The sequence below is a fragment of the Streptomyces sp. NPDC060232 genome (genome assembly GCF_042726555.1).
Classification (GTDB): Bacteria; Actinomycetota; Actinomycetes; order Streptomycetales; family Streptomycetaceae; genus Streptomyces.
Window position 1 is genome coordinate 398,162 of the sequence record NZ_JBHXAG010000003.1, and the last position, 55,871, is coordinate 454,032.

Here is a 55,871-nt window from a genome sequence, read left to right on the forward strand (position 1 = left end):
CCGAGGTCCCGGGCGAAGCCGCGTGCGGGGCTGTGCGCGCAATACCGGAGTGAATGGGTCCGCTTCTTCCGGGGGGTGCGGTCACCGAGGCGTCGCGTCCCGTCACGGCCGCAAAGACGAAGGCCTGATCGGCGGAAAGCGCGGGTGCGCGCCGAGCGGACGAATGTTTTAGGCCACTCGGCGCGCCATGCGCCTCAGGGGCGGGCGGACGCGAGGGTTCGACGGAGGGCATTCAGCGGTCATTGCCTGTGCCGGGAGCAGGCTTTTGGGCGGTTCCCCGGACGCTCGGAGCGCACCAGCGGACGGGGCGTCAGCGGTTAATCCTTCAAGGAGATATGACAGCCGGTCAGCTGGAGTCAGATCGGCCCTGACGATGTTGACTGTGGCGAACGCGCCAGGTTAGGTTTGCTGCTCCGTGTGCCCTGCCGGACGGGCTGAGGCAAGTGGCTGCGGGGTCGCAGCACCGAGCCGGCCGAGCGTCCCGCAGGCCGTTTCCCGTCTCAGTGCTTCGAGCTCCGGCACCCAGCGGTTGATAAAAGAGCGCTTTGACCGGGCGTTTCTATGAATACCCATTTCATTCCCCGACGCCGGTGCGCACCGGAGTCGGGTGACTGCAAATGAAGATGTGAGGGAAAATTGCCGGGGGATGATCTTCTCTATGACATACATCAACCTGAAAGGGATGCGCGGGTATCGGAGTTATCGGAAGAGTGGCGGCGGTCGGACCGCCCGTACGACGTCGGTGAGGGTGAGGTCCACGTCTTCTCCGTGCTGAACGGGAGCGAATTCCGCTCCGCGCGGGAGATGCCGCACGACGGCTCCGCGGGCGACGACCGGACCGTCCGGGCCCTGCTCGCCCGCCTGCTGATGCGGCCGCCGCACGACATCCGCCTCACGCGGGACGACCTGGGGCGGCAGAGATGGGACGCGGGGCCGTTGGGGCTCGCGGTCTGCCGGGACGAGGGAGGGCTGCTCGTCGCCCTCGCCCGGGGCCTGTCGGTGGCGCTCAGCGCGGTCACCGTCCCGAGTTCGGTCGAGGCGGAGGCGTTGCTGCCCTTCAGCCGGCCGGAGCGCGCCTTCGCGGGGGAGGCGGCGGCGGGCAGGCGCCCCCTGGTCCTGGCCCGGATGTGGGCGCGCAAGGAGGCGGCGCTGCGACTGGCCGGACGCGGAGCCTTCGCGCTGGCCGCCGAGGTGGACGTGATGGCCGCCGGGCCGGACGGCAGGGTGGCGCTGCCCGCGTCCGGGCGGTGGAATGCGGGCGGCGTCGCGTACGTACGGGATCTGCCCGCCGGAGTGGGAACGGCGGCGGCCGTGGCGGCCTCCGCTCCCCTGCGCAGGGCGGTGTTCCGGAGACTGCGATGTCCGGAGCTCGCTACGGCATGAGCACGGCGTGCGGGTCGACGCCGGGGACGTGGCCGGGGGCGCTCAGCTCCCGCCACGTCTCCATCGCGAGCCGGACGGCGCCGGCCTTCTCGTAATCGGCGGCCGCCGCCCTGAGGTCCTCGGCCGCCGCTTCCTCCTGATCCGCCGATCGCCGGGCGCGGGCCCGGATCACCGTGCAGCGGGCCCGGTCGATCGGGTCCAGCGCGGAGGGGTCCAGTGCGTCGGCGGCCGCGGCCGCGTCGTCCGCGGAAGCCTCCCCGGACCGTACGGCGGCCAGTGCCTCCAGGGCCGCGAGCCAGGTCGCGGCCGCGGGCGCGGGGTCGAGCGGCTGCGCCCGGCGGACCCGGTCCAGCAGGGCTGCGGCGCTCGCGTCGCCGGTGGCGAGGGCCAGCAGGGCGCGGGCCCGGTCCAGGCGGATGCGCAGCCGGACGCCGTCCGCCCCGCCGAGCAGCTCGTCCGCTTCGGCCAGCAGGCCGAGGGCCTCACTACCGCCGGCGAGGTGGCGGACGCCCGCCGCCGCCCAGAGCGCAGACGCGCGCAGCGGCTCGGCCGCCACCGCGGGCACCTCGGCGAGCAGTGCGTCACCGAGGCTCTTCGCGCGGTGCCACTCCCCGCTCTCCACATACGCCGTCAGCAGCACGACCTGGGCCTGGACGCGTTCGGGCCGGCCCGCGTCGAGGCCGACGGCGGCGCCCGAGGCCTCCTCCGCGAAGGTGACGGCTTCGGACAGGCGCCCCGTGCGCCGGTAGAGGTCGGCGAGTTCGATCGCGGCCCGGGTGCGCATGAGCTGCGCGGCGGTGGTGATCGGGTCGTTCAGCAGCTCCAGCAGGGTCGCCTCGCGTGCGGCATCGGCCCCGAGGCGGTCGAGTACGGTGGCCAGTTCCCAGCGGGCCTCCCAGCGCACCTCGTCGAAGCCGCCGTCGCCGGCCTGCCGGACGACGTCGTCCAGCTGGCTGCGGGCCGCGGCCCAGTCTCCGGCCAACTGGCTGGAGCGGGCCGCCACCAGAAGGCCGACCAGCTGGAGCCGGTGGGTGCGCTGCCGGTCCCGCGCCTCGGGCTCGCAGAGCTCCTCAAGCGTCACCCCGAGCCGCCCGGCGATGACCTTGGCCGCCTTGAGGCTGGGGATCCGGTGACCGCTCTCCACCAGTGACACGTAGCTGGACGAGACGCCCTCGCCGGCGAGGTCCCCCTGGGACAGGCCCTGGATGCGACGGCTTTCCCGGACGCGTTTCCCGAATGCTGGCTGCTCGATCGTCAAGGTTCGGCTCGCTGTGTGGTTGAAGGGCGGATGGGTATTACGGAGTGTGACAAAGATTCTACCCGACAGGGCGCGTTCGGCAGGGCCGGTTCGTACAACGGTGCCGATTTTGGCGCATTCTTGGGCTATTCATGTAGTCACATTCGAGTCATGTTAAAGTCAATACTCATGACAATCGATGGACGGCCAGGTCGGCGGCGCCGGTGGGGCATCTATGTCCTGTTGGGCGCGGTGGCGGTCAGTTCGGTCGGCGAGGCGATGATGGTCGTCGCCGTCCCGTGGTTCGTGCTCCAGACGACGGGCAGTGTGGCCCAGACCGGAATCCTCGTCGCCCTGGGTGCCGTCGCCTCCGGAACCGTCGGATTCGTCTCCGGCCCCCTGGTGGACCGTTGGGGATTCCGGACGACGGCGGTGCTCTCGTACGCGGTCGGCGGTATCGGGGCGGCATGCATTCCGGTCATGCATGCGCTGGAGATGTTGGACTTCCCGGTCCTTGCCGCTCTCGTCGTGGCCGCCAACGTGCTGGACATTCCCGCCTCCGCGGCCGTCACCGGCCTGGTGCCCGAGCTGTCCGCGGATGCGGACATGCCGCTGGAGCGGGGCAACGCCCTGCTCAGCGGAGTCCATCAGGTCGCCCAGTTGTGCGGGCCGCCCCTGGGGGGAGCCGCCGTCGCCCTGCTCGGCGTCTCCCACGTCCTGCTCATCGACGCGGCGGCCTGCCTTCTGGCGGCGGCCCTCATCCTCGGCTGCGTCGCGGCCGGCCGGGCCCGGGCCCCGGGCGCGCGGGCTGCGGAGCCCTACCTGGCCGAGCTGCGCTCGGGGCTGCGCACCTTGCGCGAGCACCGGCTGCTGCGGGCCATGGCGGTGTCCGGTACCGCCTTCAACGGCCTGGACAGCGGGCTGGCCGGCGTGGTCCTGGTGACGTACGCCTACCAGTACCTGGGGAGCGCGGCGAGCCTGGGCGTCCTGCTCACCGCGTTCGGGCTGGGGGCGGTGGCCGGCACGGTCGGCTACGCGGTCGCCGGGCACCGGCTCGGCGCCCGCCAGGTGTACCTCGGCTCGGGCTTCGCGGTGGCCCTGTCGATCGGCGCGCTCGCGGCCCTGCCCTCCCTCGCCGTCGGCGCCGTACTGCTCGCCCTGCTCGGGGCGTTCGCCGCCCCGGTGGGTCCGGTTCGGACCGGCGTGCTCCAGCGCAGCGTTCCGCGCGAGCAGTACGGGCGGGTGACGGCCGCGGTCGACACGGCCGGGCTGGTGGCCGTTCCGCTCGGGGCCTCCCTGACGGTGGTGCTCGTGGGCGCCGCCGGCCTGCGCCCGGCGGTCGCCACGCTCGCCTGCGCGTATCTGCTGGTGGTCTGCTGCTGCTGGGCGGCGCCCGCACTGCGGGGCATGCAGGCCGGTCGACAGCCCATGACTGCCATGACTGAACTTGACAATCAATGACAAGGGGTTGACGCTGACTCTCCATGGACTCCGCCCCGAGGAGGGATACATGAGCTCCGCTCCCGCCTGGCCGACCGCTCTCGACGAGCCGGTGCAGGTCCCCGACCCCGGACGCCTGGAGGCACTCCGCGCCGTCCGGGACTTCCTGGCCGGCGACCCCGGCGCCGTCCACGACCTGCTCTGCGAGATCTCCACGCACCGCGCCGCCGGATACGAGATCGAGGCGACCATCGCCACGCTGGACGGCGCGCTCGCCGAGTTCGAGACGTACCGTCCGGGCCGGGTCCCGCGACTGGCGGTCTACATGCCGTCCAACGTCGTCCTGTACTCGTACGCCCTGTACCTGCTGGTGCCCGCCCTCTTCGCGGACCGGCTGGTCTTCCGCCCCTCCAGCCAGGTCAAGGACCAGATGGGCAGGCTGCACCGGCTGCTCGCCGCGCACCACGGCCTGCCGATCGAACTGACCAATGCCAGCCAGCGCGAATTCCTGCGTGAGCACGTCCAGCCGGCCGATGTCGTCGTCTTCACCGGCGCCTACCGCAACGCCGAGCAGATCAGACCCCAACTGGCCCCGGGCCGGCTGTTCCTGTTCCTGGGCTCCGGGGTCAACCCCTTCGTCGTCGCCCCCGGCGCCGACCTCACGAAGGCGGCCCGGGACGCGGTGGAGATCCGGATGCACAACGCCGGCCAGGACTGCCTGGGTCCGGATCTGTTCTGCGTGCAGGAGGACCTGCTCGACGAGTTCCTCGACACCCTCGTCACCGAGCTCAAGGCCCTGCGCTACGGGCCCTACACCGATCCGGACGCCGACTACGGGCCCGTCTTCTACGACGGCGCGCTGGAGGAGGCAGCCCAGTTCCTGGCCCGCAACCGCCGCAGCATCGTCCACGGCGGCCACGTCGACTTCCGCGAGCGGCGGATGGAGCCCACCGTCGTCCTCGGCGAGGAGGTGACCCCGCGGACCCCGGTGCCGGAGTTCTTCGCGCCGGTCTTCAACGTCGTCGGCTACCGCGACCCGGAGGCCCTGGCGGCCACCCTCACCACCGCGGTGTTCACCGAACGCGCCCTCGGGTCGAGCGTGTACGGCGACGCCCCCGCCCTGGTCGAGGCGCTGCGCCGGCGCACCACCGTCACCGTCGACACCACGCTGCTGTCCATCGACGACGGCAACGCGCCCTTCGGCGGATACGGGCGGATGGCGAACTACATCACCGACGGCACGCAGATGTGGACCGAGCCGGTCCTCGTCTCCAAGGCCGTCGCCGAGCACCTCCCGGCGGCCGGCCGATGAACGACGTGACGTACCCGAGCGCCTGGCACGCCGTCGCCGACCATCTGCACCACCTCGGCGCCGGCGCGGTCTTCGGCCTGCCCGGCGACGACATGGACCTGCTGGGCGCCCTGGAAGGCACCGACACCCGCTTCGTCCTCTGCCGCGACCAGCGCAACGCCCTCTTCATGGCGACCGGTTACGCGCTCGCCTCCGGGCGGCCCGGCATCTGCGCGGTGGGCAAGGGCCCGGCCCTGACCAACACCCTCACAGGGGTGTTGGAGGCGGCCTCCGCGGCCGCGCCGGTCGTCCTCATCGCCGGGGGCACCGCCCTGGACCGGCTGGGCACGGGGGCGTTCCAGGAGCTCGACCAGCTCGCCGCGGTGCGTCCGTACGTCAAGTGGGCGGCGCGGGTGGACCACGCCGACCGGCTGGCGGGCGTACTGGAGAAGGCCGTCGCCATCGCCGTCAACGGCACGCCCGGCCCCGTGTACGTCGAGATCGCGGAGCAGGCGGCCGGGGAACCGGTCACCCGCACGGCCCCCTGGCGGCCGGCCGCCCCGCAGCGGCAGACCCCGGACCCCGCAGTGCTGCGGACCACCGCCGACACCATCGCCGCGGCCCGGCGGCCCCTGCTGCTGGTGGGCGGCGGCGCCCGCCACCGCAACACCGGCCGCCTGCTGGAGGCCTTCGCCGAGCGGGTCGGCGCCGCAATCTTCACCACCGCGTCCGGCCGGGGCACGATCGCCGAGGACCATCCGCTCTTCTGCGGAGTGTCGGGCCTCTACACGGTGGCACCCGCCGACCGGCTGTGGCGCGAGACCGACCTGGTGATCGCGCTCGGCAGCCGGCTGGAGGAGACGGCGACCTTCGGCTGGCCGGACGCCGCCGGGCTCCCGGTGATCCAGGTGGTGACGGGGGAGGAGAGCCTCGTCACCGGAAGGCCGGGCACCGGTGTGCTGGGCGATGTCGGACAAACCGTCGAGGCCTGGTCCCGGCTGCTGGACCGGCCCGCGGGCGAGACCGCCTGGACCGGGCGGGTCCGGGCCGTACGGGAGGCGCACGCCGTACGCGCGGCCGAGCGGGCGTCGGCCGCGGACGCGGCGGCGGCCGCCGCCGGCCCGGCCGCGGGCGTACCGGTGGCGCGCGTGCTGTCCGCCCTCGCCGACGCCGTGCCCGAGACACGCATCCTCGTCCAGGAGAACGGCCTGCAGGACATGTGGTCGTACTTCTACCCCCACTGGAGCTGCGGGGCCCTCGGCGGGTCCGTCGTGCCCAGCGAACAGACCCCGCTCGGCTTCGGCGCCGCGGCTGCCGTGGGCGTCGCCCTGGCCGAGCCGGGACGGCCCGTGGTGGCCGTGGCCGGCGACGGTGCCTTCAACCTCTTCCGCTCCGAACTGCCCACCGTCGCCGACGCGGGCGTGCCCGTGCTGTACGTGGTCCTCGACAACGGCGGCTACGGGTGGCTGCAGACCAACCTGGAGCGGGTGTCGGGCACCGGCTCGCGGTTCGCCTTCACCGTCGACCGTCCGACCGGATCCGAGGGCCTGGCCCACGCGTACGGCCTCGGATACTGGCGGGCCGACAACCCTGGCGATCTCCACGGCGTCCTCCATACGGCGTGGCAGCACTGCGCGGAGAACAGCACGGCAGGGGTGGTCGAGGTGAGGGTGTCCCTCGCCGACAGCCCCCCGGGCACCTCCGGGGCGAACGGCGACTTCCCGCTGCGTGAGGACGAATGAACGACTGCGAGACAAGGATGGGGCAATGGCCGTAGCGCTCTTCTTCCCCGGGCTCATCCCGACCCGATTCGACGCGATCAGCGAGTTCGTCACCACGAACGACCACGCCAGACGCAGATTCGCCGAGGCGGACGAGGTGTTGGGCTACTGCCTGGCCGACGCCTACCGCGAGGCGTCCATCTATGACTGGGAGGTGTTCGAGACCGGGTTCATGGCACTCACCCTCGCCCTCGCCGACTGCGCGCAGGACCGCCACGGAGGCCGGCCCGCCGTCTGCGGCGGGCAGAGCTTCGGCGCCTTCATGGCCGCCGTCTGGGCCGGTGCGCTGACCTACCCGGACGCACTGGAGCTGATCCGGCGCAGCGTCGCCGTCGAGACGGACTACTTCGACTCGCTGAAGGAGCCGCTGGGCTGCCACTTCTTCTACCGGCTTCCGCACGACACGGTGCGGCGGCTGGTGGAGGAGACACGGGCACGGGGGGAGTGGATCGAGCTGTCGGTGGTCCTCGACGAGGAGGTCCACGCGGTGTCCGCGTCGCTGCGCTCCCTGGAGCGCTTCGAGCAGCGGGTCCGCGAGGAGGGCGGGTTCCCCTTCTACACGATGAACCGCGCCGAGCACTGCTCCGCCGTCTCCGGGCTGCGCGAGCGCCTGCACGACGAGGTCTACGGCACGGTGCCGTGGAACGCCCCCGCGATACCCGTCCTGTCCGACGTCGACGGGCGGCTCCTGACCGATCCCGAGGAGATCAAGCAGGACCTGCTGGACGGCTGGACCACACCCGTCCACTGGCAGACGATCCTGCAGGGCCTGCGCACGGCGGCGGTCGACGAGGTGTGGATCCCGGGCCCGCGCAACATGTTCGCGCGGATCACCAACAAGGCCATCCCCACCCGGGTGATCACCCCCAAGACGGCGCTCGAAGCGTGAGCGCCGGGACGAAGACGCCGGCGGACCCGGCCGGGCGCCGGGTCCTGTCGGCGGCGGTGTTCGCGAGCGCCCCGGCCGAGGTGCTCGACTTCCTGCTGCCGCTGTGGGCGGGCTCGGCGCTGGAGGCCGGTGCGTCCGTGGTGGGCGCCCTCATCGCCTTCGAGGCGGTGCTGTCGCTGATCGTGCGCCCTCTGGCCGGGGAGCTGGCCGACCGTTTCGACCAGCGGCGGGTGGCCGCGGCCGGCGCGGGCCTGTACGCCCTGTCGTTCGCGGGGTACGCGCTCGCCGACTCCCTGCCGGTGGCCTTCGCCGCGGCGGGCCTGGGCGGCGCGGGCGGCGCGCTGTTCTGGGTCGCTCTGCGGGCCTGGACCGGGCAGCAGGCGAGGGACGGCGACGGCACCGCCGCATACGGGAAGTTGCTCTCGGCCGAGGGCCAAGGCGCTTTCGTGGGCTACCTGGTGGCCTTCTCCCTGCTGGAACGGACCGGCTACCCGGCGCTGTTCTGGCTGGGCGCCGCCGCCTGCGTGCTGGCCACGGCCCTGCTGCTGCGCGGGCCGCGCACGCCTCCGGCCCGCCCCGGCGCGGAGGCCCGGGGGTCGGGGGAGCGGCTGCGGCGCGGGGCGGCGGAGCGCCGGCTGCTGCCGCTGATGGTGGTGTCCGCGGTGACGGCCGCCGCCGAGGCCGGGCTGTGGATGCTGTTGCTGCTGCGGCTGCAGGGGGATCTGGGCCTGTCGCCGAACGAGATCGCGCTGGTCTTCGCCCCCGGCTTCGTGGTGTTCGTGCTGCTGCCGGAGCACGCCCACCACCTCACCGACCGGCTGGGCCGGACCCCGACCATGATGGCCTCGTTCGCGGCGGGCGCGCTGTTCGCCGCGGGGCTGGCGGTCGTCTCCACGCCCCTGGCGATAGCCGCCTTCTGGACCGTGGCCGCCGCCTGTTTCGCGGCGCAGATCCCCGTCGAGCAGGCGACGGTGGCCGCCGCGTCCGGTGGCCGGATCGGCCGGGGCATGGGCCTCTACGAGACCGCGCGCCTGGCCGGTGTGGTGGCCGGCCCGCTGGTGATGGGGGTGCTCTACGAGGAACTCGGCTGGGTCGCCGCGTGTGTGGCGGCCGCCGCCACCTCCGCCGTGGGGGCGGTCGTGGTGCCGTTCGCGGTCCGCGTCCTGCGCCTGCCGCCGCAGGAGGACAACGCCGGGACAGCGGCGCCGGCCGGAACGGCGGCCGGTGCGGTGCCGGAGACAGTACACATGACACAGGACGGAGAAGACATGGACACGAGCAAGCCCGAACCGGCTCAGCCCTCGGCGGAGCCCGCCCTGGGCCCGAAGGCCCACGCCCGCAAGGAGCGCCGGGACTGGTACATCCACACGGCCGCGTTCGCGCTGGGGCAGCTGGTCCTGTGGGCCCTGGACTCCAGTTGGCTCGTATGGCAGATCACGGACGGCAGTGTGCCCGACGACCAGCGCGGGCCGCTGGTCTGGTTCGGCCGGATCTGGCTGACCATCTGGGTGATCGACACCCTCTGGTCGTGGTCCTACACCATCTGGCCGCGGGAGAAGAAGGCCAAGTCGTAGTCCCGCCGTACGGCGTCGCGTGTGTCCGGCCCGGGGCTTTGCGCCCCGGGCCGGCGGCCGTCCGGGGTCATTTCAGGTCCAGCGGGAGCCGGTCGTAGCCGCGCAGGGAGGTGACGCGTGTACGGGCCTGCGCCGGGCCGGCGTGGGCGATGTGCGGGAAGCGGGCCAGCAGCCGGGGGAAGACGACCTGGGCCTCCATCCTGGCGAGGGCGGCGCCCAGGCAGTAGTGGGCGCCGGCGCCGAAGCTGAGCGAGCCGGACACGGGCCGGCCGGGCAGGAAGGTGTCGGGGCGCTCGTACCGTGCGGGGTCGCGGTTCGCCCCGGCGAGCAGGGCCACGACCTGGGTGCCCTTCTCGATGCGCACCCCGTTCAGCTCGGTGTCCTCGCCGGTCCAGCGGGAGGCGATCTGGATGGGCGGGGTGAAGCGCAGCATCTCGTCGACCCAGGCGGCGACGTTGTCGGGCTCACCGCGCAGGCGGGTGAGGAGCCCGGGGTGGTCGAGGAGGGCGGCGGTGCCGTTGCCGATGAGGTTGCTGGTCGTCTCGTATCCGGCGGAGTACAGCAGGACCAGGTTGGCGAGCAGCTCGCGGTGGGTGAGGCGGTCGCCGTCCGCGTCGCGGACCGCGATGAGCGTACTGACCATGTCCTCGCGCGGATCGGCCTGCCGCTCGGCCACCAACGCGCCCAGGCGGTCCCACAGTTCGGCGGTGGCCGCGTCGGCGCGTTCCAGGTCGGGGCCGAGGAGGTTGTGCTCGATGGCGGAGGTGATGTCCCGTACCCGCGGGCCGAACCAGGCCCGGTCCTCCTCGGGGATGCCGAGCAGTTCGCCGATGACGGTGATGGGGAGCGGCAGGGCGAGCCGTTCCATCAGGTCGACCGGACCGGTGGAGGCGTGTTCGGCGAGGTCCTCCAGCAGGGCGTCGGTCAGCCGCTCCACCGCCGGCCGCAGTCCCTCCACGCGGCGCGGGGTGAAGGCCCGGCTGACCAGGCGCCGCAGCCGCTCGTGATGGGGCGAGTTCTGATTGACCATCTCGCCCATGAGGGAGTGGACGGCCAGGTGCTCGGCTCCCTCGGGCCAGGTGCGGGCGAGCCATTCGTCGTCCTCCACCCGGAAGAGCGGATCGCGCAGCACCCGGTCGCAGTCGGCGTAGCGGGTGACGACCACGGTCCCGTCGGGCAGCCGGGCCACGGGGGCCCGCTCGCGGAGCACCGCGTAGAGGGGGTAGGGGTCGGGGCAGCCGAGCGGGCTGAACAGGGCGCGAAGAGCGCGGCGTACCTGGACCCGGTCGTCGCTCATGGTGCCTCCTGGCCCCGGGCTCGTGCGGGCGAGTCCGGGAGTGGGTGGATGCGCCGCTCCGGCCCCGGGGCGGCGCGGGCCGAAGCAGCGGCGGGAGGAACGGGCGGTCAGCCGGCCAGCTGCTTCTCGATCCGGATCACGATGTCGGACACCAGCCGGAGCTCCTTGAGCTCCTCTTCGGGCAGGCTCACCCCGAAGCGCTCCTCGGCGGCGACGATGACCTCGACCATCGCCAGGGAGTCGACGTCGAGGTCGTCGATGAAGGACTTCTCCTCGGTCACGTCGGCCGGCTCCACGTCGGCGACCTCGTTCAGGATCTCGGCGAGGCCGGAGATGATTTCTTCACGCGTCATGGCGGTTACCTCTCTTGGAATGTGTGGCGGTGGCTGTGGGGCGGGGGAGCGCGGTGCGGCGGCGTACGGGCGCGCGCCGGCGGCTCAGCGGTCCTCTTCGGCGGGCGGCTTCGGAGCGGAGAGGCCGACGACGTGGTCGGCGAACTTCTTCTCGATGCCGATGAGGCGCAGTTGGCGGTACAGGCTCTCGATGCCGAGCTGCTTCATGGTGAGCCCCTGCGGGGCCGAGTCCGCCTCGCCGCCCTCCTCGATGTTGAGGGCGATCGGCGCGGCGAGCTCGATGATCTCGCGGATGTCGTCGCCGTAGCCCTCCTGCACGCCTTGGCGCAGCGCGTGCAGACCGAAGCTGACGTGCCGGGACTCGTCGCGGCACATCGCCGTGAAGCCGGCCTTCAGTCCGGCCAGCAGCGGGATGCCGTGCAGGGAGTTCACGATGGCCCGCTGTCCGACGAGGGCCAGGACGCCCTCGGTGATCAGGTGGAAGAGAGCCACCGCGCGCAGCCAGCGACGGTAGTCCGAGGGGTGCTGCTGCAGCTCCCGGATGATCTCGGTCTCGACGCGGCTGAGTTCCTGGTGGGCGGGCGTGACCATGTTCCACGCCTGCACCAGCATCCGCTTGGGGTCGGGGTCCAGGCCGAGGATCTCCTCACCGAGGCGCAGCATCAGCTGCGTGTGGCGGGTCTCGTCGGCGATCTGCGTACCGAGGTAGAGGTGGTCGCGCTCCTCGGGGGCTCCGGTGAGGATCGGGCCCAGAAGGTCGAGACCGGTGTACTCGCCGATGATGAAGGTGGCGATGGACTCCTCGATCATCCTGCGTGCGGCCTTCGGGAGCCGCTTGTCGAAGTCCTCGCGGTCCGGCCCGAGTTCGATGGCCTGAGCCGACCACTGCTGCTTCTCCCAGCGCTCGTAGAGAGCCTGTGGCTGTGGCTGCTGTTCGGTGACGAGGTCGGCGTGCCGAAGGACGTCCCGCAGAGGGAGCTTCGGCATCTCGGCGAGCGAGGCGTCATCGAGCAGCAGTGTGCTCCAGCGCGGCATATCAACTCTCCATGACTCTTGAGTCAAGTTCATGACTATCCATGAATTCGACAGTGAACAGCACGCACGGCGCATCGTCAACGTGAAGGGGTGGCCGGCGGGATGCCTCCGGGAATCGCTCAGTCATATTTCTTGACTCGCGAGTCGAGAGTGTGTCAATGTTTGGTCATCGCCCCGGCAGGACGCCCAACAGGCCCCCGCCGAAGGGTGGTTGACGCTCACGGCAATCAGGGAGGGAGGCGGACATGGCGCAGACACGGACTCGTGCCCCGGAACACCGGGTGGTCATCACCGGCAGTGGCGTCGTCTCCCCCATCGGCTGCACCACCGAGGAGTTCTGGGCCTCGGCCACGGCCGGGCGGAGCGGGATCCGCACCATCACCCGCTACGACGGCGACACCCTTCCGACCCGGTTCGCCGGCGAGGTCGTGGACTTCGACCCGAAGCCGTACATGCCCAACAAGCAGGGCCGCCGACTCGACCGGTACGCCCAGTTCGCCCTCGCCGCCGCCCTCCAGGCGGTGCGGCAGGCCGGGCTGGAGACCGACGGGGAACGCGCCACCCGGACCGCCGTCCTGGTGGGTTCCGGCTACGGCCCCGGCCAGCTCATGCAGTCGGCCATCCACGACCTGCGCGACCACGGACGGCGCCGGATGACCCCGTACCTCGCCTCCAGCGGTTCGCTGGACAGCGCGGCCGGCGAGATCGCCTTCCGGCTCGGCGCGCGGGGCCCCTCCGGCGCCACCGCCACCGCCTGCGCGACCGGCGCCACCTGCATCGGCGACGCGATGCGCATGATCCGCCACGGTTACGCGGACGTCGTCGTCGCCGGCGGGGCCGACGACGCGGTCAATCCGCTCGACCTCGCCGCCGCAGCCAACGCCGGTGCGCTCTCCCGCCGCGACGACGACCCCGGCCGTGCCAGCCGCCCCTTCGACCGTGCCCGGGACGGGTTCGTCATGGGCGCCGGCGCCGGCATCGTCGTCCTGGAGTCCGCCGAGCACGCCCGCCGCCGCGGCGCCACCGTGCTGGCCGAACTGGCGGGCTACGGCGCGACCACCGACGCCTACCACTCGACCCATCCCCACCCCGAGGGCCTCGCCGCCCGGCAGGCCATGACCGACGCCCTGGACGACGCGGGGGTGCGGCCCGAGGAGATCGACCACATCTCCGCCCACGGCACCGGCACCCAGCTCAACGACCGCATCGAGAGTGCGTCGATCCGGGCCGTGTTCGGGCGCCACGCCCTGCGCGTCCCCATCAGCTCGCTCAAGTCGATGACCGGCCACATGATCGGCGCCGCCGGCGCGGTCGAGCTGATCGCCGCGGTCCACACGATCCGCGACGGGATCGTGCCGCCCACCGTGAACTGCGACGACCCCGAGGACACGGAGCTGGACTACGTGCCGCACACCGCGCGTCCCCACGCCGTGCGCACCGTGCTCAGCAATTCCTTCGGCTTCGGCGGGCACAACGCCGTGCTCGTGCTCCGGGCCCCGTCCGGGCCGTCCGGGGCGCCGTCGCAGTCCCCGCCGAAGCCGGAGTCCCAGGGAGGACAGCGATGACCAGCACGAGGCCGCAGCCCGAGGAGTACTGCCAGGCCAGCCGCGTCTTCTACGACATCGCCGGCCGCCACAACGAGGACGACACCTCCTGGTTCACCCAGACCGGCGCCCCGGCCCACGAGGGCTTCGAGCGCCGCGAGATGGACGTGTGGATCGTGCACACGCCGGTCGGCCACGTCATGCCGCAGCAGGGCTGGAAGATCCACATCTCCGGCCTGCCGGACAACGCCCGGCGCATCGTGGACGCCGCCTGGGACTACTGCACCCGCGAAGGACTGCCGTTCAAGTTCCTGCGCAGCGTCGACGTGCTGACCACCCACAGCCTCAAGTACGCCCCGCGCTCCTCCAGCGGCAAGCTGGTGACGATCTACCCGAGCGACGAGCACCAGCTGCGCCGCGCCCTGGACGACCTCGGCGGCCTCCTCGACGGCGAGGCGGGCCCCTACATCCTCACCGACCTGCGCTGGAACGCCGGGCCGCTGCACGTGCGCTACGGCGGCTTCGTCGCCCGGTGGTGCACCGACGAGGACGGCTCTCCCGTCGCGGCGATCGAACGCCCCGACGGCACGCTGGTCCCCGACCGGCGCCGGCCCGTGTTCGAGGTGCCCGAGTGGGTCCAGCTGCCCTCCTTCCTGGCCGAGCAGCTCGCGGCCCGCGAGGCGAGCGGCTCCGCCGCGGACTTCCCCTACCGGGTCGAGCGCGCCCTGCACTTCTCCAACGGCGGCGGCGTCTACCTGGCGAAGGACGCCCAGGGGCGCCAGGTCGTCCTCAAGGAGGGCCGCCCCCACGCAGGCCTCGACGGCCGCGGCAGGGACGCGGTGACCCGCCTGGCGCGGGAGCGCCGGGCCATGGAGCACCTCGCCGGCATCCCCGGCATCCCGGCCCTGTACGAGCACCGCGTCGTGTGGGAGCACCACTTCCTCGCCGTGCAGCACCTGGAGGGCGACACCCTGCAGGGCTGGCTGGCCCGGCACTACCCGCTGACCAAGGCCGGACCGACCGACGGTGAACTCACCGCCTACGCCCGCCGGGCACAGGCCGTGGCCGACCGCATCGAGCGGCTCGTGGCCCAGGTGCACGCCCGCGGCATGGTCTTCGGCGACCTGCACCCGGCGAACATCCTCATCGACGACGAGGACCGCGTCGCGCTGGTCGACTTCGAACTCGCCGTCCCCGTCGAGGAGGCGGACCGGCTCGGCCTCGGCCACCCCGGTTTCGCCGGAGCCGGACGCACCGGCTTCGACATCGACCGGCACGCCCTGGCCGCCCTGCGGCTGTGGCTGCTGTTCCCGCTCACCGGGCTGAGCGAGCTCGACCCGGGGCGCGGCGTCCGCCAGGCGGACATCGCCGAGAGGCGGTTCGCCCTGCCCGCCGGCAGCCTGGACGCCGTACGCCGTGAACTGGCCCCCGGCGAGCAGGCCCGCGACCGGGTGCCGCCCGTGCTCCGCGAGGCGCCGAGCGTGGACCTGGACCAGGAGCGGCCCGACTGGGCGGCCGTACGGAAGTCCCTGGCGGAAGCCGTCCTGCTCTCGGCCGCCCCCGAGCGCGGCGACCGGCTCTTCCCCGGCGACGTACGGCAGTTCCTCACCGACGGACTGGGCCTCGCCCATGGTGCGGCGGGCGTCCTGTGGGCGCTGCACACCTCGGGCGCGGGGCGCTTCCCCGAGCACGAGGAGTGGCTGCTCGAAGCCGCCGCCCGGCGGCCCCCGTCGCGGCCGGGACTCTACGACGGCGCGCACGGAGTCGTCCACGTCCTGCGGGAGTTCGGCCACCTGGACGCGGCCGAGGAACTGCTGGCCCGTAGTGCGCAGGCCGTCGGGACGCTGCGCGACCTCAGCCTGCAGCGCGGCACCGCGGGCATCGGCCTCGACCTGCTGGAGGCCGCCGCCCGCACGGGCGGCGGCGACCACTTCCGCCGCGCGCTGGGCCTGGCCGACCGGATGGCCGACGCGATCACCCTGGGCACCGCCCCGGGCATCACGGCCGGCCCCGGCCGGGGCAGCCGGGCCGGGCTGCTGCGCGGCTGGTCAGGGCCCGCCCTGTTCTTCCTGAGGCTGTACGAGGACACGGCGGACGCGGCCCACCTCGACCTGGCGGTCCGGGCCCTCCACCACGACCTCGACCTGTGCGGCGTCGCCGAGGACGGCTCGCTCCAGGTGGACGGCGGGTTCCGGCTGCTGCCGTACCTGGAGGTGGGCAGCGCGGGCATCGCGCTGGTCGCGGACCAGGTTCTCGCCCACCGCCGGGAGAAACGGCTGGAGCAGGCGCTGCCGCTCCTGGCGCGGGCCGCAGAGCCGGAGTTCACCATCGAGCCGCACCTGTTCGGCGGCCGGGCCGGCCTGCTGGCCACGCTCGCCTCGCTGCGCACCCGCACCGCGGGAACGGCACCCGGGGCGGCCGTGGCGCGGCACCTGTCGCGACTGCACTGGCACGCGCTGTCCTACCGCGGCCACCTCGCCTTCCCCGGCGAGCAGCTGCGCAGGATCTCGATGGACCTGGCCACCGGCAGCCCCGGCATCCTGCTGGCCCTCACCGCGGCACTCGACGGACGGCGGGACTTCCTGCCCTTCCTGGCGCCGCGCACGGACCGCCCCACCGGCGTGGACCACCACGCCCCCTGAGCTCCGGACGGCACCAGCCGACCGGTTGTCCACTGACCCCGACACACGGAGAGGAGGAAACACCATGTCGATCGTTCTCGACCTGCAGGGCCTTGAGGTCCCCGCCGAGGAGACCACGCGCGTCGCCAGCACCGCCAGCAACCACTGCTGAACGAGCTGAGCAGCTCCGGTGCCCGCCCTTCGGGGCGGGCCCCGGAGCTCATCCATTTCCACATGTTCCACGCGTTCTGCGCGTTCGGCGCGTTCCGTGCGCCGGACCGGCCCCGGCGCCCCGAAGGACCTTTGAGGGAGAGACCCGTATGAGCGGCCTGCTCGACGGCAAGAGACTCGTCATCACCGGTGTGATCACCGAGAGTTCGATCGCCTACGCGGTGGCACGCCTCGCCCAGCAGGAGGGCGCGCACATCGTCCTCACCGCGTACGGACGCGCCTCGCTGGTGCGGCGACTGGCCCGCCGACTGCCCCATGAACCTCCGGTCGTGGCACTCGACGTCACCGCGCCCGACCAGCTGGCCACGCTCGCGGACCGCGTCGGCGAGCACCTCGACGGTGTCGACGGCGTGCTCCACTCGATCGCGCACGCCCCGGCCGAATGCCTCGACGGCGGCTTCATGAGCGCCGGGTGGCCCGAGGTCTCCGCCGCCCTGCACACCTCCACGTACTCGCTCCAGGCCCTCGTGGTGGCCTGCCGGCCCCTGCTCCGCCCCGGCGCGTCCGTCGTCGGCGTGGACTTCGACGCCTCCCGGGCCTGGCCCGGCTACGACTGGATGGGCGTGGCCAAGGCGGGCCTGGAGGCGTGCAGCCGCTACCTCGCCCGCGAGCTCGGCCCCGACGGCATCAGGGTCAACCTGGTCGCGGCCGGCCCCCTGCGCACCCTGGCCGCCCGCGGCATCGGCGGCGACGGACCGGCCTTCGAGACCGGGTGGGCGGCACGCGCCCCGCTCGGCTGGGACTCCTCCGACGCCGCCCCCGTCGCCCGTACCTGCCTGGCACTGCTGTCGGACTGGCTCCCCGCGACCACGGGAGAGATCGTCCACGCCGACGGCGGCCACCACATGATCGGGAGCTGACGTGCACCATCTCGGATCGGCCCACGGGCCCGACATCACCTTCCTCGGCGTCCCCCGGCTCGACCTGTCCGACCCGCCCGCGGACGCCGACGTCGTCATCCTCGGCGCCCCCTTCGACGGCGGCACCTCGCACCGACCCGGCGCCCGCTTCGGTCCGTCCGCGATGCGCCAGGCCTGCTACCTGCCGCAGAACGGCGCACGCCGCAGCCTGGCCATGGGCGTGGACCCGCTCACGGAACTCAAGGTGTACGACGCCGGCGACGTCCCCTGCTACTCCGGCGACATCGAGCAGAGCATCCGGAGCATCGAGCAGGCGGTACGGATGACGGCCGCGCTCGGCGCGATCCCCGTCGTGCTCGGCGGCGACCACACGATCGCGCTCCCCGACATGCGCGGCCTGGCCCGCCACCACGGCTTCGGACGCATCGCCATGCTGCACTTCGACGCCCACGCCGACACCGGCGAGGTGGAGGACGGCCCGCTGTACGGCCACGGCAAGCCGATGCGCCAGCTCATCGAGTCGGGCGCGGTGCGCGGCGACCGCTTCCTCCAGATCGGGCTCCGCGGCTACTGGCCCGGCCCGGACACCCTGCGCTGGATGGCGGGCGAGGGCATGCGCTCGTACGAGATGTCCGAGATCACCTCGCGCGGCCTGCCGGCCTGTCTCACCGAGGCCTTCGCCGTCGCCATGGACGACTGCGACGGGGTGTTCCTGTCGGTCGACGTGGACGTGGTCGACCCCGGCCAGGCGCCGGGCACCGGCACTCCGGAGCCCGGCGGGCTGACCTCCCGTGAGCTGCTGGACGCGGTGCGCCGGATCGCCTACGAGCTTCCCGTGGTCGGCGTCGAGGTCGTCGAGGTGGCACCCCCCTACGACCACGCCGACATTACCGCCTACCTGGGCAACCGCGTCGTCCTGGAGGCGCTGTCCGGCATCGCCCGGCGGCGCCGCGACCGGGCCCTGGGCACGCGGTGGGATCCGCGTACCCCGCTGCTGGAACGGCAGACGCGAGAAGGAGCAGACCGGTGACCGTGACGAGGACCGGGGAACCGACAGCACGGACGGCACGGACCGCGCCCCCGGGCCGGGCGGCCGGCGCTCCCGCCGCCGCCCCGCAACTGGCCGACGCGGCCGGGACGCTCACCGGGGCCGCGCTCACCCGCCGGGTGCTCGCCGCCGCGGCAGAGCTGCGCGGGCGCGGCGTCGGACCGGGCGACCGGGTCCTGGTCAAGGGCGACAACTGCGTCGACTACGTCGTGGCCCTGCTCGCCCTGATGCACCTGGACGCCTCGCTGGTGCCGGTGGACCACCGCCAGTCGGCGGCGGACGGCCGGTTCGCGGCCCGCCGGGCGCGGGCGCGATGGCTGCTGACCCGGGAAGCGGCCGCCGCCGACTTCCCCGGCGAGCACGTGCTGGCCTATCCCGGCCTCGGCGAGGGCTGCGCCCCGCTGGGCGGCGAGGTCGACCTCGCCGCGTGGTTCGCCCGCGCCGACGCCGTGGTGCTGTGGTCCTCCGGAACGACCGGCCCGCCCAAGGGAATCGTGAAATCCGGGCGCGCGGTGCACGACAACACCCGGCGCACCATCGCGGCCATGGGGTACCGCGCGGACGACGTGCTCGCCCCGCTGCTGCCCTTCTCCCACCAGTACGGTCTGTCCGTGGTGCTGCTGTGGTGGCTGGCCCGCTGCACGCTGGCCGTCACGCCCTACCAGCGGCTCGACGTGGCCCTCGCCCAGGCCGCCGGGCACGGGGTCACCGCCGTCGACGCGGCCCCGTCCACCTACCACTCCCTGCTCGGCGTCGTGCGCCGCCGCCCCGAGCTGAAAGCCGCGCTGAGCCGCGTACGCGTCTGGGGCGTCGGCGGCGCCCCGCTGCCCGCGCCGCTCGCGGCGGCCTTCCCGGCTGCGCTGGGCCGGCCCCTCCTCGACGGGTACGGACTGACCGAGCTCGGGAACGTCGCGCTGGCCACCCCCGACGTGCCCACCGGCTGCGGCAGGCCGCTGCCGGGCATCGAGGTGCGGGTCGTCCGCCCGGACGGCGAAAGGGCCGCCCCCGGCGAGCTCGGCGAGATCGAGGTGCTCTCGCCCGGGCTGATGGAGGGCCACCTGCTCGACGACGGCACGCTCGCCCCCGTCCCGCAGGGCTCCTGGTACCCGACGGCCGACCTCGGGCACCTCGACGCCGAGGGCCACCTGTACGTGGTGGGGCGCAACCAGGCCGTGCACCGGTCGGGCTTCACGCTCTACCCGGAAAGCCTGGAGCGCAAGGCCGAGGCGTGCGGGCGGCAGGTCAAGGCGCTGGCGGTGGAGGACCTGCGGCGAGGCTGCGCCCTGCACTTCGTCGTGGCTGACCCCGGCGGAGGCTCGCCGGCCCAGTGGCGCCGGCGGATGGCCCCGCACCTGGCGGAGTACGAACAGCCCAACGCCGTGCACGTCGTCGACCGCTTTCCGCTGAGCGCCAACGGCAAGACCGACACGGCGGCCCTGCGGAGGATGGTCGGTGTGGGGGCCGCCTGATCCGCCCGCCCCGGTGCCGATCGCTCCGCTCGACCCCCGCGGGCGCAGCGACCCGCTCCTTCACCGCCGGAGCAGGACCAGCGAGGCGTTGTTGCCCCCGAAGCCGAAGCTGTTCACGGCGGCCGTCCGCGCACCGGAGACCTCCGTCGGGGCCGTCGGCAGCACCAGCCGGCCGGTCGGCTCCGGGGTGGTGAGGCCCGCCGTGGGCGGGACGATCCCGCTGCGCAGCGTCCCGGCGGCCGCGGCGATCGCCGGTGCGCCGGAGATGTGCAGCAGGTGGCCGATGGCCCCCTTGTGCGAGCTGACGGGCAGGGCGCGGGCGCCGCAGTCCGCGGCGAGGGCCTCGACGGCGGCCAGTTCCGCCGCGTCGCCCTGACCGGTCCCGGTCGCGTGGGCGTGTACGTGGTCCAGCCCGTGCACCGAGGCGTCGTCGAGGGCGTCGCGCATGCATGCGGCGACCCGGTCGGTGTCCGAGGCGGCGGACTTGGCACCCGAGACCCGGCAGGCCGCGCCCGCGACGACGAGGTCCGCCGACGCCCCGCGGGCACGGGCGTGCGCGGCGCTCTCCAGGACGACGGCGCCTCCGCCCTCGCCGAGCGAGATGCCCGCCCGTTCGACGTCGAAGGGCCGGGCGGCCGTGCGGCCGACGGCCCGGACGACGTCCATGCTGGCGTACTCGTACCGGTTGAGCACCGAGGAGCCCACCACGGCGGCCACGGGCGCGGCGCCCGCGCGCAGCAGCTCGCGGGCGTACCCGACGGCGAAGACGGCGGAGGCGCAGGCGTGCGAGAGGTGCACGCACCGCAGGTCCGGGCGTACGCCGAGGACCTCGGCGGGGTCGGGGCCCATGAACTCCCGCTCGTCGCCGGTCGGCCGGGTGCGGCCCTCGTCGGGCCGGGGGAGGGGAGCCTGGCCGACGAGGACCACGAGGGCGCCGTCCGGGAGCCGGTCGAGGCCCGCCGCGTGCAGCGCCTCCTTCAGGGCGGCCCGGGCGTAGGCGCTCTTGCGGGGGCCCCCGTCCGGCTCCCGGCCCGCCTGCGGCACCTCGCCGACCGGTTCGCCCCGGTAGGGCGGCGCGGTGAAGCGCCGGGCCGGCCCCAGGGCGGAGCGTCCGCCGAGGAGGCCCCGCCAGTACGCCTCCACGCCGCGGCCGAAGGGGGTGACCAGGCCGAGGCCGCTGATGACGATGTCGCTCACAGGCCGGACGCCTTCCAGGTGGTGGCGAGGGCGAGGCAGTCCGCGTCACGCGGGTCCTCGCCGGGGAACACGATCAGGTCCAGTACGACGGCGGCCGGGCGGGCGGCGGTGAGGGGAGGGGTGAACTCCGCGTCGGACGCCGGCAGCCGCCCCAGCAGGTAGCAGTCGCCGCGGTGGTGCGAGGCGGTCAGGTAGGGGCGCACGAGTTCGGAGGTCTCCAGCCCGACGGAGTCCGAGGGCCGCAGCCGGCGTGCGCTGTCGTGGCAGCGGGCGACGAAGCGCCGGGCCGCCCAGGTGCCGTAGTCCTGGCACAGGACGTACAGCGGGGCCGTCGCCCGGACGTCCTCGGGCAGCGCGCCGAAGGCGGCGCCGAGGGCCGCGGAGGCCGCGTCCGCCGGCTTGCGGTGCACGGGGGGCGTCGCGAGCGGCGCCGGGACGGCGGCCAGCCGGGCCTCGTCGGTCCCGGCGAGAGCCCGGTGCCACCGCACCGCGACGGGCCTTCTGGTTCCTGTCGTCATCCCAACCCCTCTACCGCAAGTCATGATCTGTCGAATATGCTCAGCCGGTAGTCAATTTTTGTCAACGAAATGAAAGGGGAGTCATGCCGCTCCACGTCGGATTCGTGGGGATCGCGTGGCACGGACATGTGAACCCCACCCTCGGCCTGGTCGAGGAGCTGGTGCGCCGGGGCCACCGGGTCTCCTACGCGGTCACCGAGGCGTTCGCCGAGACGGTCCGGGCCGTGGGTGCGGAGCCCGTCGTCTACCGCAACCCGGTCGACGACGCCCTGACCGACGACGGCCTGGAGATCTCGCCGACGGACTTCCTCCGGGAGGCCGAGGCCGCCCTGCCCGTGCTGGCCGAGGCCTGGGCCACCGACCGGCCCGACGTCATCGCCTACGACGGGATCGCCTGGGCCGGACGGGCCCTCGCCGCCAAGTGGCACATCCCGGCCGCCGAGATGTGGCCCTCCTTCGTCTCCAACGAGCACTTCTCCCTGGAGGCGGAGTTCCTGGCGGACCAGCCGCTGCACCCCGCAGTCCTGCGGTTCGTCCGCGAACTGACCCGCTTCCTCACCGCCCACGGCCTGCCCGCGACATCCGCCGGCGACTTCCTCGGCCACACCGAGCCGCTGCGCCTGGTCTTCCTGCCGCGCTCCTTCCAGTACCGCGGGGAGACCTTCGACGACCGCTTCGCCTTCGTCGGACCCTGCGCCGGAGACCGCGGGTTCCAGGGCGACTGGCGCCCCGCCGCGGACCACCGGCCGGTGCTGCTGGTCGCTCTGGGCACCGCCTGCTACGAATGGCCCGAGTTCTTCCGCATGTGCGGCGAGGCCGTCGCGGACCTGCCCTGGCAGGTCGTCATGGCCTACGGCCCCGGACTCGACCCCGGCGCCGTCGGCCCGCTGCCCGACCACGTCGACGCCCGGCCGCACGTCCCCCAGCTCGCCGTCCTGCGCCATGCCGACGTGTTCGTCACCCACGCGGGCATGGGCAGCACCATGGAGGCCCTCCTCCACGGAACCCCGATGGTGGCCGTCCCGCAGACCCGGGAACAGGCCGCCGTCGCCGAGCGCATCGGCCAACTGGGCCTCGGAGTCCGCCTCGACCGCGAGCAGCTGACCGCGCACACCCTGCGCGAAGCCCTCGTGCGCGTCATGGACGACCCCCACATCCGCGCCAACGCCGCACGGATGCGCGAAGAACTGCACTCCGCGGGCGCCGCCCCCGAGGCCGCCGACCGCCTGGAACGGCTCGTCGCGTCCGCCGCCGACGGCACCTGAGCACCACCCCAGCCATCCATCCACCCATCCAGCACCTTCACTCAGGGAGTCCCCATGCAGGGCAAACTCGTCAGGCTCGAACGGCCCAGGGACGAGGACTACGAGCTGATGGCACGGTGGTTCGGGCCGGACGCCCCCGCCGCCGTCATGGCCGCCACCGACGGCGACGTCGTCACCGCCGAGGAGTTCCGCCGGCTCGACCAGAGCGGCGGCCTGCGCCAGTTCGCCGTCCGCGACGCCGAGGACCGCACCGTGGGCGCCGTCCACTTCAAACACCAGGGCCCCGTCGGCGGATACGTCCTCGGCGGCGCGATCGGGGACCGCGAGCTGTGGCGCCGAGGTCTGGGCGCCGAGGCCTTCGACCTCCTGATCGACCACCTCTTCCACGCCCGCAACGCCCACCGCGTGCAGTTCACCACGGCGCTCTACAACAAGAACGTGCTCCGCCTGGTCACCGGCGTCGGCTTCACCCTTGAGGGCATCCTGCGCGAGTACTTCTACCTCGACGGCCGCCACCACGACGGCGCCGTGTGGGGACTGCTGCGCCACGAGTACTACGCGGCCGTCGAGGAACTCAAGCGCACCGACGCCACGTTCTGCCTTCCGGACGCCATACCCGAGGCGGACAAGGAAGAGGCCCGCCGCCTCCTCGCCCAGTACATCGCCGGACCGTTCGGCAAGACCTCGACGGGGCTCCTGCTCGCCGCCGCCGGCGTCGCCCCCGCGGACGGCGACCGGGACCGTACGTACGAGGGCGACCGGCAGGCCGGGGCCGGCGAGCGGTGACATCGCAGCGCTGGAGCACCCTGGTCCTCTCACCGCACTTCGACGACGCGGCCCTCTCCGTCGCCGGCCTGCTCGGCCGGCTGGACGGCCCCGCCGCCGTGGCCACCGTCCACGGCGGCGCCCCGCCCGCGGGGGCTCCCGTCTCCTGGTGGGACGCGGGCTGCGGATTCGCCACGGCACGCGAGGCCCACCGCACACGCCGGGAGGAGGACGCGCGTGCCTGCGCCCTGATGGGGGTGGAACAGCTCACCCTGCCCAACGCCGACAGCCCCTACCGCGACGGCGGCGCCCTCACCGGGCTGAGCGAACTGCTGCGGGAGCTGCACCCGGACACCAAGGTCCTGGTCCCCCTCGGCACCAACCAGCCGGACCACGCGGCCGTCCGCGACCAGGCCCTCGCCGCCCTCGCCGACCCGGCGGGCCCCCGGCCGTACGTGTACGCCGACCTGCCCTACACGGGCGCCGTACGCCGGTGGGGCACGGACGCGGCGGTCGAACGCCTGACCCGCGACCCCGCGTACGGGGGCGCGCTGCGCGAGACCGCGGCCCGCTACCGGATGCGGGTGGCGTACGACGTCCGCCTCGACGACACCGAATGGGCCGCCAAGCGCGCGGCCATCGTCTGCCACAGCTCGCAACTCGCCCCGGTGGCCGTCGGCCACGGCCCCTTCCTGCGCAGGCCCGGCCCCCTGCAGGCCGAGCTCGTCTGGGAGCTGGAGCCGCTCGGGGACGCCACCGCACACACCCCGGAGCCCTGATGCCCGCCACCCGCCGCACCTCGGTGTCCACCGCACACTTCGAACAGGCCTACCGCGCCCGGACCGATCCCTGGGGCACCCTGCACAAGGCCTACGAGCGGGAGAAGTTCGCCGACACCGCCTCCCTGCTGCCCCCCGGGCGCTTCCGCTCCGCACTGGAGATCGGCTGCGGCGTCGGCGCCCTGACCCGGCTCCTGGCGCCGCACTGCGACACGCTGCTCGCCACCGACTGCTCCGGTGCGGCCGTCGAACAGGCCCGCGGCAACTGCGCGGACCTGGAGGGCGTCTCGTTCGCGACGCTGCGGGTGCCCGAGGACCTGGCCGACGGTGAGGCGGACCTCGACCTCGTCGTCATGTCCGAGGTGGGCTACTACCTGTCGGACGCCGACCTCGCGCTCGCGGCCCGGCGGATCCGCGCACGGCTGCGGCCCGGCGGCCACCTGCTGCTCGCGCACTGGGTCCACGAGGGACCCGAGGGGGTCATGACCGGACGGGGGGTCCACGAGGTGTTCCGCTCCGTTCCCGGGACGGTCCAGGTCGCCGGCCGGGAGGAGAGCCGTTACGGCGAGACGTACCGGCTGGATCTGCTCCGGCGAGAACCGTAGGGCGCCGCCGCTCCGGCCGGCGGTCCGCAACCCGGGTGCGCGGATGTCTTGTCCATCGGGCTACCCGTTAGTAGCCTCCAGGCGTCGAACAGGCTTGTGACACGAGGGGGGTGGGCACACCGTGCTGCGAAGACTCGTGGCCGCGCTGGCCGCGATCGTGCTCGTCGCGGAGGCGGCGGTGCTCGTGCTCGTCCACATCGTGCTGGGCCGGACCACGGCCAACCAGTCGATGTCCATCGCGGGCAGCGATCCGGACGTCATGTCCATGGCCACCTACGCCATGGGCGCGGGCATGGGCGCCTTCCTGGTGCTGTGCGCCGTGCTCGCCGCCGCCACCGCGCTGCGCGACCGCCCGCCGGGCCGCTTCGCCCGCGTCGTCCTCATCGGCGCCGCCGTCACCCACGCCGTACTCGGCATCCTCGCCGTCGGCCTGGTCGGCTGGGCCGCCTTCGCGACGCTGATGGCGATCCTGTGCCTCCTCGTACTGATCCTCACGCTCTACCCCGCCGCCCGGCCCGGTGGCGAGGGCGACGGCGGCGGCCCGGTCGCAGACGCCCCGCCACCGCCGCCGGTCGGGGAGCTCAAGCCCACAAGTCCGTGATCGACACGCCCAGTTCGCCCAGCAGGGAGCGCAGCAGAGGCATGGACAGCCCGATCACGTTGCCGTGATCCCCGTCGATGCCGTCGATGAACGGCGCCGACAGCCCGTCCAGGGTGAAGGCACCCGCCACGTGCAGCGGCTCGCCGCTCGCCACGTACGCCGCGATCTCCGCGTCCGTCGGCTCGCCGAAGCGGACCGTCGTCGACGCCGTGGCCGAGACCTGCCGCCCGGTCGCCGTGTCGATCACGCAGTGCCCGGTGCGCAGCACGCCGGCCCGGCCGCGCATCGCCTTCCAGCGCGCGGTGGCCTCCTCGGCGTCCGCGGGCTTGCCCAGCGCCTCGCCGTCCAGCTCCAGCACCGAGTCGCAGCCGATCACCAGGGCGCCCGAGGCCTCGTCCAGGCCGGCCACGACGGCCGCCTTCGCCTCGGCCAGCGCGAGCGCCAGCCCGGCCGGCTCGTCGTGGTCCAAGGTGTCCTCGTCGAAGCCGCTGACGATCACGTGCGGGGCGAGGCCGGCCTGCCGCAGCAGGTTCAGCCGGGCGGGGGAGGCGGAGGCGAGGACGAGCCCCCGCGTGGGGGAGGGCACGGGCATGGCAGTCATGCCCGCCATCGTAGGCGCGGGCGGACGCGGCTCAGAAGTGGCTCACGCCGAGGACGTAGACCACCACGAGCATGGCGAGGGCGAGCACCACGGTGAGCCGCCGGATCATCGCCTGCGCGTCGCGCATGTCCTTGGGCGGCTCGTTCTTCGGGTCGGACCAGAGCATGTTCCGATCCTGGCCCCGGGGGCGGGTCCGGCGCCTGAGTACGGGTACTCAGGCGCCGTCCCGCGTTCACCACATGCCGGCTACCCGGGCCAGTACGTACGGCCCCAGGCCCGCGGCCCCGGCTGCGGCAGCCGCCGCCGTGCCACCCGGGCCGGCGTCGACCACTCGTCCGTGACCTGCGGGGCGCCCGACGGCTGCGACGAGGCCAGCAGCGCCGCGCGCGCTTGGACCACCGCCAGTGCGGCGGCCAGCTCCTCCGGGGTCGGATTGCCCTTGACGACCTTGATCACCACGGTGACCTCCTGGAGGGACTAGAGGGGGATGTTGCCGTGCTTCTTCGGCGGCAGGGACTCCCGCTTGGTGCGCAGCTGCCGCAGCCCCTTCACCACGTGCGCGCGGGTCTCGGACGGCATGGCCACCGCGTCGATGTAGCCGCGCTCGGCCGCCGTGTACGGGTTGAGCAGCGCGTCCTCGTACTCGGCGATGAGCCGGGTCCGGGTCTCCTCCACCTCCTCGGGAGCGGCCTCGGCGAGCGTGCGGCGGTGCAGGATGTTCACCGCGCCCTGCGCGCCCATCACGGCGATCTGCGCGGTCGGCCAGGCCAGGTTCAGGTCCGCGCCGAGGTGCTTGGAGCCCATGACGTCGTAGGCGCCGCCGAAGGCCTTGCGGGTGATGACGGTGATCAGGGGGACGGTGGCCTCGGCGTACGCGTAGATCAGCTTGGCGCCGCGCCGGATGATTCCGTTGTACTCCTGGTCGGTGCCCGGGAGGAAGCCCGGAACGTCCACGAACGTCAGAACCGGGATGTTGAAGGCGTCGCAGGTCCGCACGAAGCGGGCCGCCTTCTCGGAGGCGTCGATGTCCAGGCAGCCGGCGAACTGCATCGGCTGGTTGGCGACGACGCCCACCGGGTGGCCCTCGACCCGGCCGAAACCGGTCAGGATGTTCGGCGCGAAGAGCGACTGCGTCTCCAGGAACTCCGCGTCGTCCAGTACGTGCTCGATCACGGTGTGCATGTCGTACGGCTGGTTCGCGCTGTCCGGGATCAGCACGTCGAGCTCGCGGTCGGTGTCGGAGACCTCGGTGTCGGCCTCCTCCGGGAACGCGGGGGGCTCGGAGAGGTTGTTCGACGGGAGGTAGGACAGGAGCGACTTCACGTACTCGATGGCGTCCTTCTCGTCACCCGCCATGTGGTGCGCTACGCCGGACGTGCTGTTGTGCGTACGCGCACCGCCCAGCTCCTCGAAGCCGACGTCCTCGCCGGTGACCGTCTTGATGACGTCCGGGCCGGTGATGAACATGTGCGAGGTCTGGTCGACCATCACCGTGAAGTCGGTGATCGCGGGCGAGTACACGGCGCCGCCGGCGCAGGGGCCGACAACCAGGCTGATCTGCGGGATCACGCCCGAGGCGTGGACGTTGCGGCGGAAGATCTCGCCGTACATGCCCAGCGCGCTGACGCCCTCCTGGATGCGGGCGCCGCCGGAGTCGTTGATGCCGACGAGCGGGCAGCCGGTCTTCAGCGCGAAGTCCATGACCTTCATGATCTTCTGGCCGAAGGTCTCGCCGAGGGCCCCGCCGAAGACGGTGAAGTCCTGCGAGAACACGGCGACGGGGCGGCCGTCGACCGTGCCGTAGCCGGTGACGACGCCGTCGCCGTAGGGCCGGGTCTTCTCCAGCCCGAAATTGGTGGAGCGGTGCCGGGCGAACTCGTCCAGCTCGACGAAGGATCCCTCGTCCAGCAGTAGGGCAACCCGCTCACGCGCCGTCAGCTTGCCCTTGGCGTGCTGCTTCTCCACGGCACGGGCGGAACCGGCGTGGGTGGCTTCGTCGATGCGGCGCTGCAGATCCGCGATCTTGCCCGCGGTGGTGTGCATGTCGATCGGCTCTGACGGATGTGACATCGGGGTCGCGGCTCCCTGCGTGGTGTCAACTGCCTGGTCAATTGATTGACTACTGCTGGCTACTGGTGCGTAGCGTATCGGCGGGCATGGCGCTCGGCAGTGCGGCGTTTGACACACCTACATTGGGTTGCATGACGCCATCAGATGCCTCAGCAGGAGCCTCCGCAGGTCGTTGGTCGAGCCTGGAGCGCCCGCCGCTCAACGCCGCCGCGCTGCGCCGGGCCCTCGTCACCGGGGACGGGTTGTGGACCTCCCTGGAGGTGGTCGCCTCCACCGGGTCCACCAATACCGACCTTGCCACGCGCGCGCCGGAGCTGCCCGAGGGGGCCGTCCTCGTCGCCGAGGAGCAGAGCGCCGGACGCGGCCGGCTCGACCGGAGCTGGGTGGCTCCCGCCCGGTCCGGGCTGTTCTTCTCCGTCCTGTTCAAGCCGGGCGACGCGGTCCCGCAGGAGCAGTGGGGGTGGCTGACGCTGCTGGCCGGTGTGGCCACCGCGACCGGGCTGTCCCGGGCCGCCGGCGTGGACACCGCCCTCAAATGGCCCAACGACCTGCTGGTCAGCGTCGAGGGCGAGGAGCGCAAGGCCGGCGGCATCCTCGCCGAGCGGGTCGCGGACGGCGTCGTGGTCGGGATCGGCCTGAACGTCACACTCACCGAGGAGGAGCTCCCGGTGCCCGCCGCCGGTTCGCTGGCGCTGGCCAAGGCCACCGTGACCGACCGGGACCCCCTGCTGAGGGCCGTGCTGCGGTCCCTGGAGGAGTGGTACGGGAACTGGCGCGCCGCCGGCGGCGACCCGGCGGCCAGCGGCCTCCAGGAGACCTACGCGGCGGGCTGCGCCACCCTCGGCCGGCATGTGCGCGCGGAGCTCCCGGGCGGGCGCACCCTCACCGGAACGGCCGAAGCCGTCGACACCGATGGCCGTCTGGTGATCCGCACCTCCGAAGGGACCCACGAGGCGGTGGGGGCGGGCGACGTCGTCCACCTGCGATCCGTGCACTGACGGGGCCGGGGCCGGGCGTGCGGCGGAATGCACAGAATGCTGCGTTTCGGGTGCGTACGGCCTCATGCGCCGCCGTGCGGAGCGCGGGCCGTGCCCGGATCGAAGCCGGGGAGGGGAGTGAGCTACGGCACACCTGCCGTATGGTTTAGGCGATCCCGCTGCTCGTGGTGATCAACCGGTTCGGCAGGGCAGTGCGCACGGAATGGACAGGAGGCGGCCCTTGACCGTCGACGACTCTGCTTCCGGCGCGTCCGCCTCCGGGCCCACTGGTCCGGGCACCCCGATCGGGCGCGACCAGCACACTCCCCACCACGAGGTCGACCACACCGTGCAGCCGACGGCGGATCCCCTCGCGATCCGCCTGGAGCAGCTGATCCTCGGCGCCGAGCGCCGGTACACGCCGTTCCAGGCCGCCCGTAGCGCCGGGGTGTCGATGGAGCTCGCCTCCCGCTTCTGGCGGGCCATGGGCTTCGCCGACATCGGCCAGGCCCGGGCGCTGACGGAGGCCGACGTACTGGCCTTGCGGCGGCTCGCCGGCCTGGTGGAGGCCGGGCTGCTGTCCGAGCCGATGGCGGTGCAGGTGGCGCGGTCCACCGGGCAGACCACGGCGCGGCTGGCCGAGTGGCAGATCGACTCGTTCCTGGAGGGGCTCACGGAGCCGCCGGAGCCGGGGATGACCCGGACGGAGGTCACGTACCCCCTGGTCGAGCTGCTGCTGCCGGAGCTGGAGGAGTTCCTCGTGTACGTGTGGCGCCGCCAGCTGGCGGCGGCCACCGGACGCGTGGTGCAGGTCGCGGACGACGAGGAGATGGTCGACCGGCGGCTCGCGGTGGGCTTCGCCGACCTGGTGGGCTTCACCCGCCTGACGCGCCGGCTGGAGGAGGAGGAGCTCGGCGAGCTGGTCGAGTCCTTCGAGACGACCGCGGCGGACCTGGTGGCCGCGTACGGCGGACGGCTGATCAAGACGCTCGGTGACGAGGTGCTGTACTGCGCCGACGACGCGGCGACGGCGGCGGAGATCGCCCTGCGGCTCATCGAGACGATGGAGGCGGACCCGCAGATGCCCGAGCTCCGGGTCGGGATCGCCTTCGGCACGGTGACGACCCGGATGGGCGATGTCTTCGGGACCACGGTGAACCTCGCGAGCCGCCTGACCTCCATAGCTCCCAAGGACGCCGTCCTGGTGGACGGGGCGATGGCGGAGGAGCTCTCCCGGACCGGCGCCGCGCCGGTGTCGGAGAAGGAGGCGGAGACGCAGCCCGACGAGGGCGCGGCCTACCGGTTCGCCCTCCAGCCGATGTGGCAGCGCCCGGTGCGCGGCCTGGGAGTCGTGGAGCCCTGGTCGCTGACGCGCCGCAAGCGTCGCTGACGCGCCGCAAGCGTCACCGGCCCCGCACACCGACATCACGACCGGACCGCAATGCGCCACGGGCCCGGCCCGATCGGTGGGGCACCCCCTAATATCCCCGGGGTAACGTTCGTTAACCGGGAGGGTCCTATGGCGTCCGAGTTCGAGTCGGAGTTCGTGGCGGTACGCCGCCACGAGGGCGGGGTCGCGGAGCTGGTCCTGGACCGCCCCAAGGCCATGAACGCGGTGTCCACCGACATGGCCCGGGCCATCGGCGCCGCCTGCGCCGCGCTGGCCGCGGACCGCACCGTACGGGTGGTCGTGCTCTCCTCCACCGCCGAGCGGGCCTTCTGCGTCGGGGCCGACCTCAAGGAGCGCAACTCGCTGTCGGACGCCGAGCTGGTGCGGCAGCGGCCGACCACGCGCGGGGCGTACGGGGGCGTACTGGAGCTGCCGATGCCCACGGTCGCGGCCGTGCACGGCTTCGCGCTGGGCGGCGGCTTCGAGCTGGCCCTGGCCTGCGACGTGATCGTCGCCGACGAGACCGCGGTGGTCGGCCTGCCCGAGGTCTCGGTGGGCGTGATCCCGGGCGGAGGCGGCACGCAGCTGCTGCCGCGGCGCGTGGGTGCCGCGCGGGCCGCCGAGCTGATCTTCACCGCGCGCCGGGTGGAGGCCGCCGAGGCGCTCTCCCTGGGCCTGGTGGACTCCGTGGTCCCGGCGGGCCGGGATACGGCCGAGGCGCTGGCCCTGGCGTCGCGGATGGCCGCGAACTCGCCGGTGGGCCTGCGGGCCGCCAAGCGCGCGCTGCGGCTGGGGCACGGGATGGACCTGGCGGCCGGCCTGGAGATCGAGGACGCCGCCTGGCGGACGGTCGCCTTCTCCGGTGACCGCGCGGAGGGTGTGGCGGCCTTCAACGAGAAGCGCAGGCCGAACTGGCCGGGGGAGTAGCCGAGGCCGTTGCCCGGTCGGGCGTGGTGTGCGCCCGGCCGGCCCCCGCTGGTGATCTTGGTGGCACCAAAACCCGCGCCAACTGTCTCAAAATCTGACAAAACTCCCTAACCTGGGGTGATGGGAGCTGACGGGCGGCTGCGAGCCGTGGTGGGCCTCGCCCAGGCGATGGCCGCGGCGGGCACGCCGCGCGACAGTGTGCGTGCGGCGGCGCGGGGCGCGCGCCTGGCGATGGACGGCTCGTTCGCCGCGATCTCCGCGTGGGAGCGGGAGCGGGGATGCCTGCGCGTCCTCGTGAACGAGGGGGAGCGGAGGGCCGGCGAGGAGGAGTTCCCCGAGGACGAGTCCTACCCGGTGCACGACTTCCCCGAGGTCACCGAGTTCCTGCACGAGCGGTGGGTGGGCGGCGGCGGCCCGCACGCCTGGGTCGAGAGCGCCGTCGGCGACCGGCCGGGGCGGCGCGGCGAGGCCCTGCGCCGCCGGGGCCGCGGTACGTGCGTGGTCGCGCCCGTCGTGCTCAGCGGGCGGGCCTGGGGCGAGCTGTACGTGGCCCGGGACGAGGGGCTGCCCGACTTCGACGAGGACGACGCGGAGTTCGCCACCGTGCTCGCCGCCGTGGTCGCGGCCGGCCTGGCGCAGAACGAGCGGCTGGAGGAGGCGCGGCGGCTGGCCTTCACCGATCCGCTGACCGGGCTCGCCAACCGCCGGGCGGTCGACATGCGCCTCGACGAGGCCCTGGAGGAGCACCGGCGGACCGGTGTCGTCGTCAGTCTCGTCGTCTGCGACCTGAACGGACTGAAGAAGGTCAACGACACCCTCGGGCACGCCATGGGCGACCGGCTGCTGGAGCGGTTCGGGTCGGTGCTGAGCCTGTGCGGGGCCATGCTGCCGGGCGCCCTGGTGGCGCGCCTGGGCGGCGACGAGTTCTGCCTGGTCGGGGTCGGCCCGCCGGCGGACGACGTCGTGAGGGTCAGCGAGGAGCTGTGCACGCGCGCCGCCGAGCTGGAGCTGGGCGAGGGCGTGGCCTGCGGCGTGGCCTCCACCGGGGATCCCATCGGTCCGCTCACGTCCTCCCGGCGGCTGTTCCGCCTCGCGGACGCCGCCCAGTACAAGGCGAAGGCGGCCCGTTCGGCCGCGCCGGTGGTGGCGGGCCGGGACACGGCGGTGGTGCGGCTGGCGGACGCCGCCGCCCAGGAGGCCCCGGGGGAGCGGCGGCGCTTCCGCGGCCGGCAGTGACCACTTCCCCGGATGCCGCCCGGCGCGTCAATCCGTAAGGGGTCCAGAGGCTGCGCGATCGTGACAGATCTAGCTAGTGACATACAGCGATTCAATCCGTAGGGTGCTGAATATGGATATGCACACTGTCGTGGTGGGGACGTCCGGTACCACCGCCGAGGACGTCATCGCCGTTGCCCGCGGCAACGCACGGGTCGAGCTGTCCGGCGAGGCGCTCGACGCGCTCGCCCGCGCCCGCGAGATCGTCGACGCGCTGGCCGCCAAGCCCGAGCCCGTCTACGGGGTGTCCACCGGGTTCGGCGCCCTCGCCTCCCGGCACATCAGTCCCGAGCTGCGCGCCCAGCTCCAGCGCAACATCGTCCGCTCGCACGCCGCCGGCATGGGCCCGCGCGTCGAGCGCGAGGTGGTCCGCGCCCTGATGTTCCTCCGGCTCAAGACCGTCGCCTCCGGCCACACCGGCGTACGCCCCTGCGTGGCGCAGACCATGGCCGCCGTGCTCAACGCCGGGATCACCCCGGTGGTCCACGAGTACGGCTCCCTCGGCTGCTCCGGCGACCTCGCACCGCTGTCCCACTGCGCGCTCGCGCTCATGGGCGAGGGCGACGCCGAGGGTCCCGACGGCACCGTCCGCCCCGCCGGCGAACTGCTCGCCGAGCACGGCATCGAACCGGTCGAACTGCGCGAGAAGGAGGGCCTGGCCCTCCTCAACGGCACCGACGGCATGCTCGGCATGCTGGTCATGGCCCTCGCCGACCTCGACAGGCTCTACAAGTCCGCCGACATCACCGCCGCCCTCACCCTGGAGGCGCTGCTCGGCACCGAGAAGGTCCTCCAGCCCGAGCTGCACGCCATCCGCCCGCACCCCGGCCAGGGCGCCTCCGCCGCCAACATGGCCGCCGTGCTGAAGGGCTCCGGGCTGACCGGGCACTTCCAGGAGGAGTCCGCCCCCCGCGTGCAGGACGCGTACTCCGTGCGCTGCGCCCCGCAGGTCGCCGGCGCGGGCCGCGACACCATGGCGCACGCCGCCCTGGTCGCCTCGCGCGAGCTGGCCTCCGCCGTCGACAACCCGGTGGTGCTGCCCGACGGCCGCGTGGAGTCCAACGGCAACTTCCACGGCGCCCCCGTCGCCTACGTACTGGACTTCCTCGCCATCGCCGCCGCCGACCTCGGCTCCATCGCCGAGCGGCGCACCGACCGGCTGCTCGACAAGAACCGCAGCCACGGCCTGCCGGCTTTCCTCGCGGACGACGCCGGCGTGGACTCCGGTCTGATGATCGCCCAGTACACGCAGGCCGCCCTGGTCAGCGAGATGAAGCGGCTCGCCGTGCCCGCCTCGGCCGACTCCATCCCCTCCTCCGCCATGCAGGAGGACCACGTCTCGATGGGCTGGTCGGCCGCGCGCAAGCTGCGCACCGCCGTCGACAACCTGACGCGGATCATCGCCATCGAGCTGTACGCCGCCACCCGCGCCATCGAGCTGCGCCACGGGCTGACGGCCGCCCCGGCCAGCCTCGCCGCGATCGCCGCCGCCCGTGCGGCGGGCGTGCAGGGACCCGGGCCGGACCGCTTCCTCGCCCCCGACCTGGCCGCCGCCGACGCGTTCGTCCGTACCGGCGGGCTGCTCGCCGCGGTGGAGCCGGTGACGGGTCCGCTCGCCTGACGGCGGGCACCGCCGGCGCCGCACTGCGGTACTGCGACACTGCGGCGCTGGTGAACTGCCGCACGGCCGAGGGCCGCCCCGGGATCACTCCCGGGGCGGCCCTCGCCGTTCGTGGATCACGCCCCGGGGCGGCGGCGTACCGAGTAGGCGACGAAGGCGGCCCCCACGCCGAGGCAGAACGTACCGCCCAGGAGGTAGGGGGTGGTGTCGACGGATCCGGTGTCGGCGAGCGAGAGGGACTGCGCCCGCGCTCCGGAAGCGGAAGGGGGCGAGCCTGTGATCGTCCCGGTGCGCGCGGTCCCGTCGGCCGCCTCCGGGGTGTTCGCGCCCACGGGTACGCCGGAGGATCTCTCCGCCGCTTCCGGAGCGGTCGCGCCCGCCGAGGGCACGAACCACAGGGCGGCGAGGAGGGTGGTCGCTCCGAGAGCGGTGAGCATCGGTCGGCGTGCGGACACGGTGCGATCCCCCTTGTGGCAGCAGCGAATTGGCCGTGTGCGGTGATGCTACGGAAAGGGGCGGGTCGTGGGAAAGTCAGGGCATCCTCGGGCTTACTCTCCGTCGTATGAACCCTTCTGAGACATCACGATATGTACGGCTTCGGGTGGATCTGGTGCTGGAAGTGCCGGACACCCAGGCGCTCACCGGAGCCGCACTCGAACACATCAAGGCCGACGAGTTCATGCCGGACGAGGAGCGCAGCCATGCGGAGGCCGCCGTCCGGGAAGACGAATCGGAAGCCCTCGCCTACCTCGTCGACCCCACTGACCTGGTCGTCGACATCCCGGGGGTGGAGCTCGCCCAGGCCTCCTGGAGCAGCGAGCCCGTCGAATACGACCCCGAGTCGATGGAGTGGGACCTCGACGAGGAAGATGGGGACTTCGACCAAGAACCCGACAACGCCTGACCGTGTGGTCGCCCACATCCCGACGGAATGTGGAACCGGCCGGCGCCGTTAACGCGTTGTCAGGAGCAGGCAGGGGGCCCTGGCCCCCTGCCGGGCCAACCCCGGGACGGCGGTCTCGGGGTTTCCGGCAACGATGGAGTGGCGTGTGAGGACGGACAGCAAGCGGCGGAGAAGGGCCCTGGCGGCCATATCCGTCGTGCTCGGCGGCGTACTGGTGCTCTCGGCGTGCAGCGACGAGGGCGGCGGCGACCCGAAGGGCAACGGAGAGGCCAGCAAGTCCCAGGCGGACGTGGACGCGGCAGCGGCCAAGGACGCCTCGAAGGCCAAGATCACCATCACGCCGAAGGACGGCGCGACCAACGTCGGTCTCAACGACGCGGCGAACGTCACCGTCGCCGACGGCACACTCACCCAGGTCGAGCTGAAGACCAGCGAGGGCACGGCCGTGGCCGGCGACATGGCCGCCGACGGCAAGAGCTGGAAGCCCAAGGGCGCCCTGAAGCGCTCCACGAAGTACGCCCTCTCGGCGACCGCCAAGGACGCCGACGGCAAGGAGGCGCACGAGAACGCCTCCTTCACGACCGTCTCCCCGGAGAACAGTTTCGTGGCGTCGTTCGTGCCGGAAGAGGGCCAGACCGTCGGCGTCGGCATGCCGGTCTCGATCACCTTCAACAAGGCGATCAAGGACAAGAAGGCCGTCCAGGCGGGCATCTCGGTGTCCTCCAGCAGCGGCCAGGAGGTCGTCGGCCACTGGTTCAGCGCCCAGCGTCTGGACTTCCGCCCCGAGCAGTACTGGCAGGCGGGCTCCACCGTCACCCTGAAGCTGGCGCTGGAAGGCGTCCAGGGCGCTCCCGGCGTCCAGGGCGTCCAGAGCAAGACCGTCACCTTCAAGATCGGCCGCAGCCAGGTCTCCACGGTCGACGTGAAGACGAAGAAGATGACGGTCACCCGGGACGGCGCGGTCATCAAGACCATCCCGATCTCCGCGGGCGCCCCGGCCAACCCGACCTACAACGGTCAGATGGTGATCTCCGAGAAGTTCAAGGAGACCCGGATGAACGGCGCCACCGTCGGCTTCACGGACGAAGACGGCAAGGGCGAGTACGACATCAAGGACGTCCCGCACGCGATGCGCCTGTCGACCTCCGGTACGTTCCTCCACGGCAACTACTGGGGCGCGGACTCGGTCTTCGGCAGTGTGAACACCAGCCACGGCTGTGTCGGCCTGAACGACGTCAAGGGCGCGGGCGACCCGAACCAGCCGGCCGCCTGGTTCTACGACAACTCGCTCATCGGCGACGTCGTCACGGTGGTCAACTCCCCGGACAAGACCATCAAGCCGGACAACGGCCTCAACGGCTGGAACATGAGCTGGGCCGACTGGAAGGCCGGCTCGGCCGCCTGACGCCTGACGCCTGACGCCTGACGCCTGACGCCTGACGCCTGACGCCTGACGCCTGACGCCTGACGCCGGGCGCGGCGCGGACGCGTACGAACGGAACGGGGCGGCGGGGAGACCTCACGGTTTCCCCGCCGCCCCGTTCGTCGTCGCACGGCGGGCCGGCGACGCCGTCGGACGGGCGGTTCGAAAACCCCGGGGCGGCGCGTCCGGGCACGTTCTAAGGTCGGGGCCATGATGATCCACTCCCTCGCCCTGCCCCCGTCCGACGCCGAGGTGGACGGCTGGCTGGCGGTCCTGACCGCCGCCGCGGCCGCCGACCTGCCGCAGCCGACCCCGCCCTCCCGGGTCGAGGTCGCCGGGCGGCTGAGCGTGACGCCGGCGCGCGGCCGGCCCGTACTGTGGGCGGCCGGCGAGGGCGCGGGCGTGGCGGCCCTGCTCCTGTTCACCGAGGAGGGCAACACGCACACCGCGCTCCTGGACGTGCTGGCGGTGCACCCCGAGGAGCGGCGCCGGGGTGTCGGCACCGCCCTGTGGGAGCGGGTCCGCGAGGAACTGCTGGCGCAGGGCCGGACCTCGGTCGCGGCCATGGTGGACCTCGGCGGTCCCGGCCAGGCCTTCGCGGAGGCGATGGGCTTCGAGAACGTCCTGCCGATGGCCTGGTACGCGCAGGAGATCCCGGCCGCGGCGCCGGACCAGGCGGTGCAGACTCCCGGCTACGAGCTGCTGACCTGGCACGGTCTCGTTCCCGACGCGTGGGCGCCCGCCGCGGCCGCCGCCCACGCGGCCATGGAGGACGCGCCGACCGGAGACATGGACGAGCGGATCCAGACCTGGACCGCCCAGCGGCTGCACACCCTCCAGCAGCTGATCCTCGACCGTGGCGGGGACCTGAGCACCGTCGCGGCGGTGACCCCCGAGGGCGAGGTGGCGGCGTACACCGAGATCGTCCTGACGGATCCCGAGGGCACGAGCGCCCTGCAGTACGACACGGTGGTCGTACCCGCCCACCGCGGGCACGGCCTCGGACGCGCCGTGAAACGCCACATGGTCGCGCAGGCCGCCGCCCGCCACCCGCGGCTGCGCCGCATCGCCACCACGGTGGCGGACGGGAACGGCCCGATGCGGGCGGTGAACGAGGCGCTCGGCTACCGGCGGGAGCGCGGCGCCGGCATCTTCCAGATCAAGCTGTAGCCGCATCCGGGAAGCGGGCGGGCCCGGCGGCCCCGGCGGTCCGCTCGGCCCCGGTGGCCCCGGCGGTCCGCTGCGCGTCCCAGGAGTCAAGCAGGCGCAGGGCGTCCTCGGACGCCGAGCCCGGCTCCGCGTGGAACGTGACCAGTGCCTGCGTCGGATCGTCGGGCAGCGTCAGCGTCTCGAACGACAGGCGCATCTCGCCCACCAGCGGATGCCGCAGCAGCTTCACCCCGTGCGTCTTGTCCGCCACCGTGTGCGCGGCCCACAGCCGCCGGAACTCCTCGTTCTTCACCGACAACTCCCCGACCAGCGCCGACAGCTGCTCGTCGTCCGGGTGCTGGCCGGCGTACAGCCGCAGGTTGCTGACGACCCAGCACGCCTGGCACTCCCACTCCGCGAACAGCTCCGCGGTCGCCGGGTCCAGGAACATCAGCCGGACCAGGTTCCGCTCCGCCGCGGGCAGCGCCCCGAAGTCCCCGAACACCGCCGCCGCCAGCCGGTTCCAGCCGATGACGTCCTGACGGTGCCCCACGAGATAGGCCGGTACGCCGTCCATCGCGTCCATCAGCGTGCGCAGCGCCGGACGCACCTGCTGCGGCCGCCGGCTCTGGCGGCGCCTGCGCGCCTTCGGCCGCGCCAGGTCCATCAGGTGCGCCCGTTCGGTCCCGTCGAGCCGCAGGGCCCGCGCGATGGCGTCGAGCACCTCCGCCGACACGTTGATCCCGTCGCGCTGCTCCAGCCGCGTGTAGTACGCGACCGACACCCCTGCCAGCTGGGCCAGTTCCTCCCGGCGCAGGCCCGGCACGCGCCGCCGGCGCCCGTAGTCCGTCATGCCCACGTCCTCCGGGCGCAGCCGTGCGCGGCGGGAGCGCAGGAACTCGCCCAGGCACGCTCGCTGATCAAGCTGGTCCATGCCGCCCAGTATCGCCGGGCGCGGTGCCGGCCGCAGGACCTCAGCCTGACCCCGCCAGTAGTAGGCTCGCCGGTCCTAGGAAACGCAGGGGGCTGGGTACCGGCCGGACGGCAGGGCAGCGTGGTGCGCACCGCAGCCACCACCCCTTCGAGGAGCACCGCATGTCCGCCACCACCGCCTCCACGCCGTCCACCGCCTCCACGCCGTCCACTCCCTCCGGGCCCCTCACGCGGGTCGCCGCGTACGCCGCCCCCGCCGCGGGCGCCCCGCTGGAGCGCACCACCGTCCCGCGCCGCCCCGTGGGCCCCCACGACGTCCTCGTCGACATCAGGTACGCGGGCATCTGCCACTCCGACATCCACCAGGCGCGCGACGGATGGGGAGAGGGCATCTACCCCATGGTCCCCGGCCACGAGATCGCCGGGATCGTCACCGAAGTCGGCGCGGACGTCACCCGGTTCACCGTCGGGGACCGGGTGGGCGTGGGCTGCATGGTCGATTCCTGCCGCGAGTGCGCGTACTGCCGCAGCGGCCAGGAGCAGTACTGCGTACAGGGCATGACCGGCACCTACAACGCCCTCGACCGGGGCGGAGAGCCCACGTACGGCGGCTACTCGACGCATCTGGTCGTCGACGAGAACTACACCGTCCGCATCCCCGACGGCCTCGCCCTGGACGAGGCGGCCCCGCTGCTGTGCGCCGGCATCACCCTGTACTCGCCGCTGAGGCACTGGCAGGCCGGGCCGGGCCGGAAGGTCGCGGTCGTCGGCCTCGGGGGCCTGGGCCACATGGGCGTGAAGATGGCGCACGCGATGGGCGCGGAGGTCACCGTGCTGTCGCAGACGCTCCGCAAGGAGGCCGACGGCCGCCGACTGGGCGCCACCCACTTCCACGCCACCGGCGACGATGCCACCTTCGAGACGCTCGCCGGGACCTTCGACCTCATCCTGTCCACCGTCTCGGCCCCGCTCGGCCTCGACAAGTACCTGGGCCTGCTGAAGGTCGACGGCGCGTTCGTGAACGTGGGCGCGCCGGAGGAGCCGGTCTCGCTCAACCTCTTCTCCGTCATCGGCGGCCGCAAGACCCTCGCCGGATCGATGATCGGCGGGATCGCCGAGACCCAGGAGATGCTGGACTTCTGCGCGGAGCACGGCCTGGGCTCGGAGATCGAACTGATCGCGGCCGACCGGATCAACGAGGCCTACGCCCGCGTCCTGGCCGGCGACGTCCGCTACCGCTTCGTGATCGACACCTCGACGATCTGACCCCCGTCCCCCGTCCCCCGTCCCCCGGCGCCCGGCCCGATCCCGCCCGGGGCGAGCCGCTCGTGAGCGGGAGTCACTCGCCGGGGGCCGCGGCCACGCCGATCGGACAGGACACGCCCGTGCCGCCGATGCCGCAGTAGCCGCCCGGGTTCTTGTCCAGGTACTGCTGGTGGGGTGCCTCCGCCGGCCAGAAGGGGCGGTCCGCCGCCGGGAGGACGGCCGTGGTGATCTGGCCGTAGCCCGAGTCGGCCAGCACCTGCTGGTAGGCCGCGCGGGAGGCCTCCGCCGTCGCCTGCTGGGCGGGGGAGTGGGTGTAGACCGCCGAGCGGTACTGCGTGCCGACGTCGTTGCCCTGGCGGAAGCCCTGGGTGGGGTCGTGGGACTCCCAGAACAGCTTCAGCAGGGCCGCGTAGGACACCTGCGCGGGATCGAAGACCACGCGGACGACCTCCGCGTGGCCCGTCAGGCCCGAGCAGACCTCCTCGTACGTCGGATTCTCGGTGAAACCGCCCTGGTAGCCGGCCAGCGTGGTCCACACCCCCGGGGTCTGCCAGAACGTGCGCTCCGCGCCCCAGAAACAGCCCAGGCCGAAGTCTGCGACCTCCAGGTGGGCCGGATACGGGCCGGCCAGCGGGTTGCCCAGCACGGTGTGCTTCTCGGGAAGATCGAACAGCGGCTCCGCGCGGCCCGTCAGGGCCTCCTCGCGGGTGGGGAGCTCGGGAGTACGGCGGTACGAGAACATGGATTCCCTCCTTGTGGAAGGGACAACGCCGGGCGGGCGGGCCGGGATTCCCCGACCCGCCCGCCCGCGTGCCTCACAGGCCCGGCGTGACCTCGCGCACCGCCCAGTCCCGCGCGTACACGTACCGGGACCTCGGCGCGTAGTACCAGGGCATCGCCCCGATGTACCCGTCGATGTGCCGGAACTGCTCGACCGCCTCCGCGTCCCGGTCCTGCCAGAACAGGAAGTAGGCGAGCACGTGCCGCAGCCGGATCGCCCGCCAGTCGTCCGGGTCGGCCGCCGCCAGGTCCACCAGGGCCGCCTCCACCGCCGCGACGACCTCCGGCTCCTTGAAGAAGGTCTCCGGCCTGAGGTCCGGCTCGCGCAGTTCCTGCTCCACATACGCCGCCAGCGGCAGCAGGGACAGCAGTTCACCCGGCTTGCCCGAGGCGGCCGACTCGCGCGCGAAGGCGAGCGCCAGCTCGTGCGAGCCCCGCCACTTGGCGCACCAGTACTGCAGGGCGCTGGTGTGCGCCGTCAGCACCTTGGGGTCGCGGCGCGTGATCTGCGCCCACAGCTCGCCGTACCGCTCGTGCGTATAGCCCAGGCCCTGCGCGAGGGGCTGCTCCACCATGTACGGGACCGGGTCCGCGGGATCGGCCAGCCGCTGGGCCTCGTGCGCGTCCGCCTGCGCCTTGGACAGCAGCTGGTGGAAGATCCGGAACTGCTCCTGCGTGGTGCGGTCGGCGGTCTGGTCGCCGCGCACGTTCCACGCCACCGCGATGCTCGTGTCGGCGTTGACCAGCGCCGCCGTCGCGTCGGCGGGACGGGCCGCACGCCAGGCCAGCAGCCAGGAGTCGTCCTCGGCCGCCACTTCGGCCAGGGCGCGGACGCGCTGCCAGCGCTCCTCCCAGTCCGTGCCGCACCCCTCGACGTAGGCGGCTCCCGCCTCCCAGTCGCCGGCGCGCACCGCGTCGAGCGCCGCCTTGCGCTCCGGCGGGACGGGCAGCGCGTTCTCGGTGTCGAGGTCCTCCTCCGCCACGAAGCCCAGCGCGACGACCGCGGCGGCCTGCCGCGCCTTCCGCTCGGCCTTGATGCCGGCCGTCTCGGCGTTCAGGGCGTCGGTGCGTGCCTCGATGCCGGCGGCTTCCGCCTCCAGCCGCTTCGCCTTGCGGATGTAGTAGACGCCGCGCAGGACCTTGAAGGCGCCGAACAGCAGCATGGCGCCCAGGATGTAGAGACCGATCACGGGGCAAGCACCAGCTTTCGCAGGGGTTCGGTGTCGGGCAGGTCGGCGACGACCGCGTCCAGGGCGGACCGCAGCTCCTCCTCGAAGCCGTCGGCCGGGTAGCGCAGGGAGGCCGAGTCGGACCAGGACAGCTGCCAGCGGGCGGCGCCGCGGCCCGTCAGCTCCACGGTGACCAGCTGGTTCAGGGCGCGCCGGACGACCGGGCGGGCGAACTCGCGGGCCGTGCGGCCCGTGGCGGCCGCCGCCTCCTGCGACTTCGGGAAGCGGTCGGCGGTACGCCAGAGCACCGCGGGGTCGGCGTCGACCGCGTCGAGCAGGGCGGGCAGCCCCGGGCCGGCGCCCTCGGCGGCGAAGGCCTCGCGGATCTCCTCCGCGCCCTGGCCGACGTACTGCGTCATCGACTCGTGGACGAGGTCGTCCCAGTCGACCCGCTTGAGCGCGAGGGCCTCCGGGGTGAGGACGACCTGCTCCAGCGCGGCCAGCGCGGCGCCCGCGTCGGACAGCAGCTCCAGGGCGGGACGGGCGCTCTGCCGGGCGCGGCCGTCGTCGGGCAGGGCCTCGATACGGGCGACGCGCTCGGCGAGCGGCGGGTGGGAGTCGTACGGGGAGGCGGGCTCGGTCGACAGCTCCCGGCGCAGGCCGTCCAGGTCCTCCGCGCGGGCGTCGAGCAGCTTGCGCAGCCCGCCGAAGACCTCGCCGGGGCGGGGCAGCAGGCCGGCGCCGACGCCGAGGGTGGCGTAGGAGCTCATGTAGAAGTCGTGCGCGGAGTCCAGGGCGTTGATCTCGCGCAGCGCGGACGCGGCGGAGTCGCGGCCGGCGACACGCACCGAGGCGAGGTCGGCGGCGAGCTCCTGGCGGCGGGAGGCGGTGCGGGTGGCACGCATGTAGAAGTCGCCGTACGCGATGTACACCTTGGCCATGGCGCGGTACATGGCGCCCTCGCCCGCGGTGTCGACGCCCTTGGCCTTCTTGCCCTTGGCGACCCGCTTCTCGTCCCTGCGCTCCTGCTTGGCGCGCTCCTTGGCGACCTTCTTGTCGGCCCGGTCGTGGAAGTATCCGATGGTGCGGATCAGCTGGGCGCGGCCGCGGGCGATCAGCGGGGTCAGACGGGTGTCGAAGTTGGCGTAGTGGCCCATCTCGTGGGCGAGCACGGCGCGCAGCTGCATCTCGTCCAGGCCCGTCATCAGGGGCAGGCCGAGGTAGAGGCGGCGGGTGCCGGGCCGCAGGCCCAGCAGCTTCGCGTCCTCGGCGACGGCCGCGTTCACCTCGTCGATCAGCACGATCTCGTCGGGGGCACGGGTGCCGACCTGTCGTGCGACGTCGCGCACGACCGCCCACAGCTCGGGCTCCCGCGCCTCGCTCACGGTGACGCCCGGCAGGGGCTCGCCCTTGGGGGTGCGCAGCATGAACATGCCGCGCACGATCGGGACCGTGAGGACCAAGGAGGCGAGGATCAGCTTGCCCACGATCGGGCCGTGCAGTGTGGTGACGACGGCGTAGTCGATGCCGCCGAGGGCGGCCAGCAGGAACACACCGAGCAGGTAGAAGCCTGCGAGCAGGACGAGCGCGCGCACGGCGCGCAAAGAAGCGCCCATATGGACAGATCCCCCCACGGGAACGAAAAAGGCAACGAAACAAGAGGAACGAGACAAGAGATGGGGGCCGGGCCGGAGGGCCGCGGCCACCGCCGCATCATGCGGCCTGCGATTACTTACAGCAACCTTATTTGTCGCTCGTTCCCGCCGGTCGTGGGGGTACCCGCGAGTAGCCCAGGCGTCACAGCACCACAGCACCACAGCGCCACAGTGCGCCAGCGCCACATACGAGTGTCCCCACCCGCTTCGACGGGTGGGGACACTCCAGGGACCGGCGACCGCCCGCTACTGGGGGAGCGTCGCCGGCGACCCGCCGTTCGCTTCGTAGCCGGCCACCGCCAGGGCCCGGTACACCGCGTACTGCGCCGCCGGGTCCTCCGCCGCCGACCAGGGCAGCGCGCCCACGTACCCGTCCACGTGCCGGACCTGCTCCATCGCCTCCGCCCACCGCTCCATGTTGACCAGGAACAGCAGCAGCAGGTGCCGTACATGCGCCAGCATCGGGTCGTCCTGACGCGCCGTGTGCACCGCGTACAGCGCGCCCTCCACCGCCCGCGTCACGGCCTCGCCACGGTAGAAACCCCTGCTCAGGAGCACGTCCGGCAGGTTCTCGTACAGCGCGAACAGCGGCAGCGCCGCCAGCAGCGAGCCCTGCGGGGCACGCGCGGCGGCCGCGTGCGCGAAGGCGTCCGCCTTCTCCCGCGACCCGTGCCACTTGGCGCACCAGTAGTGCAGCGCCGCCAGGTGAGCGCCCATGTGCTCCGGCGCCCGGTCGATGACCTTCGCCCACAGCTCGTCGAACTCCGCCTCCGGATACGCCAGCCCCCGCGCGATCGCCAGCTCCGTGATGTACGGAACCGGGTCCCCCGGCGCCAGCAGCGCGGCCTTGCGGCACGCCTCCCGGGCCTCCTCCAGGATGATCCGGTGGTCCTCGGACCCGACGCCGCCCGAGTGCCGCCACGCCTGCTGCACCAGCAGCTCCGCGTGCACCTGCGCACCGCCCGCGTCCTTGTCCGCCTCCAGCCGCCACGCCTTCAGCCACTGGGCGCCCACACCCGGCTGCGCCACGAGCTCCAGCGCCGCCGCGCCGCCGAAGGCCTGTACGCGCTGCCAGCGCCGCTCGCCCTCCCGCGGGGTCCCGGCGAGCAGCTGCGAGGCGGCCTGCCACTGCCCGGTGCGCCGCACGTTGTCGAGGGCGTCCATCAGGTCCTGGTCGGGCCCGGGCACGCGGATGTCGAGGTCTTCCTGCCGGTCGAACCCGTAGTTCGCCGGGTCGGCGGCGTCCGGGCTGCCCGGCGCGACCAGACGGATGCCGCCGTGCCTGCGCCGGACGAACGGGCCGACGATGAACACGATCATGAGCACCGTGAACAGGAACCACAGAATCTCCATGCCTCCAGCGAACCAGACCGAGGGGGCGGCAGGCCAATAGGGGGGGTGCACGCCGGGCCTGGGCATAGCATCTGACCATGAGCGACGACAGCCACGAGCACCAGAGCTTCGAGACCCGCGCGATCCACGCGGGCAACACGGCGGACCCGCTGACCGGCGCGGTCGTGCCCCCGATCTACCAGGTCTCCACGTACAAGCAGGACGGCGTCGGCGGCCTGCGCGGCGGATACGAGTACAGCCGCAGCGCCAACCCGACCCGCACCGCGCTGGAGGAGAACCTCGCGGCGCTGGAGGGCGGCCGGCGCGGCCTCGCCTTCGCGTCCGGACTGGCCGCCGAGGACTGCCTGCTGCGTACGCTGCTCTCCCCGGGCGACCACGTGGTCATCCCGAACGACGCCTACGGCGGCACCTTCCGCCTCTTCGCGAAGGTCGTCTCCCGCTGGGGCGTGGAGTGGTCGGTGGCCGACACCTCCGACGCCGATTCCGTACGGGCCGCACTCACCCCGAAGACGAAGGTCATCTGGGTCGAGACCCCCTCCAACCCGCTGCTCGGCATCACCGACATCGCCGTCGTCGCCGACATCGCGCGGACGGCCGGCGCCAAGCTGGTCGTGGACAACACCTTCGCCTCGCCGTACCTCCAGCAGCCCCTGGCGCTGGGCGCGGACGTGGTCGTGCACTCGCTGACCAAGTACATGGGCGGACACTCCGACGTGGTCGGCGGCGCGCTCGTCACCGCCGACGAGGCGCTGGGCGAGGAACTGGCCTACCACCAGAACGCGATGGGCGCGGTGGCCGGGCCGTTCGACTCGTGGGTCGTGCTGCGGGGCATCAAGACCCTCGCCGTGCGCATGGACCGGCACGCGGAGAACGCGGCCAAGATCGTCGAGGTGCTCAAGCGCCACCCGAAGGTCACCAAGGTCCTCTACCCGGGCCTGCCCGAGCACCCGGGCCACGAGATCGCCGCCAAGCAGATGCGCAACTTCGGCGGCATGGTCTCCTTCCAGGTCGCCGGCGGCGAGGAAGAGGCCGTCGCGGTCTGCGGCCGCACCAGGATCTTCACGCTGGCCGAGTCCCTGGGCGGCGTCGAGTCCCTCATCGAGCACCCGGGCCGCATGACGCACGCGTCGGTGGCGGGCTCGGCGCTGGAGGTCCCCGCGGACCTGATCCGCGTCTCGGTCGGCATCGAGAACGCCGACGACCTGATCGCGGACCTGACGCAGGCGCTGGGCTGACGCCCCGCCCCGCCGGGCCCGGGCTCACCTCGGCCTCGGCGGGGCCCGGGCCTGGCCTCGGCGGGGCCGCCGCACTGCCCTGGCCGAGCCTTGCCACCGCGGCTCCGAAGTGGGGCTACCAGCCCTCCAGGGGTGGGGAGATGCCGCTCGGGGGGCCCGCCCAGGGGCGGGTCAGCGACGCCCAGACCGCGAAGGCCACCGCCGCCGCGAACAGCACCGCCCAGCCGCACCTGCGCAACGCCCGACGCCGGCGCAGCAGCCGGTCCCCGCGGGCCGCCGCGCCCGCGGCCAGACCTGTCGGCACCACCGGGTGCGGGCCCTCCAGGAGCTGCTTGACCTGGGCTTCCTTCCGGTCCGGGATCCCGCTCACGCCGCCTCCCGGGCCCTCAGCAGGGACACCGCCCGGTTGCAGAGCACCCGCACCCGCTCCACCGGCATCCCGAGCTGCGCCGCGGCGACCTCCTCCGCGACCCCCTCGTAGAGCCGCAGGACCAGCACGAGCCGCTCCGGCGGGCTGAGCCGCGCCAGCACCCCGGTCCCACCGTGGTGGCGCCAGCCGGTCCGGGCGAAGGCCGCGCACAGCTCGTGGCGGGTGAAGTCGTACGGGTCGTCCCCGCGCAGCCGCCGCCAGTTCGCGTACGTACGCGCCAGCGCGCCCGCGAGCAGCCGGCGCGCCGACTCGGGTTCACCGGTCAGCAGTACCGCGACATGCAGGAGCCGCCCGGCCGCACCCGCGACGAAGGCTTCGAACTCGCCGTAGGAGCCCGCCTGTTGATCAACCACCCGCATGTTCACATAGTGCGGCCGGTGGGACCGGTCAGGTCAAGAGGACGGACATACTCCGCTCAGGAGGCGGGCCCGGCTTCGGCCACGGCCGCCATCAGCTCCGACAACGACAGGTTGAAGCGCGTCAGCAGTCCCGTGAAGGACTCGCGCTCGTCCTCGCTCCAGCCCTCGGTCACCCGTGCCATGAGCTCGCGCCGCGAGGAGCGCACCTCCTCCAGCCGCGCCAGCCCCCGCGGGGACAGCGCGAGGACCACGGCCCGCCCGTCCTCGGGGTGCGAGGTCCGCTTGACCAGACCGCCGTCGACGAGCGGCGCCACCTGCCGGGTCACCGTGGAGGAGTCGATCCCCATGCCCGCGGCGAGCGCCTTGACGCCCATCGGGCCTTCCAGGTCGAGCCGGTTGAGCAGCAGATAGGCGGCGCGGTCCATCGAGTTGCGGGCCTGGCCCACGCCGCCCAGACGGGTCTGCTCGGCGCGGCGGGCGAAAACCGCCACCTGGTGCTGGAGCGCGTCGAGGAGACCGGCTCCGGCAGGCGCATCGGCCGGCACGGGCAGATCGGAATTGGCCGGGGAGTAAGGCATGGCCGTGGGCTCTCTTCGCGTGGGTCCGACAAGGATGGGGGACAGAGTACGCGGCCCTGCGGCGGCTCGTACGCCTCGTACGAGAACTGGTGCGGCCCGCACAGGCAGGCGTCCCACAGCCGCTCCGGATGGCGAGATCTCGCCCCTCGCCGCAGCCCCGCCCGTACCCCTCGCCGTGTACCTCCCGCACCCCTCGCCCCAGTCCCGCCCGTACTCGTCCGTACCCGTCCGTAGCCCCCCGCCGCCCCTGGTGGACGCTCCCGGCCCGGTCGCGTCCGGGCTGCGAGACTGGCGGCATGAACTACCGTGTGCCCCAGCCCGTCCCGCAGGTCATCCTCGACGACGTACGGGGGGCTCAGAAGATGCTCTCCGGCGTCTCCCGGGTCACGCCGATGGAAGGCAGCAGGCACCTCTCCGCACTCACCGGCTCACCGGTCCACTTCAAATGCGAGAACCTCCAGCGCACCGGATCCTTCAAGCTGCGCGGAGCCTACGTCCGCATCGCGGGCCTGCGCCCCGAACAGCGCGCCGCCGGCGTCGTGGCCGCCAGCGCCGGCAACCACGCCCAGGGCGTGGCCCTGGCCTCCTCGCTCCTCGGGGTCCGCTCCACCGTGTTCATGCCGGTCGGGGCGCCGCTGCCGAAGGTCGCCGCGACCCAGGAGTACGGGGCCGACGTGCGCCTGCACGGGCAGGTCGTCGACGAGACCTTCCTGGCCGCCCAGGAGTACGCGGACCGCACCGGCGCGGTGTTCATCCACCCCTTCGACCACCGCGACATCATCGCCGGCCAGGGCACGGTCGGCCTGGAGATCCTGGAGCAGTGCCCGGAGGTGCGCACCATCCTCGTCGGCGTCGGCGGCGGCGGTCTCGCCGCCGGTGTCGCCGTCGCGGTGAAGGCGCTGCGGCCCGACGTACGGGTCATCGGCGTCCAGGCGGCGGGCGCGGCCGCCTATCCGCCCTCCCTCAAGGCCGGCCACCCGGTGTCGATCGACAACCCGAACACGATGGCCGACGGCATCAAGGTCGGGCGGCCCGGCGACATCCCGTTCAGGATCATCAGCGAACTCCTCGACGACGTGCGCACGGTCTCCGAGGACGCCCTCTCCAGCGCCCTGCTGCTGTGCCTGGAACGGGCGAAACTCGTCGTCGAGCCCGCCGGGTGCAGTACGGTGGCGGCCCTGCTGAGCGAGCCCGAGCTGTACGGTTCCGGCCCGGTGGTGGCCGTACTGTCCGGCGGGAACGTGGACCCGCTCCTGCTCCAGCGGATCCTGCGGCACGGCATGGCGGCGGCGGGCCGGTACCTGTCGCTGAGGCTGCGCGTGGCCGACCGGCCCGGTGCACTGGCCGGGCTCCTGGGCGTGCTGTCGGTGGTGGACGCGAACGTGCTGGACGTGAGCCACGTACGGACCGACCCGATGCTGGGGCTCACGGAGGTGGAGGTGGACCTGCACCTGGAGACCAAGGGGCCGGAGCACTGCGCGGAGGTCGCGCGCACGCTGCACGGCGCCGGCTACAAGGTGATGGGCTAGTGCATGCGTGATGCCCGGCCGGAGAACCGGCCGGGCATCACGTGGGCACTCAGGGTGATCGAAGCGGATCGGGTCGGTCGAGGTGACCGGCCGGGGTCGATCCGGTCGATCCGGTCGATCGAGATGATCGGGGGTGATCAGCCGGTGAAGGGCTTGACGTCCAGGATCTTGACCGAGGCCCTCTTGCCGTTGGGCAGCTCGTACTCGGCGTCCTCGCCGATCGACTTGCCCATGACGCCCGTGCCCAGCGGGGACTGCGGGGAGTACGTCTCGAAGTCGCCGGACGCGTACTCGCGCGACGCCAGCAGGAACTCCATCGTGTCGTCCTCGTCGCCGTCGAAGGCGATCCTCACCAGGGTGCCCGGCGCCACCACGCCGTCGGACGCCGGCGCGGTCCCGACCTTGGCGTTCTCCAGGAGCTGCGTGAGCTGGCGGACCCGGAGCTCCTGCTTGCCCTGCTCCTCCTTGGCCGCGTGGTACCCGCCGTTCTCGCGCAGGTCGCCCTCCTCGCGGGCGGCTGCGATCTTCGCGGCGATCTCCGTGCGGGCGGGACCAGAGAGGTAGTCCAGCTCCGCCTTCAGCTGGTCGTACGCCGCCTGGGTCAGCCAGGTGACGCTCTCGCTCGTCTGGGTCACGGGTGCTCCTCGTCGGTACAGGGGACTACACGCCCGCCAGCGGCGGGCGAAACCACGAGCCTAACAATTCGGGAAGAAAAGGGGGAGGACCCCGGAGGGCCATTGCCCCGTCGGCCGCCCTCCCAAGCCCCGCCGCAGCGGCTCGGCAGCAGAGTGTCCCAGCCGGCGGAACACCCCGCCCCGCGCGGCGGCCGAGCCGCCGGAACGCCTCAGCCCGCGGAGGCCGCGGGCTGGCAGCCGACCAGCTCGATCATGGTGGCGCGGCCCGTGGTCCTCAGCGAGACGACCTCGTCGACCCGCGACTCGGCCTGGGCGAAGGTGAAGTCGCCGCGGCCCACCTCGGCGTGCTGCTCGTCCTGCGAGACCATGGTGCAGACGCCGGTGACCGACGCGTCCTTGCGGACCTCCAGGTGCACCTTCACCTCGGTGTCCGAAATCACCTGGAACTTGATCACTTCGGCGCTCACGCTCTGCCCGGCGACGTAGTCCCAGCCGATCCAGCCGATCACACCCAGCAGCACGGCACCCAGCGCCGCACCGACGATCGTGAGCTTGCGGTCCGTACGCTCGTCCGCCGACCGGCCGTACCGGCCCTCGGGCAGTCCCTCGCGCACCGCACTCATGATCTTTTCCTCTCGCTGGGGAGGCTGGGTCGCCGGGTCGCCCCTGGAATTTTCCGTCCCCCAGTTCGGTCACTATAGAAGCCGAGTGTCGCGCCGAATCGCAGAGGATCCTGTTTTGACCGAGCAGCTTCGACTGATGGCCGTCCACGCCCACCCCGACGACGAGTCGAGCAAGGGCGCGGCCACCATGGCCAAGTACGTGTCCGAGGGGGTCCCCGTGATGGTCGTCACCTGCACGGGCGGCGAGCGGGGCTCCGTACTGAACCCCAAGCTCCAGGGCGACAAGTACATCGAGGAGAACATCCACGAGGTCCGCGCCAAGGAGATGGAGGAAGCCCGCCAGATCCTCGGCGTAGAGCAGGAATGGCTCGGCTACGTCGACTCCGGCCTCCCCGAGGGCGACCCGCTGCCCCCGCTCCCCGACGGCTGCTTCGCCCTCGCGGACGTCGACGAGGCCGCCGGCGAGCTCGTCAAGAAGATCCGCGCGTTCAAACCGCAGGTCATCACCACGTACGACGAGAACGGCGGCTACCCGCACCCCGACCACATCATGACCCACAAGATCTCGATGGTGGCCTTCGACGGCGCGGCCGACACCGAGAAGTACCCCGAAGCCGAGTACGGCCCCGCCTACCAGCCGCAGAAGCTGTACTACAACCAGGGCTTCAACAAGCCGCGCACCATCGCCCTGCACGAGGCGATGCTCTCGCGCGGCCTGGAGTCCCCCTACGGCGAGTGGCTGGAGCGGTGGAAGGAGTTCGAGCGCAAGGAGCGGACCCTGACCACCCACGTCCCCTGCGCGGACTACTTCGAGATCCGTGACAAGGCGCTCATCGCGCACGCCACGCAGATCGACCCGGACGGCGGCTGGTTCCGCGTCCCCATGGAGGTCCAGAAGGAGGTCTGGCCCACCGAGGAGTACGAGCTCGCGAAGTCGCTCGTCGACACCTCCCTCCCCGAGTCCGACCTCTTCGCGGGCATCCGGGAGAATGCCTAGCCATGAGCGCTACGCAGGCAGCACTGACCCAGCTCCTCCCCCTGGCGGGTGACACCTTCGACAAGAACAAGGTGACTCCCGGAATCCTGGGCTTCATCGTGTTCGCGGTCCTCGCGGTCGGCGTGTGGGCCCTGATGAAGTCCATGAACCGGCACATGGGCCGCGTGGACTTCGAGGAAGCCCCCGACCCGGCCGCCACCCCCACCACGACGCCGAAGCCGACCAGCTAGCTGAATTGCACCGGTCGGCACGCCCGGCCCTGCGGGCACCGGCCGAGACCGCGCCCCAGGCCGCGGCGTCCCCGCCCCGCACGCCGGGGCGGCGGGTTCCCCACGGGCCCAGGACGCCCGGCGCGGGCCCCGGCGACGCTGCGCACCACGCGCGGGCCCGGCGACGCGGCGCACCACGCGCGGGCCCGGCGACGCGGCGCACCACGTGCGGGTCCGCCCGGACCGCACCACCGGGCTCCGACCCAGCCGGAACCCCGACGTCGGCTCTCGCCGCGCATACGCCGCCCCGGGCGGCAACAACGGGCGGCGTCGGCCCGGTGGGCGACCGGTCCCCACACAGGTGCGGGATGCCCGCTCCGCCACGCCGCGCCGGCCGTGCCTGCGCCCCGCCACGCCGCACGCGGCCACGACCGAGCGGCCGACCTACGCACAGCCCCTCCCCAGGCCCACCACACCCTTGACGCAGGCCCACCCGTGCATGCCGCGCCGCCCCGGGCGCGAGGCCCTCGGGGCCGGCGGGCCGCATCGGCCGAAGCCGCCACCCCCGGACCGCACCATCACGCCCGCGGCACGCCCATGACCTCCCGCGAGTGCAGGTCCGGGACCAGACCCAGACGCCACGCCTGCCACCCCTCCGACGGGTCCACACCCCGGCCCAGGATCACCCCGTACGTCTCCAGACAGTCCCCCAGTCGACCGTCCCGCGCCGGATGCGGCGCCTCCACGAGCCGCACCAGCTCCGCCCGCGCCTCCTCCGGCACCCCCGGCCCACCCAGCCCCACATACGGCAGCAACGTGCACCGCAGGAACCGCCCCCAGTCCTCCCCGCGCCGGTCCCCGTACGAGATGAACAACCGCACCGCCTCCTCGCACAGCCCGAGCGCCTGCGACAGCCGTCCATTGCCCGCGTCCACCACCGCCAGCTCCAGACACGTCCACGCCTCACCGTGCGCCAGCCCGATCCGCTGGAAATCCGCCCGCGCGTCCACCAACAGCTGCCGCGCGAAACCCGAATTCCTCAGGTTCCCCGTCTGCGCCGCCCGCTGGTCCCGCGTCACCCGGCCCGAATGATGCCGGGCATGCGCCAACCCGTACACGTCCCGCATCCGCGAGAACATCGTCCGCGCCCGCTCCAGCTCCCGCACCGCCCGATCCCGCTCGCCCCCCACCTCCAACGCCTGCCCCAGGTAGTACTGCGTCCACGCCTCACCGCGCGCGTCCTCCGCCTCCCGATGCCGCGACAGCGCCTCCCGCAGCCGCTCCACCGCCGACCCCGCATCCCCGTCCACCACCCGCGCCCGGCCCAACTGCGTCAGCGCCCACGCCTCACCGCGGTCGTCCCGCGTCCGCCCGTACAGCCGCAGCGCCAGGTCCAGCTCCTTCTCCGCCTGCTCCACCTCACCGAACCGCAGATGCACCTGCCCCAACTGGAAATGCGCCCACGCCTCCCCGTGCACGCTCTCGCTCTCCCGGTGCAGCGCCAGCGAGGTCTCCAGCAGCCGCGTCGCCTCCGCCAGATGCGCCAGATCCCGCTCCACCGCCGCCAGCGCATGCAGACCCCACGCCCGGTCACCCGCCAGCTCCGCCGACTCCTGCAACACCAGCGCCTCCCGGATCCGCACCGCCGCCTCCGGCAGATTCCCCTGGTGGTGCAGCGTGATCCCGAGCGAGACCAGCGCCATCGCCGCCCCCGCCTCCTGACGGGCCTCCAAGTACTGGTCCACCACCGACGTCAACGTCGTACGCGCCTTGTCCAGCTCACCCAACTGCCGCGCCGCGATACCCGTACGCCACTGCACCGACCGCACCAGCCGGCCCTGCGGCCCCGCCTGACCCGGCCGGCCGGCCGCCACCGCCCGCGTCAACTCGTCGATCTCACCCAACCGGTACAGATCACCGCGCAGCAGACAGAAATCGCACAACGCCCCCAACAGGTCCAGCACCGCCTGCTGGTCCACCCCCTCCGAATGCCGCAACGCCGCCGTGATGAAACTCGACTCGTCATCCAGCCACCGCAGCGCCGCGTCCAGCGAGACGAAACCATGCCCCCCGAACTGGTCCGCCCGCGTCGACATCTTCCCGTCGACCATCCGGATCACCGAGTCCGCCAGCTGCGCATAGTCCCGGATCAACCGCTCGTGCGCCGCCACGGCCTGCGCCCGGTCCTCGTCCGCCGCCAGCCGCGCCGCCGCGTACGCCCGCACCACGTCATGCATCCGGAACCGCTGACCCCGAACCCGCTCGATCAGACCGGCCTCCCACAACTCCTCCAACGTACGCAGCGCCACCTGCTCCGGTACGCCGGCCAGCGCGGCCGCCGCCGCACCGCCCAGCGAAGCCCGCCCCGCCAACGGCAACCGCCGCAACAGCAGCCGCGCCGGCTCCGCCAGCCGGGCATCCGCGGCCCGCAGGGCAGCCTCCACCGGATGCACCCCGCCCCCGGACTCCCCACCCCCGGGCACGACAACGCCGCCGCCCACCAGCGGAGCCAACATCCGCAACGCGAGCGGCAGCCCACCGCCCACCTCCACCACCGAAGCCACACCGGCCGCAGCCCCCTCGGCACCCGCCACCTCCGGCGCGAGCGCCCTCACCAGCTCCGCCGCCTCAACCCCGTCCAACCGCCCCACCGGCAGCTGATGAACCCACGCCGCACCATCCCCCGGCAACTCCAACGGCTCCCGCGCCGTCACCAGCACCAGACTCTCCGAACGCTCCGGCACCAACATCCGCACCTGCGCCGCATCCACCGCGTCATCGAGGAGCACCGTCACCGGCAACCCCCTCAGATGCTGGTGGTACAGCTCACCCAACCGCCGCACCTGCTGCTCCGCCGACGCCCCCTCCCGGAACAACAACTGCTCACGCGGCGCACCCAACCGGTTCATCAAGTGCAGCAGCGCCTCCCGCGTCGACAACGGCGCCTCGCCCGGCTCACCACCCGGCGAACCACCCCGCATGTCCACCACACACGCACCCCGGAACTGATCCCGCAACGCATGCGCCGCCCGCAACGCCAGCGCCGTCCGCCCCACCCCCGGCTCCCCGTACAACACCACCACCACCGGACGGGTCTCCGTACTCGCCCGCGCCGCCTGAACCCACTGCGCGATCCGCGTCAACTCCGACCGGCGGCCCGCGAAACGGTCCGCCACATCAGGCAACTGCCCGAACGAATGCTCCAGCGCACTACGCCGCCGCGCCTCCGCACTCCGGTCCACCCCACGCAACCCCCCGGCCGCCCGCACCGGCGACACCGCCACCGGCCGCGGCACCCGCGCAGCCACCGCCACCGCACGCTGCTGCTCCAGGAACGGACGTATCCCCCGCACCTCCAACGCCGACAGCCACTGCAACCTCAGCTGCTCCGCCCCACCGGGCCGCCCCAGCTCCCCCGCCCGCCGGTGCGCGGCCGGCACGTGCAACGCCGTCGCCTTCGCCACCGTCGCCACCGCACCGGCGATCCCCACCACCGCGCCCGCCGTCAGCGCCGTACCCGCCGCCACCCCCAGCGACAGATCCGCACCGACGGCCGCCGCCGCCGCGACCGCCGTCACCAGCACCGCCGTCGACGTGTTGCCCCGCCGGAACGCCTCGCCCAGCGACTGCTCGCCGGCCGCCGCCTCGTCCAACGCCCGTACGTACGCCTCGTACTCGGGCGCCGCACTCGTGGCGAGCGCGTCCAGAGCCTCCCTGCCGCGCGCCAGCAGCGCCGCCCCGTCCACCACCCCGCCCGCGCCATCCGCCGGGCCCGCCCCCCGCCGGACCGCCTCGCCCACGGCCCGCTCCAACAGGCGCTCGGCCTCACCGCGATGGCTGTCCCGCATCGGCATCCCCCTCAGAGAGCTCCGGCAACGTGCCCCAAGTGTCCTGCGGGACACCCCCGTCCGCGAGGGATCTGAGCTAGTTCAGAGGGAAGCGGCCACCCGCCCGTACCGACCGGATCGAAAACCAACTCCCCTGAAGACAAAGCCCGATG

52 protein-coding genes are annotated in these 55,871 nt (G+C 73.1%); 30 read left to right on the top strand and 22 right to left on the bottom strand.

Annotated features, from left to right (window positions below; all coding sequences use genetic code 11):
• The first annotated feature begins 768 nt into the window (after window positions 1-768).
• Window positions 769-1,383 (top strand): hypothetical protein, encoded by a 615-nt coding sequence (locus tag ACFWFZ_RS08075; RefSeq protein WP_387118217.1) that lies wholly within the window; start codon window positions 769-771, stop codon window positions 1,381-1,383.
• Here the strand turns inward: ACFWFZ_RS08075 and ACFWFZ_RS08080 are convergent.
• A complete protein-coding gene (locus ACFWFZ_RS08080) occupies window positions 1,373-2,641 on the bottom strand; it encodes a helix-turn-helix domain-containing protein (protein WP_387118220.1) in 1,269 nt (422 codons plus the stop codon). The two genes, ACFWFZ_RS08075 and ACFWFZ_RS08080, sit on opposite strands and share 11 nt — an antisense overlap.
• 168 nt (window positions 2,642-2,809) lie before the next feature.
• Here ACFWFZ_RS08080 and ACFWFZ_RS08085 point away from each other — a divergent pair, with 168 nt between their 5' ends.
• From ACFWFZ_RS08085 to ACFWFZ_RS08105, 5 genes are read left to right on the top strand one after another with little or no spacing between them, the layout of a single operon-like run.
• Window positions 2,810-4,081 carry an MFS transporter gene (locus ACFWFZ_RS08085; RefSeq protein ID WP_387118223.1) on the top strand — a complete coding sequence of 424 codons (1,272 nt, stop codon included), beginning with the start codon at window positions 2,810-2,812 and terminating at the stop codon, window positions 4,079-4,081.
• 49 nt (window positions 4,082-4,130) lie between these two features.
• Entirely contained in the window at window positions 4,131-5,372 is a 1,242-nt protein-coding gene (locus tag ACFWFZ_RS08090) for an aldehyde dehydrogenase family protein (RefSeq protein ID WP_387118226.1), read from the top strand.
• Window positions 5,369-7,093, top strand: coding sequence for a thiamine pyrophosphate-binding protein (locus ACFWFZ_RS08095; protein ID WP_387118228.1), 1,725 nt, complete (start codon window positions 5,369-5,371; stop codon window positions 7,091-7,093). Before ACFWFZ_RS08090 ends, ACFWFZ_RS08095 begins: the two co-directional genes overlap by 4 nt.
• Window positions 7,094-7,118: 25 nt before the next feature.
• Complete coding sequence (locus tag ACFWFZ_RS08100; protein WP_387118231.1) at window positions 7,119-8,021, top strand: ACP S-malonyltransferase; 903 nt, start codon at window positions 7,119-7,121, stop codon at window positions 8,019-8,021.
• Window positions 8,018-9,595: an MFS transporter gene (locus ACFWFZ_RS08105; protein ID WP_387118234.1), complete on the top strand. Its 1,578-nt coding sequence runs from the start codon at window positions 8,018-8,020 to the stop codon at window positions 9,593-9,595. The genes ACFWFZ_RS08100 and ACFWFZ_RS08105 overlap by 4 nt, the downstream gene beginning before the upstream one ends.
• A 67-nt stretch (window positions 9,596-9,662) precedes the next feature.
• Here the strand turns inward: ACFWFZ_RS08105 and ACFWFZ_RS08110 are convergent, their stop codons facing one another.
• The 3 genes from ACFWFZ_RS08110 to ACFWFZ_RS08120 all read right to left on the bottom strand — a co-directional run bounded on the left by ACFWFZ_RS08110 (window position 9,663) and on the right by ACFWFZ_RS08120 (window position 12,280).
• Complete coding sequence (locus ACFWFZ_RS08110; RefSeq protein WP_387118236.1) at window positions 9,663-10,892, bottom strand: cytochrome P450; 1,230 nt, start codon at window positions 10,890-10,892, stop codon at window positions 9,663-9,665.
• Between the two features lie 107 nt (window positions 10,893-10,999).
• A complete protein-coding gene (locus tag ACFWFZ_RS08115) occupies window positions 11,000-11,245 on the bottom strand; it encodes an acyl carrier protein (protein WP_366679124.1) in 246 nt (81 codons plus the stop codon).
• 84 nt (window positions 11,246-11,329) lie between these two features.
• Entirely contained in the window at window positions 11,330-12,280 is a 951-nt protein-coding gene (locus ACFWFZ_RS08120) for a ribonucleotide-diphosphate reductase subunit beta (protein ID WP_387118239.1), read from the bottom strand.
• Between the two features lie 245 nt (window positions 12,281-12,525).
• Here ACFWFZ_RS08120 and fabF point away from each other — a divergent pair, with 245 nt between their 5' ends.
• The 6 genes from fabF to ACFWFZ_RS08150 all read left to right on the top strand — a co-directional run bounded on the left by fabF (window position 12,526) and on the right by ACFWFZ_RS08150 (window position 20,053).
• A complete protein-coding gene (fabF, locus tag ACFWFZ_RS08125) occupies window positions 12,526-13,845 on the top strand; it encodes a beta-ketoacyl-ACP synthase II (protein WP_387118242.1) in 1,320 nt (439 codons plus the stop codon).
• Window positions 13,842-16,466, top strand: coding sequence for a class III lanthionine synthetase LanKC (lanKC, locus tag ACFWFZ_RS08130; RefSeq protein ID WP_387118245.1), 2,625 nt, complete (start codon window positions 13,842-13,844; stop codon window positions 16,464-16,466). Before fabF ends, lanKC begins: the two co-directional genes overlap by 4 nt.
• Before the next feature lie 64 nt (window positions 16,467-16,530).
• Window positions 16,531-16,617 carry a class III lanthipeptide gene (locus ACFWFZ_RS08135; RefSeq protein WP_199814445.1) on the top strand — a complete coding sequence of 29 codons (87 nt, stop codon included), beginning with the start codon at window positions 16,531-16,533 and terminating at the stop codon, window positions 16,615-16,617.
• A 148-nt stretch (window positions 16,618-16,765) separates the two neighbouring features.
• The gene (gene fabI, locus ACFWFZ_RS08140; protein WP_387118248.1) at window positions 16,766-17,536 is read left to right on the top strand and encodes an enoyl-ACP reductase FabI; all 771 of its coding nucleotides are present in this window, start codon (window positions 16,766-16,768) and stop codon (window positions 17,534-17,536) included.
• Between the two features lies 1 nt (window position 17,537).
• Window positions 17,538-18,566, top strand: a complete 1,029-nt coding sequence (gene speB, locus ACFWFZ_RS08145) for an agmatinase (protein ID WP_387118252.1) — start codon at window positions 17,538-17,540, stop codon at window positions 18,564-18,566.
• The gene (locus ACFWFZ_RS08150; protein ID WP_387118255.1) at window positions 18,563-20,053 is read left to right on the top strand and encodes a class I adenylate-forming enzyme family protein; all 1,491 of its coding nucleotides are present in this window, start codon (window positions 18,563-18,565) and stop codon (window positions 20,051-20,053) included. Before speB ends, ACFWFZ_RS08150 begins: the two co-directional genes overlap by 4 nt.
• A gap of 60 nt (window positions 20,054-20,113) precedes the next feature.
• Here ACFWFZ_RS08150 and ACFWFZ_RS08155 read toward each other — a convergent pair whose 3' ends face one another.
• Both ACFWFZ_RS08155 and ACFWFZ_RS08160 read right to left on the bottom strand, forming a co-directional pair.
• Window positions 20,114-21,250 carry a beta-ketoacyl synthase N-terminal-like domain-containing protein gene (locus tag ACFWFZ_RS08155; RefSeq protein WP_387118258.1) on the bottom strand — a complete coding sequence of 379 codons (1,137 nt, stop codon included), beginning with the start codon at window positions 21,248-21,250 and terminating at the stop codon, window positions 20,114-20,116.
• A complete protein-coding gene (locus ACFWFZ_RS08160) occupies window positions 21,247-21,768 on the bottom strand; it encodes a hypothetical protein (RefSeq protein ID WP_387118261.1) in 522 nt (173 codons plus the stop codon). The genes ACFWFZ_RS08155 and ACFWFZ_RS08160 overlap by 4 nt, the downstream gene beginning before the upstream one ends.
• Window positions 21,769-21,851: 83 nt before the next feature.
• Between ACFWFZ_RS08160 and ACFWFZ_RS08165 the strand changes: the two genes are divergently transcribed.
• The 5 genes from ACFWFZ_RS08165 (at window position 21,852) to ACFWFZ_RS08185 (ending at window position 25,783) form a co-directional block, all read left to right on the top strand.
• The gene (locus ACFWFZ_RS08165; protein WP_387118263.1) at window positions 21,852-23,033 is read left to right on the top strand and encodes a macrolide family glycosyltransferase; all 1,182 of its coding nucleotides are present in this window, start codon (window positions 21,852-21,854) and stop codon (window positions 23,031-23,033) included.
• A gap of 54 nt (window positions 23,034-23,087) precedes the next feature.
• Window positions 23,088-23,819: a GNAT family N-acetyltransferase gene (locus ACFWFZ_RS08170; RefSeq protein ID WP_387118266.1), complete on the top strand. Its 732-nt coding sequence runs from the start codon at window positions 23,088-23,090 to the stop codon at window positions 23,817-23,819.
• Entirely contained in the window at window positions 23,816-24,577 is a 762-nt protein-coding gene (locus ACFWFZ_RS08175) for a PIG-L family deacetylase (protein WP_387118269.1), read from the top strand. The genes ACFWFZ_RS08170 and ACFWFZ_RS08175 overlap by 4 nt, the downstream gene beginning before the upstream one ends.
• The gene (locus ACFWFZ_RS08180; protein WP_387118272.1) at window positions 24,577-25,182 is read left to right on the top strand and encodes a methyltransferase; all 606 of its coding nucleotides are present in this window, start codon (window positions 24,577-24,579) and stop codon (window positions 25,180-25,182) included. Before ACFWFZ_RS08175 ends, ACFWFZ_RS08180 begins: the two co-directional genes overlap by 1 nt.
• A gap of 121 nt (window positions 25,183-25,303) precedes the next feature.
• Window positions 25,304-25,783 (top strand): hypothetical protein, encoded by a 480-nt coding sequence (locus ACFWFZ_RS08185; protein ID WP_387118275.1) that lies wholly within the window; start codon window positions 25,304-25,306, stop codon window positions 25,781-25,783.
• Here ACFWFZ_RS08185 and ACFWFZ_RS08190 read toward each other — a convergent pair.
• From ACFWFZ_RS08190 to ACFWFZ_RS08205, 4 genes are all read right to left on the bottom strand, one after another.
• Entirely contained in the window at window positions 25,764-26,393 is a 630-nt protein-coding gene (locus ACFWFZ_RS08190) for a Maf family protein (RefSeq protein WP_387118277.1), read from the bottom strand. The two genes, ACFWFZ_RS08185 and ACFWFZ_RS08190, sit on opposite strands and share 20 nt — an antisense overlap.
• A gap of 22 nt (window positions 26,394-26,415) precedes the next feature.
• The gene (gene mmpB, locus ACFWFZ_RS08195; protein WP_257856429.1) at window positions 26,416-26,550 is read right to left on the bottom strand and encodes a morphogenic membrane protein MmpB; all 135 of its coding nucleotides are present in this window, start codon (window positions 26,548-26,550) and stop codon (window positions 26,416-26,418) included.
• Window positions 26,551-26,630: 80 nt separating this feature from the next.
• Complete coding sequence (locus tag ACFWFZ_RS08200; RefSeq protein ID WP_030028528.1) at window positions 26,631-26,843, bottom strand: acyl-CoA carboxylase epsilon subunit; 213 nt, start codon at window positions 26,841-26,843, stop codon at window positions 26,631-26,633.
• Between the two features lie 18 nt (window positions 26,844-26,861).
• On the bottom strand, window positions 26,862-28,454 hold the full coding sequence (locus tag ACFWFZ_RS08205) for an acyl-CoA carboxylase subunit beta (protein ID WP_356812472.1): 1,593 nt from the start codon (window positions 28,452-28,454) through the stop codon (window positions 26,862-26,864).
• Window positions 28,455-28,585: 131 nt separating this feature from the next.
• Between ACFWFZ_RS08205 and ACFWFZ_RS08210 the strand changes: the two genes are divergently transcribed.
• The 5 genes from ACFWFZ_RS08210 (at window position 28,586) to hutH (ending at window position 34,644) form a co-directional block, all read left to right on the top strand.
• Window positions 28,586-29,452, top strand: coding sequence for a biotin--[acetyl-CoA-carboxylase] ligase (locus ACFWFZ_RS08210; protein ID WP_387118282.1), 867 nt, complete (start codon window positions 28,586-28,588; stop codon window positions 29,450-29,452).
• A 220-nt stretch (window positions 29,453-29,672) separates the two neighbouring features.
• A complete protein-coding gene (locus ACFWFZ_RS08215) occupies window positions 29,673-30,821 on the top strand; it encodes an adenylate/guanylate cyclase domain-containing protein (protein ID WP_387118285.1) in 1,149 nt (382 codons plus the stop codon).
• A gap of 129 nt (window positions 30,822-30,950) precedes the next feature.
• Window positions 30,951-31,748 carry an enoyl-CoA hydratase/isomerase family protein gene (locus tag ACFWFZ_RS08220; protein ID WP_387118288.1) on the top strand — a complete coding sequence of 266 codons (798 nt, stop codon included), beginning with the start codon at window positions 30,951-30,953 and terminating at the stop codon, window positions 31,746-31,748.
• Window positions 31,749-31,868: 120 nt separating this feature from the next.
• A complete protein-coding gene (locus tag ACFWFZ_RS08225) occupies window positions 31,869-32,984 on the top strand; it encodes a diguanylate cyclase domain-containing protein (protein WP_387118291.1) in 1,116 nt (371 codons plus the stop codon).
• 118 nt (window positions 32,985-33,102) lie between these two features.
• Window positions 33,103-34,644 (top strand): histidine ammonia-lyase, encoded by a 1,542-nt coding sequence (gene hutH / locus ACFWFZ_RS08230; protein WP_387118424.1) that lies wholly within the window; start codon window positions 33,103-33,105, stop codon window positions 34,642-34,644.
• Window positions 34,645-34,760: 116 nt separating this feature from the next.
• On the opposite strand, the gene ACFWFZ_RS08235 is transcribed toward hutH, so the two are convergent.
• A complete protein-coding gene (locus ACFWFZ_RS08235; protein WP_387118294.1) occupies window positions 34,761-35,099 on the bottom strand; it encodes a hypothetical protein in 339 nt (112 codons plus the stop codon).
• A 155-nt stretch (window positions 35,100-35,254) separates the two neighbouring features.
• Here ACFWFZ_RS08235 and ACFWFZ_RS08240 point away from each other — a divergent pair, with 155 nt between their 5' ends.
• The 3 genes from ACFWFZ_RS08240 to ACFWFZ_RS08250 all read left to right on the top strand — a co-directional run bounded on the left by ACFWFZ_RS08240 (window position 35,255) and on the right by ACFWFZ_RS08250 (window position 38,141).
• Window positions 35,255-35,548: a hypothetical protein gene (locus ACFWFZ_RS08240; protein ID WP_387118297.1), complete on the top strand. Its 294-nt coding sequence runs from the start codon at window positions 35,255-35,257 to the stop codon at window positions 35,546-35,548.
• Window positions 35,549-35,681: 133 nt separating this feature from the next.
• Window positions 35,682-36,953 carry an Ig-like domain-containing protein gene (locus tag ACFWFZ_RS08245; RefSeq protein ID WP_387118300.1) on the top strand — a complete coding sequence of 424 codons (1,272 nt, stop codon included), beginning with the start codon at window positions 35,682-35,684 and terminating at the stop codon, window positions 36,951-36,953.
• A gap of 228 nt (window positions 36,954-37,181) precedes the next feature.
• Window positions 37,182-38,141: a GNAT family N-acetyltransferase gene (locus ACFWFZ_RS08250; protein ID WP_387118303.1), complete on the top strand. Its 960-nt coding sequence runs from the start codon at window positions 37,182-37,184 to the stop codon at window positions 38,139-38,141.
• On the opposite strand, the gene ACFWFZ_RS08255 is transcribed toward ACFWFZ_RS08250, so the two are convergent.
• Complete coding sequence (locus tag ACFWFZ_RS08255) at window positions 38,131-39,054, bottom strand: helix-turn-helix transcriptional regulator (RefSeq protein ID WP_387118306.1); 924 nt, start codon at window positions 39,052-39,054, stop codon at window positions 38,131-38,133. The genes ACFWFZ_RS08250 and ACFWFZ_RS08255 overlap by 11 nt on opposite strands.
• A 161-nt stretch (window positions 39,055-39,215) precedes the next feature.
• Between ACFWFZ_RS08255 and ACFWFZ_RS08260 the strand changes: the two genes are divergently transcribed.
• Window positions 39,216-40,319, top strand: coding sequence for an NAD(P)-dependent alcohol dehydrogenase (locus ACFWFZ_RS08260; RefSeq protein WP_387118309.1), 1,104 nt, complete (start codon window positions 39,216-39,218; stop codon window positions 40,317-40,319).
• A gap of 73 nt (window positions 40,320-40,392) precedes the next feature.
• Here the strand turns inward: ACFWFZ_RS08260 and msrA are convergent, their stop codons facing one another.
• From msrA to ACFWFZ_RS08280, 4 genes are all read right to left on the bottom strand, one after another.
• Window positions 40,393-41,061, bottom strand: coding sequence for a peptide-methionine (S)-S-oxide reductase MsrA (gene msrA, locus ACFWFZ_RS08265; protein ID WP_387118312.1), 669 nt, complete (start codon window positions 41,059-41,061; stop codon window positions 40,393-40,395).
• Window positions 41,062-41,134: 73 nt separating this feature from the next.
• A complete protein-coding gene (locus tag ACFWFZ_RS08270) occupies window positions 41,135-42,289 on the bottom strand; it encodes a hypothetical protein (RefSeq protein WP_387118315.1) in 1,155 nt (384 codons plus the stop codon).
• Window positions 42,286-43,884, bottom strand: coding sequence for a M48 family metallopeptidase (locus ACFWFZ_RS08275; protein WP_387118318.1), 1,599 nt, complete (start codon window positions 43,882-43,884; stop codon window positions 42,286-42,288). Before ACFWFZ_RS08275 ends, ACFWFZ_RS08270 begins: the two co-directional genes overlap by 4 nt.
• A gap of 285 nt (window positions 43,885-44,169) precedes the next feature.
• Complete coding sequence (locus ACFWFZ_RS08280) at window positions 44,170-45,276, bottom strand: hypothetical protein (protein WP_387118321.1); 1,107 nt, start codon at window positions 45,274-45,276, stop codon at window positions 44,170-44,172.
• A gap of 77 nt (window positions 45,277-45,353) precedes the next feature.
• On the opposite strand from ACFWFZ_RS08280, the gene ACFWFZ_RS08285 reads away from it, so the two are divergent.
• Window positions 45,354-46,511, top strand: coding sequence for a cystathionine gamma-synthase (locus tag ACFWFZ_RS08285; RefSeq protein WP_387118324.1), 1,158 nt, complete (start codon window positions 45,354-45,356; stop codon window positions 46,509-46,511).
• A gap of 115 nt (window positions 46,512-46,626) precedes the next feature.
• On the opposite strand, the gene ACFWFZ_RS08290 is transcribed toward ACFWFZ_RS08285, so the two are convergent.
• The 3 genes from ACFWFZ_RS08290 to ACFWFZ_RS08300 are packed head-to-tail and all read right to left on the bottom strand — an operon-like array spanning window position 46,627 to window position 47,878.
• Entirely contained in the window at window positions 46,627-46,881 is a 255-nt protein-coding gene (locus ACFWFZ_RS08290; RefSeq protein WP_387118327.1) for a hypothetical protein, read from the bottom strand.
• Entirely contained in the window at window positions 46,878-47,300 is a 423-nt protein-coding gene (locus tag ACFWFZ_RS08295) for a sigma factor-like helix-turn-helix DNA-binding protein (RefSeq protein WP_387118330.1), read from the bottom strand. The genes ACFWFZ_RS08290 and ACFWFZ_RS08295 overlap by 4 nt, the downstream gene beginning before the upstream one ends.
• Window positions 47,301-47,356: 56 nt before the next feature.
• Window positions 47,357-47,878, bottom strand: coding sequence for a MarR family winged helix-turn-helix transcriptional regulator (locus ACFWFZ_RS08300; protein WP_387118333.1), 522 nt, complete (start codon window positions 47,876-47,878; stop codon window positions 47,357-47,359).
• A 296-nt stretch (window positions 47,879-48,174) separates the two neighbouring features.
• Here ACFWFZ_RS08300 and ilvA point away from each other — a divergent pair, with 296 nt between their 5' ends.
• Window positions 48,175-49,407 (top strand): threonine ammonia-lyase, encoded by a 1,233-nt coding sequence (ilvA, locus tag ACFWFZ_RS08305; protein ID WP_387118336.1) that lies wholly within the window; start codon window positions 48,175-48,177, stop codon window positions 49,405-49,407.
• A 137-nt stretch (window positions 49,408-49,544) separates the two neighbouring features.
• On the opposite strand, the gene greA is transcribed toward ilvA, so the two are convergent.
• Complete coding sequence (gene greA / locus ACFWFZ_RS08310) at window positions 49,545-50,042, bottom strand: transcription elongation factor GreA (protein ID WP_387118339.1); 498 nt, start codon at window positions 50,040-50,042, stop codon at window positions 49,545-49,547.
• Window positions 50,043-50,251: 209 nt separating this feature from the next.
• Complete coding sequence (locus tag ACFWFZ_RS08315; RefSeq protein WP_387118342.1) at window positions 50,252-50,665, bottom strand: DUF4307 domain-containing protein; 414 nt, start codon at window positions 50,663-50,665, stop codon at window positions 50,252-50,254.
• 115 nt (window positions 50,666-50,780) lie between these two features.
• Here ACFWFZ_RS08315 and mca point away from each other — a divergent pair, with 115 nt between their 5' ends.
• Window positions 50,781-51,662, top strand: a complete 882-nt coding sequence (gene mca / locus ACFWFZ_RS08320; RefSeq protein ID WP_387118345.1) for a mycothiol conjugate amidase Mca — start codon at window positions 50,781-50,783, stop codon at window positions 51,660-51,662.
• A 2-nt stretch (window positions 51,663-51,664) separates the two neighbouring features.
• Window positions 51,665-51,892, top strand: a complete 228-nt coding sequence (locus ACFWFZ_RS08325) for a hypothetical protein (protein ID WP_387118348.1) — start codon at window positions 51,665-51,667, stop codon at window positions 51,890-51,892.
• Between the two features lie 557 nt (window positions 51,893-52,449).
• Here the strand turns inward: ACFWFZ_RS08325 and ACFWFZ_RS08330 are convergent.
• The gene (locus ACFWFZ_RS08330; RefSeq protein WP_387118351.1) at window positions 52,450-55,719 is read right to left on the bottom strand and encodes a tetratricopeptide repeat protein; all 3,270 of its coding nucleotides are present in this window, start codon (window positions 55,717-55,719) and stop codon (window positions 52,450-52,452) included.
• Between the last annotated feature and the right edge of the window lie 152 nt (window positions 55,720-55,871).

Coding starts and splice junctions, on each gene's coding strand:
- ACFWFZ_RS08085 (WP_387118223.1), top strand. CDS start 2,810: ATGACAATCGATGGACGGCCAGGTCGGCGGCGCCGGTGGGGCATCTAT.
- ACFWFZ_RS08090 (WP_387118226.1), top strand. CDS start 4,131: ATGAGCTCCGCTCCCGCCTGGCCGACCGCTCTCGACGAGCCGGTGCAG.
- ACFWFZ_RS08095 (WP_387118228.1), top strand. CDS start 5,369: ATGAACGACGTGACGTACCCGAGCGCCTGGCACGCCGTCGCCGACCAT.
- ACFWFZ_RS08100 (WP_387118231.1), top strand. CDS start 7,119: ATGGCCGTAGCGCTCTTCTTCCCCGGGCTCATCCCGACCCGATTCGAC.
- ACFWFZ_RS08110 (WP_387118236.1), bottom strand. CDS start 10,892: ATGAGCGACGACCGGGTCCAGGTACGCCGCGCTCTTCGCGCCCTGTTC.
- ACFWFZ_RS08115 (WP_366679124.1), bottom strand. CDS start 11,245: ATGACGCGTGAAGAAATCATCTCCGGCCTCGCCGAGATCCTGAACGAG.
- ACFWFZ_RS08120 (WP_387118239.1), bottom strand. CDS start 12,280: ATGCCGCGCTGGAGCACACTGCTGCTCGATGACGCCTCGCTCGCCGAG.
- fabF (WP_387118242.1), top strand. CDS start 12,526: ATGGCGCAGACACGGACTCGTGCCCCGGAACACCGGGTGGTCATCACC.
- lanKC (WP_387118245.1), top strand. CDS start 13,842: ATGACCAGCACGAGGCCGCAGCCCGAGGAGTACTGCCAGGCCAGCCGC.
- ACFWFZ_RS08135 (WP_199814445.1), top strand. CDS start 16,531: ATGTCGATCGTTCTCGACCTGCAGGGCCTTGAGGTCCCCGCCGAGGAG.
- fabI (WP_387118248.1), top strand. CDS start 16,766: ATGAGCGGCCTGCTCGACGGCAAGAGACTCGTCATCACCGGTGTGATC.
- ACFWFZ_RS08160 (WP_387118261.1), bottom strand. CDS start 21,768: ATGACGACAGGAACCAGAAGGCCCGTCGCGGTGCGGTGGCACCGGGCT.
- ACFWFZ_RS08165 (WP_387118263.1), top strand. CDS start 21,852: ATGCCGCTCCACGTCGGATTCGTGGGGATCGCGTGGCACGGACATGTG.
- ACFWFZ_RS08170 (WP_387118266.1), top strand. CDS start 23,088: ATGCAGGGCAAACTCGTCAGGCTCGAACGGCCCAGGGACGAGGACTAC.
- ACFWFZ_RS08180 (WP_387118272.1), top strand. CDS start 24,577: ATGCCCGCCACCCGCCGCACCTCGGTGTCCACCGCACACTTCGAACAG.
- ACFWFZ_RS08190 (WP_387118277.1), bottom strand. CDS start 26,393: ATGGCGGGCATGACTGCCATGCCCGTGCCCTCCCCCACGCGGGGGCTC.
- mmpB (WP_257856429.1), bottom strand. CDS start 26,550: ATGCTCTGGTCCGACCCGAAGAACGAGCCGCCCAAGGACATGCGCGAC.
- ACFWFZ_RS08205 (WP_356812472.1), bottom strand. CDS start 28,454: ATGTCACATCCGTCAGAGCCGATCGACATGCACACCACCGCGGGCAAG.
- ACFWFZ_RS08210 (WP_387118282.1), top strand. CDS start 28,586: ATGACGCCATCAGATGCCTCAGCAGGAGCCTCCGCAGGTCGTTGGTCG.
- ACFWFZ_RS08220 (WP_387118288.1), top strand. CDS start 30,951: ATGGCGTCCGAGTTCGAGTCGGAGTTCGTGGCGGTACGCCGCCACGAG.
- ACFWFZ_RS08225 (WP_387118291.1), top strand. CDS start 31,869: ATGGGAGCTGACGGGCGGCTGCGAGCCGTGGTGGGCCTCGCCCAGGCG.
- hutH (WP_387118424.1), top strand. CDS start 33,103: ATGCACACTGTCGTGGTGGGGACGTCCGGTACCACCGCCGAGGACGTC.
- ACFWFZ_RS08245 (WP_387118300.1), top strand. CDS start 35,682: ATGGAGTGGCGTGTGAGGACGGACAGCAAGCGGCGGAGAAGGGCCCTG.
- ACFWFZ_RS08250 (WP_387118303.1), top strand. CDS start 37,182: ATGATGATCCACTCCCTCGCCCTGCCCCCGTCCGACGCCGAGGTGGAC.
- ACFWFZ_RS08255 (WP_387118306.1), bottom strand. CDS start 39,054: ATGGACCAGCTTGATCAGCGAGCGTGCCTGGGCGAGTTCCTGCGCTCC.
- ACFWFZ_RS08260 (WP_387118309.1), top strand. CDS start 39,216: ATGTCCGCCACCACCGCCTCCACGCCGTCCACCGCCTCCACGCCGTCC.
- msrA (WP_387118312.1), bottom strand. CDS start 41,061: ATGTTCTCGTACCGCCGTACTCCCGAGCTCCCCACCCGCGAGGAGGCC.
- ACFWFZ_RS08275 (WP_387118318.1), bottom strand. CDS start 43,884: ATGGGCGCTTCTTTGCGCGCCGTGCGCGCGCTCGTCCTGCTCGCAGGC.
- ACFWFZ_RS08280 (WP_387118321.1), bottom strand. CDS start 45,276: ATGGAGATTCTGTGGTTCCTGTTCACGGTGCTCATGATCGTGTTCATC.
- ACFWFZ_RS08285 (WP_387118324.1), top strand. CDS start 45,354: ATGAGCGACGACAGCCACGAGCACCAGAGCTTCGAGACCCGCGCGATC.
- ACFWFZ_RS08295 (WP_387118330.1), bottom strand. CDS start 47,300: ATGCGGGTGGTTGATCAACAGGCGGGCTCCTACGGCGAGTTCGAAGCC.
- ACFWFZ_RS08300 (WP_387118333.1), bottom strand. CDS start 47,878: ATGCCTTACTCCCCGGCCAATTCCGATCTGCCCGTGCCGGCCGATGCG.
- ilvA (WP_387118336.1), top strand. CDS start 48,175: ATGAACTACCGTGTGCCCCAGCCCGTCCCGCAGGTCATCCTCGACGAC.
- ACFWFZ_RS08315 (WP_387118342.1), bottom strand. CDS start 50,665: ATGAGTGCGGTGCGCGAGGGACTGCCCGAGGGCCGGTACGGCCGGTCG.
- ACFWFZ_RS08325 (WP_387118348.1), top strand. CDS start 51,665: ATGAGCGCTACGCAGGCAGCACTGACCCAGCTCCTCCCCCTGGCGGGT.
- ACFWFZ_RS08330 (WP_387118351.1), bottom strand. CDS start 55,719: ATGCGGGACAGCCATCGCGGTGAGGCCGAGCGCCTGTTGGAGCGGGCC.